At 72.7% G+C, this 57,671-nt stretch carries 43 protein-coding genes and 1 pseudogene (1 of these 44 running past the window's edge); 31 read left to right on the plus strand and 13 right to left on the minus strand.

The features are described 5' to 3' along the window. From BZY54_RS14410 to BZY54_RS14420, 3 genes are all read left to right on the plus strand, one after another. A partial coding sequence (locus BZY54_RS14410; protein ID WP_107419715.1) for an MFS transporter occupies positions 1-1,203 on the plus strand: 1,203 nt, incomplete at its 5' end. 315 nt (positions 1,204-1,518) lie between these two features. Continuing rightward, a complete protein-coding gene (locus tag BZY54_RS14415) occupies positions 1,519-2,916 on the plus strand; it encodes a KamA family radical SAM protein (protein WP_244217160.1) in 1,398 nt (465 codons plus the stop codon). Positions 2,917-2,926: 10 nt separating this feature from the next. Continuing rightward, entirely contained in the window at positions 2,927-4,216 is a 1,290-nt protein-coding gene (locus BZY54_RS14420; RefSeq protein WP_244217161.1) for a pyridoxal phosphate-dependent aminotransferase, read from the plus strand. A gap of 81 nt (positions 4,217-4,297) precedes the next feature. Here the strand turns inward: BZY54_RS14420 and BZY54_RS14425 are convergent, their stop codons facing one another. Continuing rightward, complete coding sequence (locus BZY54_RS14425; protein WP_086725581.1) at positions 4,298-4,594, minus strand: phosphopantetheine-binding protein; 297 nt, start codon at positions 4,592-4,594, stop codon at positions 4,298-4,300. 126 nt (positions 4,595-4,720) lie between these two features. On the opposite strand from BZY54_RS14425, the gene BZY54_RS14430 reads away from it, so the two are divergent. Together BZY54_RS14430 and BZY54_RS14435 are read left to right on the plus strand one after the other, a co-directional pair. Next, entirely contained in the window at positions 4,721-6,382 is a 1,662-nt protein-coding gene (locus BZY54_RS14430; protein WP_208640651.1) for an AMP-binding protein, read from the plus strand. A 26-nt stretch (positions 6,383-6,408) separates the two neighbouring features. Beyond that, positions 6,409-8,028 (plus strand): outer membrane protein assembly factor BamB family protein, encoded by a 1,620-nt coding sequence (locus BZY54_RS14435; protein ID WP_244217162.1) that lies wholly within the window; start codon positions 6,409-6,411, stop codon positions 8,026-8,028. Positions 8,029-8,097: 69 nt separating this feature from the next. On the opposite strand, the gene BZY54_RS14440 is transcribed toward BZY54_RS14435, so the two are convergent. Then, positions 8,098-9,075 (minus strand): ACP S-malonyltransferase, encoded by a 978-nt coding sequence (locus BZY54_RS14440; RefSeq protein ID WP_086725582.1) that lies wholly within the window; start codon positions 9,073-9,075, stop codon positions 8,098-8,100. A gap of 162 nt (positions 9,076-9,237) precedes the next feature. On the opposite strand from BZY54_RS14440, the gene BZY54_RS14445 reads away from it, so the two are divergent. The 8 genes from BZY54_RS14445 to BZY54_RS14480 are packed head-to-tail and all read left to right on the plus strand — an operon-like array spanning position 9,238 to position 20,299. Beyond that, complete coding sequence (locus tag BZY54_RS14445; protein WP_244217163.1) at positions 9,238-11,055, plus strand: fatty acyl-AMP ligase; 1,818 nt, start codon at positions 9,238-9,240, stop codon at positions 11,053-11,055. Then, positions 11,049-12,800 carry an acyl-CoA dehydrogenase family protein gene (locus tag BZY54_RS14450; protein ID WP_086725584.1) on the plus strand — a complete coding sequence of 584 codons (1,752 nt, stop codon included), beginning with the start codon at positions 11,049-11,051 and terminating at the stop codon, positions 12,798-12,800. Before BZY54_RS14445 ends, BZY54_RS14450 begins: the two co-directional genes overlap by 7 nt. 37 nt (positions 12,801-12,837) lie before the next feature. Then, positions 12,838-13,128 carry an acyl carrier protein gene (locus BZY54_RS14455; RefSeq protein WP_086725585.1) on the plus strand — a complete coding sequence of 97 codons (291 nt, stop codon included), beginning with the start codon at positions 12,838-12,840 and terminating at the stop codon, positions 13,126-13,128. Further along, positions 13,128-16,109 carry a type I polyketide synthase gene (locus BZY54_RS14460; RefSeq protein WP_086725586.1) on the plus strand — a complete coding sequence of 994 codons (2,982 nt, stop codon included), beginning with the start codon at positions 13,128-13,130 and terminating at the stop codon, positions 16,107-16,109. The genes BZY54_RS14455 and BZY54_RS14460 overlap by 1 nt, the downstream gene beginning before the upstream one ends. Positions 16,110-16,125: 16 nt before the next feature. Next, positions 16,126-17,145 carry a 3-oxoacyl-ACP synthase III family protein gene (locus BZY54_RS14465; protein WP_086725643.1) on the plus strand — a complete coding sequence of 340 codons (1,020 nt, stop codon included), beginning with the start codon at positions 16,126-16,128 and terminating at the stop codon, positions 17,143-17,145. Positions 17,146-17,152: 7 nt separating this feature from the next. Then, positions 17,153-19,156 (plus strand): HAD-IIIC family phosphatase, encoded by a 2,004-nt coding sequence (locus BZY54_RS14470; RefSeq protein ID WP_244217164.1) that lies wholly within the window; start codon positions 17,153-17,155, stop codon positions 19,154-19,156. Continuing rightward, entirely contained in the window at positions 19,143-19,373 is a 231-nt protein-coding gene (locus tag BZY54_RS14475) for a phosphopantetheine-binding protein (RefSeq protein ID WP_341868688.1), read from the plus strand. Before BZY54_RS14470 ends, BZY54_RS14475 begins: the two co-directional genes overlap by 14 nt. 2 nt (positions 19,374-19,375) lie before the next feature. After that, complete coding sequence (locus tag BZY54_RS14480; RefSeq protein WP_086725587.1) at positions 19,376-20,299, plus strand: 4'-phosphopantetheinyl transferase family protein; 924 nt, start codon at positions 19,376-19,378, stop codon at positions 20,297-20,299. Here the strand turns inward: BZY54_RS14480 and BZY54_RS14485 are convergent. Further along, positions 20,269-21,300, minus strand: a complete 1,032-nt coding sequence (locus tag BZY54_RS14485; protein WP_086725588.1) for a helix-turn-helix domain-containing protein — start codon at positions 21,298-21,300, stop codon at positions 20,269-20,271. The genes BZY54_RS14480 and BZY54_RS14485 overlap by 31 nt on opposite strands. Positions 21,301-21,656: 356 nt before the next feature. Further along, positions 21,657-22,400, minus strand: a complete 744-nt coding sequence (locus tag BZY54_RS14490) for a 4'-phosphopantetheinyl transferase family protein (RefSeq protein ID WP_086725589.1) — start codon at positions 22,398-22,400, stop codon at positions 21,657-21,659. A 312-nt stretch (positions 22,401-22,712) separates the two neighbouring features. Here BZY54_RS14490 and BZY54_RS14495 point away from each other — a divergent pair, with 312 nt between their 5' ends. The 3 genes from BZY54_RS14495 to BZY54_RS14505 all read left to right on the plus strand — a co-directional run bounded on the left by BZY54_RS14495 (position 22,713) and on the right by BZY54_RS14505 (position 27,728). Further along, a complete protein-coding gene (locus tag BZY54_RS14495) occupies positions 22,713-23,558 on the plus strand; it encodes a metallophosphoesterase family protein (RefSeq protein ID WP_244217165.1) in 846 nt (281 codons plus the stop codon). A 209-nt stretch (positions 23,559-23,767) separates the two neighbouring features. Beyond that, positions 23,768-26,560, plus strand: a complete 2,793-nt coding sequence (locus BZY54_RS14500; protein ID WP_086725591.1) for a helix-turn-helix transcriptional regulator — start codon at positions 23,768-23,770, stop codon at positions 26,558-26,560. Between the two features lie 196 nt (positions 26,561-26,756). Continuing rightward, complete coding sequence (locus BZY54_RS14505) at positions 26,757-27,728, plus strand: polyprenyl synthetase family protein (protein WP_244217166.1); 972 nt, start codon at positions 26,757-26,759, stop codon at positions 27,726-27,728. A 62-nt stretch (positions 27,729-27,790) separates the two neighbouring features. On the opposite strand, the gene BZY54_RS14510 is transcribed toward BZY54_RS14505, so the two are convergent. The 4 genes from BZY54_RS14510 to BZY54_RS14525 are packed head-to-tail and all read right to left on the minus strand — an operon-like array spanning position 27,791 to position 35,929. Beyond that, complete coding sequence (locus tag BZY54_RS14510) at positions 27,791-29,521, minus strand: AMP-binding protein (protein ID WP_086725647.1); 1,731 nt, start codon at positions 29,519-29,521, stop codon at positions 27,791-27,793. Beyond that, positions 29,518-31,788 (minus strand): ATP-binding protein, encoded by a 2,271-nt coding sequence (locus BZY54_RS14515; RefSeq protein WP_244217167.1) that lies wholly within the window; start codon positions 31,786-31,788, stop codon positions 29,518-29,520. The genes BZY54_RS14510 and BZY54_RS14515 overlap by 4 nt, the downstream gene beginning before the upstream one ends. A gap of 59 nt (positions 31,789-31,847) precedes the next feature. Then, entirely contained in the window at positions 31,848-34,907 is a 3,060-nt protein-coding gene (locus tag BZY54_RS53205; protein WP_086725592.1) for an AfsR/SARP family transcriptional regulator, read from the minus strand. 11 nt (positions 34,908-34,918) lie between these two features. Next, the gene (locus tag BZY54_RS14525) at positions 34,919-35,929 is read right to left on the minus strand and encodes an AfsA-related hotdog domain-containing protein (RefSeq protein WP_086725593.1); all 1,011 of its coding nucleotides are present in this window, start codon (positions 35,927-35,929) and stop codon (positions 34,919-34,921) included. Positions 35,930-36,193: 264 nt separating this feature from the next. On the opposite strand from BZY54_RS14525, the gene BZY54_RS14530 reads away from it, so the two are divergent. Further along, positions 36,194-37,630 carry an MFS transporter gene (locus BZY54_RS14530; protein ID WP_086725594.1) on the plus strand — a complete coding sequence of 479 codons (1,437 nt, stop codon included), beginning with the start codon at positions 36,194-36,196 and terminating at the stop codon, positions 37,628-37,630. 55 nt (positions 37,631-37,685) lie between these two features. Here the strand turns inward: BZY54_RS14530 and hypE are convergent, their stop codons facing one another. From hypE to BZY54_RS14545, 3 genes are all read right to left on the minus strand, one after another. Beyond that, positions 37,686-38,636, minus strand: coding sequence for a hydrogenase expression/formation protein HypE (gene hypE, locus BZY54_RS14535; RefSeq protein ID WP_244217168.1), 951 nt, complete (start codon positions 38,634-38,636; stop codon positions 37,686-37,688). A gap of 384 nt (positions 38,637-39,020) precedes the next feature. Next, on the minus strand, positions 39,021-40,658 hold the full coding sequence (locus tag BZY54_RS14540; protein ID WP_086725596.1) for an MFS transporter: 1,638 nt from the start codon (positions 40,656-40,658) through the stop codon (positions 39,021-39,023). 260 nt (positions 40,659-40,918) lie between these two features. After that, complete coding sequence (locus tag BZY54_RS14545) at positions 40,919-41,695, minus strand: IclR family transcriptional regulator (protein ID WP_086725597.1); 777 nt, start codon at positions 41,693-41,695, stop codon at positions 40,919-40,921. Between the two features lie 70 nt (positions 41,696-41,765). On the opposite strand from BZY54_RS14545, the gene BZY54_RS14550 reads away from it, so the two are divergent. The 12 genes and pseudogenes from BZY54_RS14550 to BZY54_RS14605 all read left to right on the plus strand — a co-directional run bounded on the left by BZY54_RS14550 (position 41,766) and on the right by BZY54_RS14605 (position 54,198). After that, entirely contained in the window at positions 41,766-42,926 is a 1,161-nt protein-coding gene (locus BZY54_RS14550) for a cupin domain-containing protein (protein WP_208640652.1), read from the plus strand. 2 nt (positions 42,927-42,928) lie between these two features. Beyond that, entirely contained in the window at positions 42,929-43,756 is an 828-nt protein-coding gene (locus BZY54_RS14555) for a fumarylacetoacetate hydrolase family protein (protein ID WP_086725598.1), read from the plus strand. Next, a complete protein-coding gene (locus BZY54_RS14560; protein WP_086725599.1) occupies positions 43,753-44,385 on the plus strand; it encodes a maleylpyruvate isomerase family mycothiol-dependent enzyme in 633 nt (210 codons plus the stop codon). Before BZY54_RS14555 ends, BZY54_RS14560 begins: the two co-directional genes overlap by 4 nt. 11 nt (positions 44,386-44,396) lie before the next feature. Further along, positions 44,397-45,683: an FAD-dependent oxidoreductase gene (locus BZY54_RS14565; protein ID WP_086725600.1), complete on the plus strand. Its 1,287-nt coding sequence runs from the start codon at positions 44,397-44,399 to the stop codon at positions 45,681-45,683. 64 nt (positions 45,684-45,747) lie between these two features. Then, positions 45,748-46,072: pseudogene (locus BZY54_RS53210) on the plus strand (thiolase family protein); the annotation flags it as partial. Between the two features lie 170 nt (positions 46,073-46,242). Next, on the plus strand, positions 46,243-46,851 hold the full coding sequence (locus BZY54_RS14575) for a TetR/AcrR family transcriptional regulator (protein WP_086725601.1): 609 nt from the start codon (positions 46,243-46,245) through the stop codon (positions 46,849-46,851). A gap of 565 nt (positions 46,852-47,416) precedes the next feature. After that, positions 47,417-48,391 (plus strand): phosphotriesterase family protein, encoded by a 975-nt coding sequence (locus BZY54_RS14580; RefSeq protein ID WP_086725602.1) that lies wholly within the window; start codon positions 47,417-47,419, stop codon positions 48,389-48,391. A gap of 54 nt (positions 48,392-48,445) precedes the next feature. After that, positions 48,446-49,399: a phosphotriesterase family protein gene (locus BZY54_RS14585; RefSeq protein ID WP_086725603.1), complete on the plus strand. Its 954-nt coding sequence runs from the start codon at positions 48,446-48,448 to the stop codon at positions 49,397-49,399. An 11-nt stretch (positions 49,400-49,410) separates the two neighbouring features. Continuing rightward, entirely contained in the window at positions 49,411-50,532 is a 1,122-nt protein-coding gene (locus BZY54_RS14590) for an FAD-dependent oxidoreductase (protein ID WP_086725604.1), read from the plus strand. A 4-nt stretch (positions 50,533-50,536) separates the two neighbouring features. Next, on the plus strand, positions 50,537-51,460 hold the full coding sequence (locus tag BZY54_RS14595; protein ID WP_086725605.1) for an alpha/beta hydrolase: 924 nt from the start codon (positions 50,537-50,539) through the stop codon (positions 51,458-51,460). 37 nt (positions 51,461-51,497) lie between these two features. Next, complete coding sequence (locus tag BZY54_RS14600) at positions 51,498-52,439, plus strand: MBL fold metallo-hydrolase (RefSeq protein WP_086725606.1); 942 nt, start codon at positions 51,498-51,500, stop codon at positions 52,437-52,439. 19 nt (positions 52,440-52,458) lie between these two features. Then, complete coding sequence (locus BZY54_RS14605; protein ID WP_086725607.1) at positions 52,459-54,198, plus strand: CocE/NonD family hydrolase; 1,740 nt, start codon at positions 52,459-52,461, stop codon at positions 54,196-54,198. A gap of 179 nt (positions 54,199-54,377) precedes the next feature. Here the strand turns inward: BZY54_RS14605 and BZY54_RS14610 are convergent, their stop codons facing one another. Continuing rightward, positions 54,378-55,025 carry an ankyrin repeat domain-containing protein gene (locus tag BZY54_RS14610; RefSeq protein WP_086725608.1) on the minus strand — a complete coding sequence of 216 codons (648 nt, stop codon included), beginning with the start codon at positions 55,023-55,025 and terminating at the stop codon, positions 54,378-54,380. A 165-nt stretch (positions 55,026-55,190) separates the two neighbouring features. Further along, on the minus strand, positions 55,191-55,775 hold the full coding sequence (locus tag BZY54_RS14615; protein ID WP_086725609.1) for a GlcG/HbpS family heme-binding protein: 585 nt from the start codon (positions 55,773-55,775) through the stop codon (positions 55,191-55,193). 506 nt (positions 55,776-56,281) lie between these two features. On the opposite strand from BZY54_RS14615, the gene BZY54_RS14620 reads away from it, so the two are divergent. After that, a complete protein-coding gene (locus BZY54_RS14620; RefSeq protein ID WP_086725610.1) occupies positions 56,282-57,277 on the plus strand; it encodes a glycoside hydrolase family 11 protein in 996 nt (331 codons plus the stop codon). Positions 57,278-57,485: 208 nt separating this feature from the next. Continuing rightward, on the plus strand, positions 57,486-57,671 hold the 5' end (the start) of the coding sequence (locus BZY54_RS14625) for a cell division protein SepF (protein ID WP_208640653.1). The gene runs 204 nt beyond the window's last position; the window shows 186 of its 390 coding nt (coding positions 1-186); its start codon is at positions 57,486-57,488; its stop codon lies beyond the right edge, outside the window.

A 57,671-nucleotide genomic window follows, 5' to 3' on the forward strand; every position in this document is an offset into this window, starting at 1 on the left:
CTGATCCGCAACCTCTTCCACGACCAGACCCAGCGGCGTACGGCGGTCGCCGTGTGGTCGACGGGCATGGCGGCCGGCGCCGCGCTCGGCCCGGTGGTCAGCGGCGCGCTGCTGAACTGGTTCTGGTGGGGTTCCGTCTTCATCATCAACGTGCCGGTGATGGTGCTGCTGCTGGTGCTCGGGCCCCTGCTGCTGCCGGAGTTCAGGGCCCACCTCGCCGGGCGTTTCGACCTGCTCAGCGCGCTGCTGTCACTCGCGGCCGTGCTGCCGGTCATCTACGGCTTCAAGAAGATCGCGATCGACGGGTTCGACCTCGTCCCGGTCGCCGCGGTACTGGTCGGCCTGGCCGTCGCGCCGCTGTTCGTCCGCCGTCAGTTCCGGGTCGAGCAGCCGATGATCGACGTGGAGCTGTTGCGCAACCGGGTCTTCGGCGCGTCCGTACTGACGAACACGCTGGCGTCGTTCATCCTCGTCGGCTACTCCCTCTTCAGCACCCAGTACCTGCAGAACGTGCTCGGCATGAGCGCCCTCAAGGCCGCGCTCTGGACCATCCCGGGCACGATCGCCGTCGGCGCCGCCGTTCCCGTCGCCACCGTGCTGGTGAGGACCATCAGGCCCGCGTACATCATCGGCACGGGGTTCAGCATCGCCACGTTCGCGCTGCTGATGCTCACACGGGTGCCGGCGAGCGACGGCCTGGCGTACATGCTGGTGGGCATCATCGCGCTCGCCGTGGGGCTCACGCCCGTCCTCACGCTGGTCACCGAGATGGTCGTCGGTCAGGCGCCGCCCGAACGCGCCGGCTCCGCGTCCGCTCTGCTGCAGACCGGTCAGGAGTTCGGGGGAGCGATGGGCATCGCCGTGCTGGGCACCATCGGTGCCGCCGCCTACCGGGGCAGTTCCGCGCTGGACGCGCCCGCCGGCGTGCCGCAGCAGGCCCTGGACCCGGCCCGCGAGACCATCGGCGGCGCTCTCGCGGTCGCGCACACGCTGCCCGCGCCCGCCTCGGAGAGCCTGGTGACGGCGGCCCGCACCGCCTTCACCACCGAAGTCCACGTCGGCTCCATGGCCGGCGCCGTCGTCATGGCGCTGGCCGCCGTGTTCGCGCTCGCCACGCTGCGATCGGTCAAGAACGACACGGAGCGCTCCGCCGAACTCGCCGCCGCACCGCAGGGGACGGCGACTGCCGCCGGCGCCATGTGAGCACCGCCGAACCCAGGAAGCCGCCCGGGCCCGCCTCTCAGGGGCCCGGGCGGCTTCGTGCCGACACCCTGCCGTCCGGCTGTGGCCGCATGGGGGCTTCCCACTCTCGCCTTCGCCCGAGCGGGGGCCGTCGCCGCGGAGCCACGCAGGGAACACTGCCCCGCGCCCCCCTTGGGCCGGCACACTCCGGCCCGTCGTAAGGGGTGGGCCTGGGGTCCGGTCCGGGGTCCTCTTGCGCGCGGCTCTCCCTAGCATCGAAACGCTCCCGAGCAAACCCCCGGAACCGGCCGGGCATCAGGCTGGAGGAACGTTCGCATGTCCTTGCTGGCAACCGACCTCGTGGGAACGGGGCGCTTCCGCGCCTACGGGCCGCGGCAGCTCGACGAGATAGCGGATCGCTACGGATTGCCTACCGAGGTACGGGAAACCGTCCGGCTGGTGTCCCTGGTGCTGCCCTTCAGAGTCAACGAATACGTCCTGTCCGAACTGATCGACTGGGACCGCGTCCCGGACGACCCGATGTTCCAGCTGGTCTTCCCGCAGCGCGGCATGCTCTCCGAGCAGGACGAGCGGGGCCTGGCCGCGCTCTCCGCCGACCCGGGCACCAAGGCGGGCCTGCGCTCCCTGGTCCAGCAGATCCGCGGCAGGCTCAACCCGCACCCGTCCGGTCAGAAGGAGCTCAACGTCCCCACCCGGGACGGCGCCCCGCTGCCCGGCATGCAGCACAAGTACCGCGAGACGGTCCTGTACTTCCCCAGCCAGGGCCAGACCTGCCACGCGTACTGCACCTACTGCTTCCGCTGGGCCCAGTTCGTCGGCGACGCCGACCTGCGCTTCGCCGCACCCGACCCCAGCGGCCTCATCGCCTACCTCGGCGACCACCGCGACGTCACCGATGTGCTGGTGACCGGTGGCGACCCGATGATCATGACGACCGAGCGGCTGGTGAACCACCTGGAACCGCTGCTCGGCGTGGACACCGTCCGGACCGTCCGGATCGGCACCAAGTCGGTCGCCTACTGGCCCCAGCGATTCGTCACCGACCCCGACGCCGACGACCTTCTCAGGCTCTTCGAGAAGGTGACCGCAACCGGCCGCAACCTCGCGGTCATGGCGCACTTCAGCCACCCGCGCGAGCTGCGCACCGACATGGCCCGCCGCGCACTGGCCCGTATCCGCTCCACCGGCGCGGTCGTCTACTGCCAGGCCCCGCTGATCGCCCGCGTCAACGACGACGCCGCCGACCTCGCCGCCCTGTGGCGCGCCGAACACGCGGCCGGCGCCGTGCCGTACTACATGTTCGTCGAGCGCGACACCGGCCCGTACGACTACTTCAAGGTGCCGCTCGCCCGCGCCGTGGACCTCTTCCAGGCCGCCTACCGCACCCTGCCCGGACTCGCCCGCACGGTTCGCGGACCCGTGATGTCCGCGACGCCCGGCAAGGTCGTGGTCGACGGCGTGGAGGACACCCCCGAGGGCCGCTTCTTCCAGTTGCGCATGCTGCAGGCCCGTCAGCCGGCCGTGGTGGGGCGTCCGTTCCGGGCGTTCCACGACCCCGCCGCCGCCTGGCTCGACGAGCTGCGCCTGCACCCGGACACCCCCGCCGACATCGTACGGGCCGTGACCGGACACGACCGGGCCGCCGAGGCGGCCGAGGACAGCGACGACACCGCGGACACCGGCCCGCTGGCAGTCGCCGCCGGGGCCCGCTGAGGAGCCCGAGATGACCGACACGGCAACGACCGACACCCCGGCCATCCGTACCAGGATGTCGCCGAACCTGGAGCTCAACCAGCTCGTCGCGCAGCGCCAGGCCGCCGGGGAACCCCTTGTGCACCTGGGCTTCGGCGAGTCCCGGCTGCCGCCCTTCGAGCCGCTCGTCGAGCGCGTCGCCGTGGGGGCGCGGCAGACGGCGTACGGACCGGTGGCCGGCGATCTCGCCGTACGGGCCGCGGGCGCGGGCTGGTTCACCCGCCGCCGGCTGCCGACCGAACCCGACCAGGTGGTCGTGGCGCCGGGCAGCAAGCCGCTGCTGATGGCCCTCGATCTGGTGGTGCCCGGAGACGTCCTGCTGCCGCGCCCGGCGTGGAACACCTACGCCCCGCAGGCCGCCCTGGCCGGCAAGCGGGCCCTCGCCGTGGAGATCCCCGCGGAGTGCGGCGGGATCCCTGACCCCGGCGCGCTGCGAGAGCGGATCCGGGCGGCGCGGACCGCCGGACACGACCCGCGCATCCTGGTGCTGACCCTGCCCGACAACCCCACCGGCACCCTGGCCCCGCCGCACCTCGTACGGGAGTTGTGCGCCATCGCGGAGCAGGAGGACCTGCTGATCGTCTCGGACGAGATCTACCGGGACGTGATGCACGACCCTGCCACCCCCTACCTCAGCCCCGCCGAGGTCGCCCCGGAACGGACCGTGGTCACCAGCGGGCTGAGCAAGAGCCTCGCGGTGGGCGGCTGGCGGATCGGCATCGCGCGGTTCCCGCTCGGGCCCTGGGGCGAGGCGATCCGGGCCGGGGTGCTCTCCGCGGCCAGCGAGATCTGGTCCACGCTGGCCCGGCCCATGCAGGAGGCGGCGGCGTACGCCTTCGCGGAGCCGCCGGAGATCCGGCGGCGGCTCGCGGCGAGCGCACGGCTGCACGGGGTCGTCGCCCGCGAGGTGCACCGCATCTGTGTCGCGGCGGGCGCCCGCTGCCGCCCCCCGGTCGGCGCCTTCTACGTCTACCCCGACTTCGAGCCGCTGCGCGAGGAACTCGCCGCCAAGCGGTCGGTGACCGACTCGCCCTCGCTGGCCCGCTTCCTGCTGGACCGGTTCGGTGTCGTGGTGCTCGGCGGCCATCTGCTCGGCGACGACGAGGGCGCCCTGAGGTTCAAGGCCGCCACGAGCATGCTGTACGGCGCGACGGCCGAGGAGCAGCAGCAGTCGCTGGACGCGGAGGATCCGCTGGCGCTGCCGCATGTGCGCCGGCCCCTCGACCGGATCGAGGAAAGCCTCATGGGAATCCTCGGCTGATTTCGGTCCGGGTCACGAAAGGCCGGTCGGCCCGCATCGGATGATGTGACGTCCGATTCGGGCCGACCGGGGGAGTTGAATTCAGGTGTTCGGGTTCGCCATTGCCCTGAGCGTGTGCCACAGGATATCCGGAGTGGCGAAATTCTCCCGGTGCAGGGCGTCGTCCAGGAAACGCACCTTGTAGGTGCTCTCCAGGGCGGCGAGCAGTTCGACCGTACCCACCGAGTCCAGCCCCAGGTGGGGTAGGTCGGCGTCCCCGGTCAGCGGCTCGTCGGACGACAGGAACGGCAGATGGGGGCGGAGCACCGCCTCGAAAGCGCCGTCCCAGGAATCGTTCAGCAGTGCGCCGTTTTCGGCGACGGAAATGTTATCGGTCATACGAGAATAATGAAGCCGGTGCGAGTGGGTGTCAATAACGCTTCCGGAGGACGCGAAATTGCGGGATTCCATCCCGCGCATCGGCTCGGCTGTTTTCTGCCGGAATTCCGACGAGAAGGAGCAGAGATGGAAGGCGCAGAGTGGGAAGGGGTGTCGTCGAGCGCGCTGCACGGCCGTTTCCTGCGCGGTCTGCAGCGGTCCCCGCAGGGCGTCGCGGTGCGCGTCGGCCAGGACACGGTCACCTACGCCCGGGCCCATGAGCTCGCCCTGTCCTGGGCCGGCGCCCTGCTGGCCGCGCCCGGCGGCCCGCCCAAAGCAGTGGGCATCGTCACGGGCCGCAGCCTGACCGCGTACCTCGGCATCCTGGCGAGCCTGTACGCCGGGGTCACCGCGGTGCCGCTGCTGGCCGACTTCCCGGACGGCAAGATCGCGGCGATGCTGGAGTCCGCCGAGGTCTCGGCACTGATCGTCGACGAGGACGGCGCCGCCCTCCTCCCACGCCTGGCCCACCACCCCGTCGGATCACGCGACGTCGCGGTCCTGGCCCCGCACGCCGACCCGCCCACCGCCGGCACCCCGGCCGACTCCGGGAGCCCCACGCCCGGCCTGGCCGGGGCCGGCGCCTTCCGCCCCGTCACACCCGGTCCTGGCACCGCTCTCACCCGACCCCGTCCCGCCGGTCCCGACGACGTGGCCTACGTGCTGTTCACCTCCGGCTCCACCGGCCGTCCCAAGGGCGTGCGACTCACCCACGGCAACATGGCGCACTACTTCGGGCTGATGGACGCCTGGTACGACTTCACCGAGCACGACGTCTTCTCCCAGGCCGCCGGCCTCAACTGGGACTCGGCCGTCTCCGACCTGTGGTGTGCCTGGGCCGTCGGCGCCCCCTTGGTCTCGGTGTCGCCACACGCCTACCGCGACCTGCCCGCCTTCGTGAACGAACACGGCATCACCGTCTGGTTCTCCGCCCCCAGCGTGATCTCCCTGGCCCGGCGCACCGGCCGGCTCACCCCCGGCAGCATGCCCACGCTGCGCTGGACGTACTTCGGCGGCGAGGCGCTGCAGTTCCAGGACACCGACGCCTGGCAGCAGGCCGCCCCCGGCTCCGCGGTCATCAACGTGTACGGCCCCACGGAGATGACCATCACCACCCATCGCCACCGCTGGTCGCCGGACGAGTCGACCCGGCTCGGCATGAACGGCGTCGTGCCGCTGGGCCGGCTGCACGACGGACACGCCGAGCTGCTGCTGGGCGCGGACGGCGACCCTCGCACCGACGAGGGCGAACTGTGGCTCTCCGGACCGCAGTTGTCGGCCGGCTACCTCGACCCGGAGGACGGCCGGGGCAAGTACCTGGAGCACGACGGTGCGCTGTGGTACCGCACCGGGGACCGGGTGCGCCGGCTCCCCGACGGCCAGCTGGTCTACCTCGGGCGCACCGACTCCCAGGTGCAGGTCCAGGGCTACCGGGTGGAGCTGGCCGAGGTCGAGCACGCCCTGCGCACCGGCACCCCGGTGGCCGACGCGGTCGTGGTGGGCGTGCCGGTCGCGGGCAGCACCGAACTCGTCACCTTCTACCTCGGCGAGCCGCACTCCCCTCAGGAGCTGCGCCGGGGCCTGCTGGCGCTGCTGCCGCCGCAGATGGTCCCGCGCCACTACCACCGGCTCGACGCGTTCCCCCTCAACACCAACAAGAAGACCGACCGTCTGCGCCTGACCGCGCACGCGGCGGAACTGCTCGGCACGCCCGCGCAGGGCACGTCCCCCCACACGGACCACAGATGACGCACAGAAACGGAAAGGGAAGACCCATGCTCAGTCTCGTCGGAGCAGGGCGCGGGGCGGTGCGCAGACTCGCGCTGCTGGCCGTGCTCATGCTCGCCGCGGCCCTGCTCTCCGCGCAGCCGGCCACGGCCACCGGGGACGCTGTCGACGCCACCGGGAGCTCCTCCTGGCCGACGTTCGGGCACGACCTGGCACAGACCCGCTTCAACCCGGCCGAGAAGACGATCAACCCGAGCAACGCGGGCCGGCTGAAGGCCAAGTGGACGTACCGGACCCACGGCGACGTCTCCGCCACCCCCGCGGTGGTCGGCGGCGCGGTGTACTTCCCCGACTGGGGCGGCTACCTGCACAAGGTGGACGCGGCCACGGGGCGGAGCATCTGGTCCTACCCCATATCCGACTACAACGGGATGGCGGGCTCGGTGTCCCGCACCAGCCCCGCCGTCGTCGACGGCGTCGTCTACATCGGCGACTACGACCACGCGTACCTGATGGCGGTCAGCGCCAAGACCGGCCGGCTCGTCTGGCGCAAGCAGCTGGACACGCAGTACCTGGCCGTGCTCACCCAGTCGCCCGTGGTGTACAACGGGGTGGTCTACGAGGGCGTCTCCTCCCGCGAGTCGGAGCTGAGGGGCGCCGACCCGACGTACACCTGCTGCACGTTCCGCGGCAGCATGAACGCCCTCGACGCCAGGACCGGGAAGCTGCTGTGGCGGACGTACACCGTGCCGGACAACGGCGGCAAGCCGGGCGGCTACAGCGGCGTCGCGGTCTGGGGCGCCCCGGCCATCGACCCGTCGACCAACACGGTGTACTTCACCACCGGCAACAACTACCAGTTGCCGCAGAGCGTCCTGGACTGCCAGAGCGCCGGCGGCACTCCCGGCGAGTGCATGGACCCGGAGAACTACGTCGACTCGGTGCTGGCCGTCGACATGTCCAGCGGCCGCGTCAAGTGGGCCTCCGGCGCACGCAAGTTCGACGCCTGGAACAGCGGCTGTGTGGACGGGCTGCCACCGAACAACTGCCCCACCAACCACGGTGAGGACAGCGACTTCGGCGACGGCTCGCACCTGTTCACCATCAAGAACGCCGACGGCACGTACCGCAAGGTGATCGGCGCGGGCCAGAAGAGCGGCGAGTACTGGCTGCTCGACGCGGCCACCGGCGAGGTCGTCTGGAGCGCCGCGGCCGGCCCCGGCGGCCACGTCGGCGGCATCGAGTGGGGCACGGCGTACGACGGCAAGCGCATCTACCTGGCCGAGGCGGACTTCAACAAGCTGCAGTACCCGATGGCCGACGGCACGACGACCAGCGGCAGCTCCTTCGTGGCCCTCGACCCGCGGACCGGCCGGATCCTGTGGCAGGTCGCGGACCCCTCGGACGGATTCGCGTGGGGCGCGCTCAGCGTGGCGGGCGGCGTGGTGTTCGCCTCCTCCACCAGCGGGCGCATGTACGCGCTGAACGCGGCCACCGGCGCGTACCTCTGGGACTTCAGCGCCCCGTACTCCTCCAACGCCGGCCCCGCGATCGTGGACGGCACCGTGTACTGGGGCAACGGCTACCAGCGCTTCGCGTCCGGCGGCGGCACCACCGGCAGCGACACCGAGGGAACCTTCTACGCCTTCAGCGTCGACGGGCGCTGATCCGCGCGCCACACATGGATCGGGGGCCGGTGCCCGACGGCACCGGCCCCCTGCGCGTGAGCGCGAACGTCAGACGAGCGCCGCCGGCCGGCGGCGCACCGGCCGCATGACCGACGCCGGGGTGACGGGCCGCACCCGGAAGGCCCGTGTGGTCGCGGCGACCCGCGTGAACAGGCCGTCCTGACCCGCCACATGCAGCGTGCCCACACCTGCCCCGCTGAGCGCGGACACCACATCGGGCCAGTGCACCGTGCGGACGAAACCGTCCAGCAGCATCCCGCGCACCTCGGCGCCCGTGGTCAGCGTCCGGCCGTCCTGGTCGGCGACCACCGGCAGCAGCGGATCCGACCAGGTCATGCCGGAGAAGATCTCCGCGTCCACGCGTTCGCGCAGCGGGCCGAACAGATGGCTGTGCATCGGCGGCTTCATCGTGTACAGCGGCATGCCGCCCAGCGAGCGGATCCGCTGCTGAAGCCCGCCCAGCACCTCCTCGCGCACCGTGAGCATGAAGAAGTCGTGGTCGACGACGCAGGCGACGTCGTGGAACTCGCCGCGCTCCGCCAGCTCGTCGCGCAGCAGCCGCAGCCTCTCCTCGGGCAGCCGTGCCATCGACTGCGTCACCAGCTCGGGATGCTCGGCGGCGAAGTACTCCTCCATCACCTCCGCGAGCCGCGCCGTCATGCGCACCGCGTCCGCGAAGTCCAGCACCCCGGCGTACACCGAGGCGGCCCGGCCGCCGAAGCTGGGGCCCACCACCAGTTCCGGGCGGATCTCCAGCCGCTCCTCGGCCCAGCGCGCCAGCGCCAGGCAGTTCACCACGAAGGAGATCTGCCCGTACACCGAGTAGTCGCCTTCGGTCTGCTGATAGCGGTCGGTCAGCCGGTAGCCCAGCACCTCGTCGGCCCTCGCCAGCAGCTGTCTGGCGTAGGGGTCGACCAGCATGAACCTGGCCACCTCGGAGAAGGGCGTGGGCCCCATCCCGGGGAAGACGACCGCCGACCCCTGCCTTGCTCGTGTGTCCGTGTCACCGAGAACGTGAGTGTCCATACCACCGAGAATCGGGCCCGGCACCCCCGCCGAGGACCCCTGTCCACCCCTACCGGACCGCCCCGACGCCGCTTTGGCGCGCCTTTAGGGCCCGCGCGGACCATCGCTCGGTACGAGTGGTCCGCGAACCCACGGACACGCTGACGCGAGGGGATGCCGGGGATGTCACAGTCACACTTCGCCACCTTCACCGAGCTGCTCCGGACGCGGACGGCGGAGCTCGCCGACCAGGATGTGCACATCCACCTGCGCGACACGCGCGGCGGCGTCCGGGCCGAGCACCTGACGTACGGCGAGCTCGACCAGGAGGCGCGGCGCATAGCCGCCTGCCTCCAGCAGTACGACGTGGCCCGCAAGCCGGTGCTGCTGCTGTACTCCTCCACCGTCGAGTTCCTGAAGGCGTTCGCGGGCTGCCTGTACGCCGGTGGCATCGCGGTGCCGGCGCCGATGCCCGGCGAGGCCGGCCACGGCAAGCGGCTCAACCGCACATCGGCCGTCCTGAAGGACAGCGGCGCGGCGGTCGTGCTGACCGAGACGTCCGGCGCGCCCGAGGTGGCCCTGTGGCTGGCCCGCAGCAACCGCCAGGACGCCGCCTGCGTGGTCACCGACGCCCCCGGGACCGCCGACGCCGCCGACTTCCGGCCCGTCGCCGCCCGGTCCGACGACCTGGCGTTCCTGCAGTACACCTCCGGCTCGGTGTCCGAGCCGCGCGGCGTGATGGTCTCGCACCGCAACCTGCTGGCCAACCAGGAGTCCCTGCAAGCGGTGCTGCGCACCACCCGCGAGGACGTCTTCGGCAGCTGGCTGCCGCACTTCCACGACATGGGCCTGGTCGCCCATCTGCTGCACCCCGTCTGGCTGGGGAGCCACGGCGTGCAGATCTCTCCGCTGTCCTTCATCAAACGCCCCCTGCGCTGGCTGCAGGCCATCGACGAGTACGGCGTCACCGTCGGCGGCGGCCCGAACTTCTGCTTCGAGCTGTGCGTGCGGCGGGTCACCGACGAGCAGATCGGCTCCCTCGACCTGTCCCGCTGGCGGCTGGTGATCAACGGCGCCGAGCCGGTGCGCGCGGACAGCCTGCGCACGTTCGCCGAGCGGTTCGCCCCGGCCGGACTGCGCCCGGAAGCGCTCTACCCCTCCTACGGCCTCGCCGAGGCCACCCTCGTCGTCTCCGGCGGCACGCCCGGTATCCCGCACATCGAACGGCTCTTCGACCAGGCGGAACTGGAGCGCGACCGGGCCACCAGGGCCGTCGCGGGCCGCGCCGCCCGCACCCTGGTCGGCTGCGGCCGGCCGGCCGGCCTCGACGTGCGCATTGTCGACCCGGTCACCCACCACGAACTGCGGCCCGGCAACGTCGGGGAGATCTGGGTACGCGGTGCCAGCGTGGCCCGCGGCTACTGGAAGCGGCCCACCGAGAGCGTGCGGGTCTTCCGCGCCACCCTCAACGACGAGGAGAGCAACTTCCTGCGCACCGGCGACCTCGGCCTCCTCGACGACGGTGAACTGTTCGTCACCGGGCGGCTGAAGGAGGTCGTCATCATCAACGGGCGCAACGTCTACCCGCAGGACCTCGAGGGCGCGGTGAAGTCCGTCAGCCCCGCACTCACCTTCGGCACCGGTGCCGCGTTCTCCGTGGAGGCCGACCGGGAACAGCTCGTCCTCGTCCAGGAGGTCCGGCTGGCCGGCGTCACCGACGAGGGTCTGCGCTCCGTGGCCCAGCGCATCCAGGAGCTGGTCGGCAAGGAGTTCGACATCCCGGCCGGCAACGTCCTGCTGGTGCGGCCCGGCACCGTGCGCCGCACCACCAGCGGCAAGATCCAGCGGACCGCGATGCGCGACCTGTTCCTGCAGGGCGTGCTGCGCGGCGAGTACGAGGTGCTCACCCCCGACGTACACGCCCTGGTCCGCGCCGACGACGAACTGCTCGGCGAGGACCTGCTGCGGCCCGAACCGGCGAAGGGGGGCCGGCCGTGGTGAGTCCGCTGCTCACCGCCCCCGTGGCGGAGCAGTGCGAGGAAGCCGTGCAGGCCCGGGTCACCGAGCTGGAGGACCTCCTCGGCGACCCCACCGACTCCGCCAACCCGCTGGGCTACGCCGGCCTGCTGTCGGCCGACCGGGCGGCGGTGCCCTTCGCGGCGGGTGAGTCGCTGCTCGACCGCTTCCGGCTCGCCGCCGAGTTCGTGCCCCGCGAGCTGGGCGGCCGGCTGGGCCGCGTCGACGCACTGGTGCGCGTCATGCGCCCGGTCTTCCGCCGGGACGTGGGCCTGGCCATGGGCTACGGTCTGACCACGTACATGGCCGCCTCCGACGTGTGGACCACGGGCAGCGACGGCCAGCGCCGCCGGCTCGCCGAGCTGCTGCTGGACGGTGGCCGGGCGGCCATCGCCCAGCACGAGACCGCGCACAGCAACGACTACGTCCGCAGCCAGGTCACCGGCCGCCGAGCGGCGGGCGGCTTCCTGCTGAACGGCGGCAAACCCCTGATCAACAACCTGGAACGGGCCGGAGCGCTGGTCCTGTTCTGCCGCACCGATCCCGAACCCGGCAGCCGCAGCCACTCGGTGCTCCTGCTCGATCCGCGCGAACTGCCATACACGCATGCCGTGGTGACGCCCCGCCGGTCCCCCGTGGGACTGCGCGGCCTCAGGTTCGCCGGGATCGAGTTCGACGGCTGCCCCGTACCGGAGTCGGCGCTGCTCGGCCCGGAGGGCGGCGGCATCGAGACAGCCCTGCGGTCCTTCCAGATCAGCCGGACCGTCGTCTCCGCGATGGCCGTCGCCGCCGTCGACACCAGCCTGCGCACCGCCGTCCGCTTCGACCACGAGCGCTCCGGCGGCTGGCACCCGGCCGGCGCAGACCGCTCCCGCACCGACGCCGCGCTCGCCGGCGCCTTCGTCAACCTGCTGCTGTACGACAGCCTCGCGGTCGTCGCCACCAGGGCCCTGCACGTGCTGCCCGCCGAGACCAGTGTCTACTCGGCCGCGCTCAAGTACCTGCTGCCGAAGGTCCTCACCGAGACGATGTACGACCTGTCCATCGTCCTCGGAGCCGGGTTCTACACCCGGGAGGGAACCCTGGGCATCTTCCAGAAACACGTCCGCGACGTCCCCGTGCTCAGCCTCGGCCACGCCGGGACCGTCGCCTGCCAGGCCACCGTGATACCCCAGATGCCGCGCCTCGCCCGCCGTTCCTGGTTCCAGGGGGACGAGGCGCCGAAGACCCTCTTCCAGCTGCGCGGCGAGGTCCCCCCACTGCGCACCGACCGGCTCAGTCTCGCGTGCGGGCGGGACTCCCTCACCGCATCGATGCTCGCCATCAGCGAGAGCATCGAAGGCGGCGGCCCGGCCGAGCGAGCCCTGCGCGCTCTCGCCGCGCAGCTGGTCGAGGAGTACCGCGAACTGCGCACCCGCGTCCTCGCCCTGGAGGCGACCGCGGCTCCGTCCCGGCCGAAGGCGGCGTGCTTCGCCCTCATGGACCGGTACGCGCTGCTGCTCGCCGCCGCCGCGGTGCTCGGCGTCTGGTACCACGCCCGCGGCGGCCCCGACCCGTTCCTGGCCGACCCCTGCTGGGCGGCCGCGGCCCTGCACCGGGTCGCCGGGCGGCTCGGCGCGCGCGCCGGCGAGCTGCCCCCGGAGTGCGCGACGCGGATCCGCCACGAGGTGCAGCTCCGCCACGCCGTCCAGAGCAGCTACGACCTCTACAACTCTCCCATCCCCGGCTGACCGGCGCATGGGTCCGACCCACCGAAGGAGTCCCGCGATGACCACTCCCACGAGTCGGCGCACCCCGGCCGGCCCCGCCGCGCCGCACGACTGGCTGCTCGACCGGCTCTCCCTCTACCTGCGCCGGGCGCCCGACACCATCGACCCCACCGTGCCGCTGGCCGAGTACGGCATGGACTCGGTGTCCGCGCTCAGCCTGTGCGGCGACCTGGAGGACGAGTTCGGCCTCGACGTGGAGCCCACCCTGCTGTGGGACCACCCCACCGTCGCGAGTCTCACCGGCTATCTGTGCGCGGTGCTGCCGGGGCTGTCGGAGAGGCTGCGCTGATGGAGGACATCGCCATCGTCGGACTCGACTGCGCCTTTCCCGGCGCGGCGGGCGCCGAGGCCTACTGGGACCTGCTGATGCGCGGCGGCGACGCCGTCGGCGGTGTCCCCGCGCGGCGCTGGGACCCGGACGACTTCCCCGCCGTCCCCGGGGCGGGCGGATTCCTCGACGACGCCGATGTCTTCGACGCCGACTTCTTCTCCGTCAGCCCGCGCGAGGCCGCCGCCATGGACCCGCACCACCGGCTGCTCCTGCACTGCGCCTGGCGGGCCCTGGAGGACTCCGGCCGGCCCCCCGGGGACCTCGCCGGCAGCGACACCGGGGTGTTCGTCGGCATGATGGGCGGCGAGTGGGGCCGGCTCACCATGGGCTCGCCCGCGAGCGCCACCCCGCAGCTCGGCGCGGGCAGCAGCAACGGCATGGCCGCCAACCGCATCTCATACCACTTCAACTTCACCGGGCCGAGCCTCGCCGTGGACACCGCCTGCTCCTCGTCCCTGGTCGCCGTGCATCTGGCGGCGGGCGCGCTGCGCACGGGGGAGTGCGACACCGCGCTGGCGGGCGGGGTCAACGTGCTGCTGTCCCCGTCGCTCGGACTGGTGTACGCGCAGATGGGGCTGGCCGCGCCCGACGGGCGCTGCAAACCGTTCAGCGCGGACGCCGACGGCATCGTGCGCGGCGAGGGCGTGGGCCTGGTGGTGCTGCGCCGGCTGGTCGACGCGGTCGCCGACGGCCAGCGGATCTACGCCGTGCTGCGCGGCAGCGCCGTCAACCAGGACGGCCGCAGCAACGGGGTGACCGCGCCCAACCGCTGGTCGCAGCAGGCCGTGGTGCAAGCCGCCTACGAACGGTCCGGCATCACACCCGACCAGGTCGCCTTCATCGAGGCGCACGGCACCGGCACGGTGCTCGGCGACACCATCGAGTGCGCCGCGCTCGGCTCCGTCCACGCGGTGCCGCGCCCCGCGCCCTGCGCGATCGGCTCGGTCAAGGGCAATCTCGGGCACCTGGAGGGAGCGGCGGGCATCGCCGCGCTCATCAAGGCAGCCCTCGCCCTGCACCACCGGGTCGTCCCGGCCAGCCGCTTCGCCGACCGCGAGAACCCCCAGCTCAAACTGGCCGGCCGCGGCATGCGCCTCCTGAAATCCCCCCTCAGACTTCCCCCGGGCGAGACCGTCGCCGCCGTCAGCAGCTTCGGCATGGGCGGCACCAACAGCCACGCGGTGCTGTCCACCGCGCCCAGGGCCGCCCTGTCCGCGTCCCCTGCTCCGGCGGGCGCCTCGGTCACGGGCGCGACGCCGAGAAGCGGTGAGACCGGGGTGTTCACGCTCAGCGGCGACACACCGGAGGCGCTGCGGCGCAATCTCGTCGCGCAGGCGGAGGACGTGGCCGGGCGGCCGCGCGGGGACGCGGCACGGCTGTGCTGGAGCAGCAATCGGATCAAGACCGGGCTGCCGTACCGGTTCGCGGTGGCCGCCCGGGACAGCGCGGAACTCGCGGACGCCCTGCGCAAGGCAGCGGCCGAGGACCTCTCGGCCACGGCCGCGCACCGCCCGTGGGCCCGCCCCGTCGTCGCCTTCCTGTTCACCGGCCAGGGCAGCGCCCACGCCGGCATGACCGCGCCCCTCTACCGGGACTCGCCCCTCTATCGCAGGCACCTCGACGAGGCCGACGCGGCGCTCGCCCCGTATCTGGGCGCCTCGGTGCGCGAGGTGATCCTGAGCGGCGACGAGCGGGTGCACGAGCCGGCGTTCGCCCAGCCCGCCCTGTTCGCCGTGGGCTGCGCCCTGGCCCGTACGCTCGTCGCGCTCGGCGTGACGCCGGCCGCGGTGCTCGGCCACAGCCTGGGCGAGTACGCGGCCGCGGTGACGGCCGGCGCGCTCGACCTGGACGAGGCCGCTCGTCTGGTGGTCCGGCGCGCCGCGCTGCTGCGGGACCTCCCCGAAGACGGCGGCATGCTGGCGGTACGCGCAGGCGGCGAGCCGGTCGCCGAACTCCTCGCCGCGGAGCCCGAGGTGAGGATCGCCGCGGTCAACGGCCCCAGCGACACGGTCCTGTCCGGCCCGCGCGAAGCCCTGTCCCGCATCGGACAGGCTTTGCGCGCCCGCAACGTGGACACCCGGAACCTGCCCGTCACCCACGCCTTCCACGCGCCCCAGACCGCCCTGATGGCCGAGGCCCTGCGCGAGGAGCCCGTGCGGGCCACGGCGCCGGCGGTGCCCGTCTTCTCCACCCGGTACGGCCGGATGCTGCGCGAGGAACCCATGGACGGCGCCTACTGGGCGGACCAGGCGGCGCTGCCCGTGCTCTTCGACGCGGCGCTGGGCGCGCTCGTCGCGGAGACGTCCCCCACCCACCTGCTGGAGATCGGCCCGCGCCCCCAGCTGCTGCCACTGGCGGGCCGCGCCGGTCACGCGGCGGCCCTGGAGGGCCTGCACCCCGCACCCGGTCCCGAGGCGACCGGCCGCGAACTGGCGGAGACCGTCGCCGCGCTCCACCGGGCCGGCCTCGACCCGGTGTGGGAGGCGCTCTACGCGCCCGGCCACCGGGTCATGGTGCGGCTGCGGCCCTACGTCTTCCGCAGCGACCACCACTTCTGGGACCGCCGGCCGGGCCCGGCCCCCGCCCCGGCGGAGCAGCGGTACCCCGAGACCCGGTCCCCCGAACCACAGTCCCCGGCGCAGCCGGAAGGCACACCGGAGCACGCACGGGAACCGCGGGAGCCGGGACCGGTGCTGGCCGCCGTCGTGGACGCGGTCGTGGAGGTCGGCGGCCACCCCCGCGAACGCGTGCTGCGCGAGGCCCGCTTCTACGAGGATCTGGGCTTCGACTCGGTGATGATCATGCAGCTCAAGGGCCGGGTGGAGAGCCGGCTGCCGCAGGTCGGCGAGGTCTCCGTCCAGGAGCTGCTGCCCGCGCTGCGCTCGGTCGGCACGCTCGCGGACTTCCTCGACGACATGGTCATGGTCAATGCGGCATGAGGGAGGACCGGTGAACATGCCCCGTGACACGGTGTACCTCGCCGCGGCCGGAACGGCGCTGCCCGGCGACCCGGTGGACAACGCCGCCCTCGCGAAGCTGCTGGGCGTGAGCGAGGAGTGGATCGACCTCTTCGTCGGCACCAGGGCCCGGCACTTCGCCTGGGACCCGGCCACCGGCGAGGTGCTCAGGACGCTCGCGGACCTGTGTGCGGAGGCCGGGGCGCGGGCCCTTGAGGCCGCCGGGCTCGGACCCGCCGACATCGAGTTCCTCGTCCTCGCCACGGCCACCCCCGACCATCTGCTGCCGACCACCGCGACCGAGGTCGCGGACCGGCTCGGCATGGACCATCTGCCCGTCTACCAGCTCCAGGCGGGCTGCTCCGGAGCGGTCCAGGCGCTCGACCTCGGCCGCCGTCTCGTCGCCGGGGGCCATCGTGCGGGCCTGCTGATCGGCGGTGACGTCACTCACCGGTTTCTCGCCGTGCGCCGCAGCGCGGCCCGGATGCCGACCGAGGAACTGGTCAACCACGTGCTGTTCGGAGACGGCGCGGGTGCCGTCGTCCTCACCGCGGAGCCGGGCGAGGAGGCGGTCGCGCTGCGCGGGGTGCTCAACCGGTGCGCCGGGCTGCGCCGCCCGCCCGGCCAGTTCATCGACTGGTCCGGCCTCAGCGACCGGGACACGGAGCGGCGGATGCTCGCCGAGGACTACAAGGCGATCGAGGAGCATGTCCCGGCGATCTCGGTGGAGATCGTCTGGGAGCTGCTGGGCGAGCTCGGCTGGACAGTTGACGAGGTCGACCACATCCTGCCGCCGCAGCTGTCCGGGCGGATGACCGCACGCATCATGGAACGCCTGCCGGTGCCGTCGGCGACCGAGGTCTCCTGTGTGTCCGAGACCGGCAACACCGGCAACGCGCTGCCGTTCCTGCAACTCGACCGCCTGCTGCCCCGGCTGGACCGGGGACAGCGGGCGCTCGCCGTGACGGTGGAGTCCAGCAAGTGGATCAGGGCCGGGTTCGCCCTTGAGAAGGCGTGAGGAACGCATGACGACGGAACGCGCGGGACGGATGGCACCGGCGGGCCTGACGGGACTGGACCGGCTGCGGGACCTGCGGTCGAGGGGGCTGCTGGAGAAGTCGTACGACCAGGTGGCGGCGCTCCTCGCGGAGGAGACCCTCACGCACGGCGGCAACGGCACGAGCGGCGCCTGTGGCGGCATGGGCGCATCCGGCGCATCCGGCGCGGACGGAGCCTACGGCGCCGCGCTCCGGCGCGCCGGCCGGGTGCTCGCCACGCTCGACCCCGACGCCGTCCTCGCCCATCACCCGGGCACTCCCGTGGTGACCGTCGCGGTCACCGGGCAGTCCACCGTCGCCCCGGTCGTCGACCCGCTCACGGCCGAACTGGCCCGGCACGGGATGCTGTTGCGGCCCGTGGTCGGGGATCACGGCGCCTGGCTGAGGGACCTGGGCGATCCCGGCGGTCCACTGAGGTCGGCGGCTGCCGACCTCACGCTGTGCCTGCTCGACGCGGAGGCCGTCTTCGCCCAGGTGCCCGTTCCCTGGCGGCCGGCGGACGTCGAGAAGGCCGCCGAGGAGGTGCTGGAACGACTCGCCGCGATCGTCGAGGCGGTGCCCGGGACGCTCGTCCTCAACACCGTTCCGCTGCTGCGCCGCTACACCCACCAACTGGTCGACCATCTGTCGAGGGTCCGACTGTCGGTCGTGTGGCGGGAGTTCAACACACGTCTGCTGCGACTCGCCGAGCGTAGCCCCCGGCTCGTGGTCGTCGACCTGGAGCCGCTGGTGTGCGCGGGCGGCCCCGCGGTCGACGAGCGGCTCGCCTGCTACGCCAAGGCGCAGCTGTCCGCCGGACTGCTGGCCGGATACGCCCGTGAGGTGGCCCATCTTGCCCGTGCCCTGCGCGGCATGACCCGCAAGTGCCTGGTACTGGATCTGGACCACACCCTGTGGGACGGCGTTCTCGCCGACGACGGTCCCGACGGCATCGCCGCGGCCGGCACCCTGCGGGGCGAGGCTTTCCACGGCTTCCAACAGGGTGTGAAGCAACTCGGTGCGCAGGGCGTACTGCTCGCGGTGAGCAGCAAGAACGACCTGGAGGCGGTCCACGACGTGCTGCGCGGACACCCCGACATGGTGTTGCGCGAGCGGGACTTCGTGCGGATCAACGCCGACTGGCGGCCCAAGGACCGCGGCCTCACCGAGATCGCGGAGGACCTGGGCATCGCGGCCGACGCCCTGGTCTTCGCCGACGACTCCCCGGTGGAGCGCGCGCAGGTGCGGCACGGCGTACCGGCAACGGCCGTCGTGGCGCTGGACGAGGAGCCCGCGCTGCACCTGACGCGCCTGCTCGCCGACGGATGGTTCGACACCCTGCGGCTGACCGACGAGGACCGGGCCAGGACGGACGCCTACCACAGCGAGAGCGGCCGCCGGGCACTGCGGGAGAACGCCGGGTCGCACGAGGACTTCCTGCGCGGGCTGGACCTGGCCGTGGAGCTGTCCCCGCCCCGGAGCCATGAGTTCGCCCGGCTCGCCCAGCTCACCCGGCGCACCAACCGGTTCAACCTCACCGGGACGCGGATGGGGGAGGACGAGCTGCGCGAGCGGGCCGGCGCTCCGGGCCGGCACCTGCTGCTGGCGGTCCGCAGTTCGGACCGCTTCGGCAACGACGGGCTGGTCGGGGCGGTCTTGGGGCACTACGACGGGGACCGGCTCCACCTGGACAATCTGTGGCTGAGCTGCCGGGTGCTCGCCCGAGGCATCGAGCAGGCGTGTGTGGCGGCGGTCCTGGCCGCGGCCCGCGACGAGGGGCTGACCGCCGTGCACGCCGTGTACCGGCCCACGGCACGCAATGAGCGGGCGCGTGACTTCTACCCCTCCTGCGGGTTCACAGTCGCGACGCAAGACAGCCACGATCGCGACACGATCACCTTCGGCTACGTTTTGGACAAGGTCCCTCGGCACCCCGCGCATGTGCGGATCGACAGGATAGAACTGGGGAGGGGGGCCGGTGGGCATCGCTAGCCTCGAAGGATTCCTGACTCTGGTCTGTGACGAACTCGGCCTGGATTGCGTAGGGGCGGAGGCGGCGAGCGCCGATCTGGCGGATCTGCCCGGCTGGGACTCACTCAATCTGCTCCGGCTGGTGGTGCTCCTGGAGGAGCACGGCCGACCGGTTCCGGTGCACCGGCTGCTCCAGGCACGAACCCTCCAAGAGATCTACACTTTTGCGAAGGAGTAACGATGACCGCCGGCCACGGCGCACCGGGTACCTCCGCGCTCGGCCCGCCTCTGGGCGAGCCCATCGCCGTGACCCCGAAGGGCGACTCCTGGGACCGGGTCAGGGACGATCTCGCCACCCTCGGGTCCGCGATCGTCCATGCCAGGCTGAGCGACCTGGAGACCCACCTCCCCTCCGGTGACGGGCTGCGCGCGCTGCTCGGACGCGACTGGACGCGCTACCTCGACCTCACCCACGCCGACGTCCGACACCGCTACGCCGCGTCGCGCATGCTGCTGAAGTACGCGGCGGGTGCTGTGCTGGACGGCGACCCGGACGAGCTGGAGCTGGCGTACGGGCCCACCGGGCGGCCGTATCTGCGCGGCTGCGACCAGATCGACATCAGCCTCAGCCACACCGACGACCTGCTGCTCGTGGGCCTGACCACACGCGGGCTGATCGGCGTCGATGCCGAGCGGGCCGACCGCGACATGTACGACAGTGGACTGGGGCGGCACATCTGCACCCCGTACGAGCTGGTGCTGCTGGCGGGGATGGCGCCGGAGGAGCGCAACCAGGGCCTGGTACGGCTGTGGACGCTGAAGGAGGCGTACAGCAAGGCCATCGGGCAGGGCATGCAGTTCCGCTTCACCGAGTTCGGTTTCGGACCCGACGGACGGCCGGTGCGCGTGCAGCGCCCCGACGGCACCGAGGGCACCGGCGACGAGTGGCTGTTCCGCACCGTCGTCCTGGACGGCGGACACGACAGCGGCTACTTCGTCAGCGCCGCCGTCTACGACGCCGGATTCGGCCCTCTATGGGACACCCACATCACCACCATGCTCGACCAGGACTGCGTCGAGGCCGTCACCGAGGCGCTCGACCGGGTGGACACCGGCGAACACCCGGCCGGCGATCAGGGCGGCGCGATGTGGTCGCCGTCGTAGATGCCCTTGAGCGCGGCGTTGAATCCGGCCTGGAAGCGGCTGGTCGCCTCCAGCTCCTCGGTGATCTCCGCGATGTGCCGTCGGCAGGTGCGCACCGCCATGCCGAGCCGGCGGGCGACCATCTCGTCCTTGTAGCCCCTGGCCATCAGCTGGATGATCGACTTCCGGATGGCATCGGGCGCCGCCGTCGCCCGCTGGGACTCGACCACGAACGGCGACGCGTTGTCCCACAGGTGGTCGAACACCGCGCACAGGAACGCCACCAGCGTCGGTTCGCGCACGATGGCGGCGCCGCCCGGCCGGCCGTCGGTCCTCCGCTCGGGCAGGAAGGCCACCTCGCGGTCGTAGATGATCAGCCGGTCTATGACCTGGTCGACGGTGCGCACCTCGGCGCCGTGCTCGGTCACGTCTCGCACGTACGCCCGGGTCGGCAGGTCGTTGCGGGCGGTGTGCTGGTAGATGGTCCTGATGGCGGCTCCGTGCTCGAGCACTCCCAGGGCCGAGACGCGGGCCTCGGCGAGCACATGCGCCGGCCGGGCGCCACCGGGCTGCACACTCATCAGCTCACGTCTGCAGTGGCGGCTGAGGTGGTCCAGCATCGACTGGACCCGGCTCTTGTCGCTGATGATGTCGAACGCCTCCAGCCGGTTGCGCAGCCGTCGGCCCTCGAAGTAGAGCGGGGTGAGGGAGTGCAGCTTGGTGCGGATGTCGGTGACCGCGTTGGTCAGATCCCGGATCTGCCGCTCCGCCGGGCCCACCAGGGTCGCCGCCGCGGCGTCGGGCGCCACGGGCACGAGTTCGCCAGGGCTGCCCGGCATCGGCTGGAGCAGCCGCAGGCTGCGCAGCGCCTGCTCCGCCCGCTCCACCTCCTGTGGGGTCACGGACAGGTGCCGTGCCATCTCCTCCCGCACGAATCGGCCCTGCTCGACCGCGTACCCGTACGCGGCGGCGCTCAAATCGTCCAGTTCGGCGAATACCGATTCGGAATCAGCACGTCCCATCCCCTGGATCTCCCCCTCCGGACGACGCAATTGCTGCCAGGCAACTTTACGCCAGCGTGGAGCACTTGGTCCGTGCGTTCGACGCACGGCAGTGTGTTCCCGTCGCTGCGGGGCCACCCGAGAGCGGCAACGGTAACGCCGTTCCACTTCATGATGGGGGATACATGAGAGTAACTTTCGGCGCCGTTCGTACCGTGACGCTGAGCATGCTGGCGGCCGCTCTGTTGGCCGTTCCGGCCGCCTCCGCCGCCGCAGCAGCCGACCGGTCCCAGCAATCCGAAGGGACGTCCGTGTCGGTCGTCGTCGTGGGAGAAGTCACTGTGGAGACGCCGAACGACGACCGGTGGGACTAGGCCCTAGTCCTCGCGGCGACCGGCCGCACCGGCCCCGCTCACAGCGCTCCCCGCAGCACATCGCGGGGAGCGCTCTTCGTCGTTCCGGGCCGGTGCCGGCACCCAGGTGGCACTCACCAGCACGCCGTTCTCGGCCGCCCAGCGGCCGTCGAACACGGCAGGCCCCGCGGGCGACAACGCCATCCCGACCGGGACCAGCCGGGCCCGGAACCGCCCCGTCGCCGGGTCCACCGCCACCGAGGCGTCGGGAAAGTCCAGCTCCTGCCCCGTCAGCGGGAACCACGCCTTGTACACGGACTCCTTGATGCTGAACAGCAGCCGCCCCCAGGACACCTCGGGCACCGCGCGGTTCAACTGCCGTATCCAGCGCATCTCCTCCGGGAGGGCGATCGACTCCAGAATCCCCTCGGGGAGAGGCTCGTCGGGCTCCGCGTCGATGCCGAGGGCCGTGAACTCCCCGGCGCGGGCCAGCGCCGCGGCGCGGTAGCCGGCGCAGTGCGTCATGCTGCCCACGATGCCCGGCGCCCACTGCGGGACACCCCGTCGGCCCGGCAGCACCGGCCTGGGCTCCACCCCGAGCTGTTCCATCGCGCGCCGGGCGCACCAGCGCACGGTGGCGAACTCCAGCCGCCGCTTCTCGACGGAGTGGGCGATCAGCGCCAGTTCCTCGGGGTGCAGCGCGACGTCGGCCGGATCGGTGGTGGCCTCCGAGACGGTTACGTCGGTCGGCAGCAGGTTCGCGAGCATGGCATCCCCGATTCGTTCCGGACGGGCGGACTGCCTCCACGCTCACCCCGGCGCCGCCGCCGAGGCCACGCTCCCGGCTCCGCCCCCGGCCGGCAGGCGGCCCGCGACGCCTTTCTCTGCCTGAGCGCTGTCATCCCCGGAGCCCTGCCACCGTCACCGGTCAGCCAACTGCCTGTCACAGGACGTGACTTGCCATCCCCTTGCCATGCTCTGCGGCCACCGCCCCTCACTGTGCGCATCGACGTCGATTCCGTGAGTATTGGGGGCGCCTAGGGGTACGAGGGCCTTCTGCCCGTCCGTAGCCTCTGGGAGATGGCTCACGGAAAGCTCATGGGCATCAGCGACCTGCATGTCGCCCATCCGGAGAACCGGCGCATTGTCGAGGATCTCCGCCCGGACGACCCGGCCGACTGGATCGTTGTCGCGGGCGACGTGGGCGAGACCCTGGCCGATGTGGAATGGGTCCTGGGACTGCTGAGCAGGCGCTACGCCCAGGTGGTGTGGGCGCCCGGCAATCACGAGCTGTGGACCCTGCGGGAGGACCCGCGCCAGGACCTGCGCGGCGAGACTCGTTACCGCCGACTCGTCGATCTCTGCCGCTCCTTGAGCGTTCACACCCCCGAGGACCCCTACCCCGTCTGGTGCGGGCCGGGGGGACCTTTGATCGTCGCCCCGCTCTTCCTGTTGTACGACTACACCTTCCGCACCCCCGCCGCGGCCACCCGGCAGCAGGCCCTGGAGGGGGCCTACGAGGCCGGTGTGGTCTGCAACGACGAGTTCCTGCTCCACCCCGACCCCTACCCCAGCCGGCAAGCGTGGTGCCGCGCCAGGCTGGCGCTCACCGAGCGGCGCCTGACCGCCTGCGACCCCGAGCTGCGCACCGTACTGGTCAATCACTTCCCGTTGGTACGGCAGCCGACCGGCATCCTGCGCCACCCTGAGTTCGCACTGTGGTGCGGCACCGAGCTCACCGCCGACTGGCATCTCAGGTTCCGGGCGGCCGCGGTGGTCTACGGCCATCTGCACATCCCGCGCACCACCTGGTACGACGGCGTCCGCTTCGAGGAGGTGTCCGTCGGTTACCCCCGGGAGCGGCGCGCGCGGCGGCACCACGTGGATGTGCCGCGACGGATCTTCCCCGCCACGGTGGCGCATTGATGCAGTGGCACTTTCGGCCACCGTGGAGGGCCGGACGGCCCGTTACGCTGGATTCCTGATTCCGTGCGGCCCTTCTTCCCCGCAAGTTCCGGCGAATTCGCCGAGCAGGCCTGAGAACAGCCATCAGAACAGGCGCAAGAACAGGTGCAAGAACAGGCAGGAGAAGGCGAAGTCCGCGGAAATTTGGAGCCAATGGGGGATGGATTCACATGGTGCTGATCCAACGTGCCGAGGAACTCGCGCTGATGGACTCGGCCCTCGACGGTGCTGCGGCCGGAAAATCCATGCTGGTTCTCGTCGAGGGCGCCGTCGGATGCGGAAAGAGCGAATTCCTGCAGACGGTCGCCCAGCGCGCCGCCGCCCGCGAGGTGGTTGTGCTCCGCGCGACCGGGACGGCAACGGAGCGTGACCGTTCGCTGGGCGTCGTCGCGCAGCTCGTCGGCAGCGCTCCGGCCGGATCGCTGCCCGCGCCCGCACCGCCGGAGCGGGCGGGATGCGTCGAGGCACTCCAGGCCTTCGCCCGCGCCGTCCACGGGCTGAGCGACACCGCGCCGGTCGTCATCCTCGTCGACGACCTGCACCACGTGGACGAGCTGTCCCGCCGCCATCTGCTGCACCTGGCGCGGGAGACCCGCAGCACCAGAATCCTGCTGGTCCTCGCCGCGTCCGTGCACGAGCCCGTCGAGGACCCTCTGTTCGCCACCGAACTGCTGCGCCAGCCCAACTTCGTCCGGGTCCGCCTCGAACGCCTCGACCGGGCCGCCGTCGGCGCCCTGCTGGCCGGCCGCGACACCGCGGAGACCGAGCGCCTCCACCGGGCCAGCGGCGGCAACCCGCTGCTGCTTCGCGCCCTGCTGCAGGACTCCCGCACGCAGCCCGGCGGCCCGTACACGCATGCCGTGCTCGCCTGCCTCCACCGGTGCGGGCCCGCCACCCTCGAGCTCGCGCGGGCCATCGCCGTGCTCGACGCGCACAGCAGCCCCGAACTCGTCGCCCGGCTTCTGGACATCGGCGTCGTGGCCGCCACCCGGGGCATGGCCGCCCTCGGCGACGCCGGCCTGCTCGACGGGCCCCGCTTCCGCCACCCCGTCGCCCGTGACGCGGTCCTCGGCCACATGGACCCGGCCGACCGGCGCGCCCTGCACCGCCGGGCGGCCGTCGTCGCCCACGGCACGGGCGCGCCCGCTCCGGTCGTCGCCGCGCAGCTGCTCGGCGCACGGCACACCGGCGAGGAGTGGGCCCTAGGCGTCCTGCGCTCCGCCGTCGGCCAGTTCCTGGCTGACGGAGACGTCGCCCGCGCGGCCGCCTGCCTGGAACTCGCCCAGGAGGGCTGCGCCGACGACAGCCACCGGGCCCACGTACGGGTCCGGCTCGCCGCCGTCACCGCCCGCACCGACCCCGCCGCCGCGGAACACCATCTGGCCGGCCCCCTCGCCGCACTGCGCGAGGGCCGCCTGCCCGACGACGCCATGGGCCCGCTCGCCCGCGCGCTGACGGCCCAGGGCCGCATCGACGAGGCCGTGGAGGTCCTGGAGCGGCTGGCGGCGAGCGGAGTGCCGGGGAGCCGGACCGAGGCGGGCGCCGGTGGACTGGGCGCGGGGCTGCGGGACGTACAACGGGAGGATCCGCTGGACGGACTGTCCGCCTTCCCGCACTGGGCGGCGGCGCGGCAGTCCGACGGCCGGCCGGACGGCGGTGGACCGTCGGGGACCGCGATGCGCGGCGGTGCGGGAGCGCAGGCCGGCCCTGCGGCGCGCGGCGGCACGGGGCAGCCGGCGGGCTCCTCGCCGCGTGGGGGGATTCATCCGGCCGCGCTGTGGGCCGTACCGGAGCAGTTCGAGGCCGGGGCCGCCGCGCATGCCGCGGAGGTGTTCCTGCGGGGTGCCTCGCCGTCCGAGGGCACGGTCGAGCCGCTGGCCCAGGCGCTACGGGTCCTGCTGTACCTGGGCGGGCCGGCACGGGCCCTGCCGTGGTGCGAGATGCTCACCGCGCAGTCCGCGCGGCGCGGTGCGACCGGCTGGCAGGTCGTCTTCGGCGGGCTTCTCGCCGAGGCCCGGCTGGGACGGGGAGACCTCGCCGGAGCCGTGGCGGGCGCCAACGCCGCCCTGGAGGCGGTCCCGACCCGGGGCGGCAGCGTGCTGCTGAGCGGCATCGCGGGCACCCTGGTCCGGGCGTACACGGCGATGGGCCGGACCGAGGCGGCCGCAGCGGTGCTCGGCCGCCCGGTGCCCGGCGAACTGGCCGGCAGCGTGCACGGTCTGGCGTATCTGCGGGCGCGCGGGCAGTACGAGCTGGCGACCAGCCGGTACCGCGCCGCGCTCGGTGACTTCCTGGACATCGGCCGGCGTATGAAGCGCTGGGGACTGGACCGGCCCCAGGTGCTGCCCTGGCGTACGGACGCGGCCCAGGCGCTGCTGCGGCTCGGTGAGTTGCAGCAGGCGGAGCGGTTCATCACCGACCAGCTGTCCCGGCCGGAAGCAGCCGACCCCCGGGTGCGGGGCGTCGCGCTGCGGCTCCGGGCGGAGCTGCTCGAGCCGAAGGAGCGGCAGGCACTGCTCACCAAGGCGGTGGACGAGCTGCGCAGATCCGGGGACCAGTACGAACTGGCGCTGGCACTGGTGGACCTGGGTCGGGTGCTGAAGGAGACCGGCGAGCCCGCGCGGGCCGCCATGGCCAACCGCAGGGCCTGGCATCTGGCCCGGGACTGCGGGGCCGAGGTGCTGTGCGAGAAGGCCCTGCCCGGGCACACCGCCGGAGCCGACCTCCAGGCGGAGTCGTCCCGCGCCCAGCTCGCCGAACTCGTCGCCACCCTCAGCGAGTCGGAGAAGCGGGTGGCCATGCTCGCCGTCCACGGACACACCAACCGCGAGATCGCGCTCAAGCTGTACATCACGGTCAGCACGGTCGAACAGCATCTGACCCGCGTCTACCGCAAGCTCGACATCGCCGGGCGGCAGGAACTCCCGGTGGACCTCCAGGTGTCGGCGGACGAGTTCGTGTGACGCGGGCCGGACGTGCCGAGCGCATGGCAGCCCCCTGGCAAGCCCCGCGCCGCAGCCGGCGGCCCCCGGCAGACACCTGCCGTTTTCCCGGCCTCCGCCTCTCGCCCGGTCCCGGTCCCGCCCCACTCCCTGTCGACGCGGCGCCGCCCTCCCGGAAGGCTCGGTCATGAGCCGGAGCCCACCGGGAGGGCAGACCATGACGACATCCGCACACCCGCGGCGGTGGCCCACCCCGACGCCCGCGCAGGCGCGCGAGGCCATGCTGCAGCGGGTCGAGGAACGGCTGCGCTCGCTGCTCATCGAGGAACACCGCAGCCGCCGCACGGCCGAGCCGCGCTCCGCGGCCCTCGTCGTCGGCGTCACCGAACTCGTGCAGGCCGGCGTGGAGCGGGTGCGGCCCGTCATCTGCCTCACCGGCTATCTCGCCGCCGGCGGTGACCCCGACGGCCCCGCCGCCGACGCCGCCGTGACGGCCGCCGTAGCGCTGGAGTTCCTGGACACCTGCCTGATGATCCGCGCCGACGTGCACGACAACGCGCCCATGCGGCGTGGCATCCCCACCCTGCACATCAGCCACGCCGCCGAGCACGAGCGCAACGGCTGGCGCGGCGAGTCCCGCCGCTTCGGCGAGGGCACCGCGGTGCTCGCGGGCGACCTGACGCTGGCCTACGCGGACCGCCTCGCTGCCGGGCTGTCGCGCCACGCCCGGGACATCTGGGACGACCTGCGCACCGAGCGGGTGATCGGCGCGCACGCCGACGTGGCCGCCGCGACCGAGTACCTCGACGACCCCTGGCCCGAGCGCTGCATCACCGGTTGCTCACGCGGCTGCGCCGCCGGCTGGTACGGCCTCCACCACGCCCTCCTGATCGGCGCAGCCCTCGCCGGCCGCGCCGACCTCAGCGCCGTGTACGAGGAGTACGCCTCCGCCCTGCACGCCGCCTGGCGCCTGCGCAGCTTCCTGGAGGGCGGCCCCGGCTACGACACGGACGCCCAGTTCCTCCGCGAGGTCGTCTTCGGCGGCCACGCCCGCGAACAGGCCGAACAAGCCATCGCCACCCTCGTGCACCGCGCCACCACAACGGTCACCACCGCACCCGTCCCTCCCGACTGGCGCATGGAGCTGACCGCCTTCGCCCGCCACGTGGCCGGTCGCGCAGCCGGCTGACGCCCCGGGAGCCGGCCGGCGCCTGGGCGGTCGGCGCCAGTGGGCGGCCCGGGACCCCCGGCTCACGCGAGGGGCGCGATCCGCGGAGCGCCCGCCCGCAACCGGCCGAGCCAACCGCGCAACACATCCCGCCGAACCTCGCCCCCGTCCCCACGCGGCAGCGCGCCGACGACCTCCAGCCGGGTGGGCAGAAACGCCTCCGCGACCCCCAGTCCGGCCAGATGCTCCCGTATCTCCGCCGGCCCCGGCGGATCGGCCGCCACCGCGGGCACCACCACCGCGCAGGGCAACTCCCCGTGCACCGGGTCGGTGTACGCGACGACCGCCGCCTCCCGTACCCGCGGATGCTCCAGCAGCCGCTCCTCCACCTCCGCCACCGGCACCATGAAGATGGACCCGGTCCGACCGCCGTCCCGGGCCAGCACCCGGACCCCGCCGTCCTCGTCGGGCGCCGCCAGGTCACCCGTGTCCAGCCAGCCGCCCCGGTCCCGCCACGTGGCCACCGGCGCCGGACCGCCGTACCGCCACGTCGCCAGACACACGGACGGGCCGCGCACCCGCAGCGGGGATCCGCCGTCGTCCACGCACACCTCCAGCCCCGCCAACGGGCGCCCTCCCACCCGGCCGTTCTCCGTACTGAGGGTGCCCATGCCGAGCTGGGGCGCCCCCCACACCGACAGCACCGGCGCGCCCAGCACCTCCCGCAGCCCGTCGGACAGCTCCGGCGGGGTACTGGTACGGCCTCCCGACAGCAGCAGCCGCAGCGCCCCGCGGTCCCGGGGCCGCTCCTGCTGCGCGGCGAGCACCTCCTGCCAGTAGACCGGCTCGGCGTACGCCTGGTCGACGCGGGCCGAGGACATCAGATCCAGACACCGCCCCGCGTCCCACACGTCCTGGTACACACCGGTGCCGCCGACCGCGAGCGGCCAGCAGACGGTGTACAGCAGCGAGGCCAGCGAGGTGAGTGGCAGCGTGCTGAGGAAGACCTCTCCCGGACGCCTGCCGGGGCCCGCCGGATCGGTCTGCGCGCCGATGTTCGCGTACAGCGTGTTGGGGGAGTGCAGCACCGCCGTGTAGGCGTCGCCGAGCCCCATGACGGTGATCATCAGACAGGCCCGGTCGGCGGATCCGGGCCGCAGGCCCGCGGCCCGGCCCGCAGGCGTCCTCTCGTGCCGGGTGCGCAGGAAGTACGAGCCGAAGTCGACCGCGCCCGTCGCGGCCGCGTCACCGATCACCACCCGGTGCCGCAGCCAGGGCAGGTCCGGAGCCATGTCGGCGAGTGCCTCGGCGTGCGCGAAGCCCTGCCACTCGTCCGGCACCACGCACACCCGAGCCCGTGAACCGGTCAGGATCCGCTGCAGCCCGTGGGCCCGCACGGTAGGCAGCACGGGCACCGCCACCGCGCCCAGGCGCATGCAGGCCAGCGTGAGGGCGGCGGTCTCCCACCAGTCGGGCAGCTGGTACGCGACCGGAACGCCCTCACCGACCCCGAGCGAGGCCAGCGCGGCGGCGAACCGATCGGTGCACAGCGCGAGTTGCGCGTAGGTGACGGTGACGACACGCCGCTCGGCTGCCCGATGGATCCGCTCCGACACGATCGCCGCCCGATGCGGCGTCACCGCCGCGCCCCGGTACAGATCATCGAGAAACGTACCCGTACGCCACCATCCCTGCTTCCGGAACCGCGCGACCACCTTTTCCGGCGGCACCAGCCCGCCCGGCCCGCCACCCCACGCGTCGTGTGCCGCGGCCGCCGCGACGGTGTCCGCAGGCCCCGGGTGCGCCGCGGTCATGCCCACCGCCCCACCGCCCCGGCGACCTGCACCCGTGAGGTGCAGCCCAGCCTGCGCATCACCTGGCGTACATGGTTGACCACAGTCCACTCCGAGAGGTCGAGCCGGGCCGCGATCTGGCGGTTCGTCAGGCCCTCGCCGACCAACAGGGCGACCTGTACCTGGCGGGGGGTCAGCGGTGGCCGGTCCGCCACGACCGGGGCGGCGTCCGCGCCCCGTGCGGGCGCCGGTGCCGACAGGGCCTCCGCGACAGCCGTCCGCGAGGACATCCGCACGCCCTCGGCCCACGCGGTGGCGAAGTCCGTCCAGCCGAGCCGCGCGCTCAACTCCGTGCGTGCCCGCTCCGCCTGGCTGCGCCACTCGTCCCGCACCTGCGCGCCCAGCCCGGCGCGCAGCCGGTCCGCCGCCGCCAGCAGCCGCACCATGCGGGGCTGCTGCCCGGGCGTGACCCGCCGCAAGAGCAGGGCGAACTCCTCCAGCAGCCCCGGCAGTTCGGTGCGCTCCCCGATGGACTCGTACAGCCGCAGGCTCTCCCGCAGCGCCCGGTCGGCCCGCTCCGGCTCCTCACCCTCGAGCGCCATCGACGCGGCGATCCGGAGCGCACCGGCCAGCCCCCGGGCATCCCGGACGCGCCGGAACGACTCCAGCGACCGGTCCAGCAGTTCCTGTGCCTTGCGCCGCTTCCCGTCGGCGCGCAGCACCGCCGCGAGCGCGGCCGCCGCCTCGGCCGCGGCCCCGGTGAGCCCCAGCGACTCCAGCGTGCTCAGCGCGGTGACGAGTACCGGGTGCGCCCCCTGCGGCTCACCGGCCGCGAGCAGCGCCACCCCCAGATGCGCCGAGGCCAGCGCACCCTGCCGCCGGTCGCCGGAGCTCTTCCCCAGCGCGATCGCCCGCCGGTGCCGCCGTACCGCCTCGTGCGGGTCGCCCAGCGCCAGTGCGAAGACCCCCGCCATGTCGGCCAGCCGGCCGTGCACCGCCTCCGGCAGTCCGGGGTGCTCCTCCGTCACCTCGTCACACCGATGGAGGCCCTCCCGCAGCCGCCCCTGCACCAGCCACGGCAGCCGGCAGCCGAGCGTCATCGCCGCGACCGCCTCGCCGTCGCCGCGCACGCGCAGGCGGTGCAGCGCGGCCCTCACGTTCGAACCCTCCGCCTCGAGGATCCGCAGCCACCGCACCTGTTCCGTCCCCCCGAGGCGGGGCCCGGCCGCCGCGACCAGATCCCGGTACCGCCTTGCGTGGGCGTCCAGCGCCGCATCCGCCCGGCCGGCGGACTCGGCCTCGGTACGGCAGTAGGACCGGACCGGCTCGGGAACGGCGAAGCGCGGCTCGGGGCCGCCGAACTGCGTCCCCTCGACGTGCTCCTCGTCCACCGACGCGACCAGCCCACGCTCCAGCAGCGTCTCCAGCACCGCCTCGAAGGCCGGCTCCGCCATGGACATCCCGAACCCCCGCTCGTACACCGCCAGCCGCTCCAGCGCCTCCCGGGCGGTGCCGTCCAGTCCGGCGAGCGCCGACGCGGCCAGCGCCGCCAGCGAACGGTGCCGCTCCGGCGCGTTCGCGGATCCGCCCGCGAGCACGGTGGTGTTCCGGCGCAGCCGTGCCAGCAGTGTCTGCGGCGGGAAGAGCCGCAACCGCCCGGCGGCCAGCTCCACGGCCAGCGGCAGCCCGTCCAGCAGCGTGCACAGGGCCGCCACGGCCCGGCCGTTCTCCGCGGTCAGCGCGAACGAGGGGTCGGCATCACGCGCACGCCGCTCGAACAACGCGACTGCTCCGAACTCCCGCAGCTCATCGGGGTCCGGCTCCGGGGCACTGTCGGCGCCGGGCGCGGCCCCGGCCCCGGCCATCGGCCCGGGCACGGACAGCGGCCCGATCGGCACCAGCCGCTCTCCCGGCAGCCGCAGCGGTTCCCGCGCGGTGACCAGCACCACCAGCCCGGGAACCTCGGTCAGCAGCGTGGCGACGGCGTCGGCGGGGGAACGAACGCCAAGGTCGGCGTCGTCGAGCACCAGTAGCGGGCGCCCCGACGCAGCGCCCGCGATCACTTCACCCGCCGATCGCAGGTCCTCGCCCGCCGTCCGCGGATCCTCCGCAGGCCCGGCCGCCCACACGCCGGAGAACTCCGCCGCGACGGCACGTACCGCCGCCACGGCCAGCCTGCTCTTGCCGACCCCGCCGGGCCCGGTCAGCGTGACGAGCCGGACGCTCGGATCGGTCAACCGGCCGCACAGAGTGATGAGTTCCCTCTCCCGCCCGATGATCTCGGTCACCGGGCAAGGAGGGGCCCACGGCACCACGGACATCCAGACCCCCTTGCAGACAGACGTCCTCACACGCTCGCCCACACCGCCGAAGCGCCGCTGAAGCGCGGGCGCAGCCGCCACACGCCGGGCCGCACCTCCAGCGGCTGCCCGGCCCCGCGCGGCGCCGGCGCGTCCAGGGCCTGCGACGAGCGCCGCGCGTACGCCTCCAGACGGACGTCCCGCAGGTCCCGGGCCAGATCGAGACACCGGCCGAACCAGGCCCGCGCCGCATCCGGCCCCTCCGACTCCAGTGCCACCAGGGCCAGCGCCCGGCAGGCCTCGTACCGGCCCCGCACATGTCCCGGCGCCGGCATCGCCGCGACCGCCGACCTCAGCAGCCCCGCCGCCTCCGGCAGCGCGCCCGTGTCGAGACACAGCTCGGCCAGGCCCACCAGCGCCCGCCCGACCTCCTCCCGCTCGCCCGTGTCGTCCGCGACAGCCCAAGCGCGTTCGTAGTACTCGCGGGCCCGACCCGGCCGCCGCCACTGCCACGCCAGATCCCCGAGCAGCCGCAGCATCCGGGCCTCGGCCGCACGATCACCGCACCGCCGCGCGGCATCCAGGGCAAGGGCGCACGCACCCTCCGCGTCCTCTCCGCCACCCGGGTCCGCGGCTCCCGCCAGCCGCACGGTCAGTTCCCACAAGCCCGCCTCGTACGCCGTGCGCACCAGCAGAGCCGGCGCGGGAAGCCAGTACGACGCCCCTGACACACCGCCGCGAACCCGGTGCTCCCGGGAGCCGAGGAGGCGCGTGTACGACGGACCGGGCACATCAGCGCGGTCGTACTGCTCCAGGTGCACCACGGGGCCTGCCCGCTCCGGCCCCGCGCCGGTCGTCGCCAGGGCCTCTGCCTGGACGGCGTAGGCCTCGCACAGCCGCTCCGTGGCCGCCCGTACCGTCGCCGCGTCCTCCCGTGCGGCCAGTTCCTCGGCGGCCAGGAGCCGCAGCAGCTCCGGAAGCCGGTAGCCGCCCCGCACCGCCTCCAGCAGCCCTGCTTCGACCAGGCCCTCCACCGGATCCAGGGCGTCGTCCTCGGACACACCGAGCACCGCGGCCGCGTGCGCCGGTGCGAACCGCCCCGGCGGCAGCAGCCCGAGCAGCCGAAAAGCCCGCAGCTCGGCGCTCGTACCCGACTCGTACGCCGCCAGCAGGCGCCCCCGCACCTGGACATCGCCCGTCCGCAGCACGCCGAACCGCGTGCGCTCGTCCCGCAGCCGCGACGCCAGCGCGGCGGCCGTCCAGTGCGGACGGGCGCCCAGCAGCCCTGCCGCGATCCGCAGCGCCAGTGGATGCCCCCCGCACAGCTCGACGATCTCCGCGACGGCCGACGGCTCCGCCGCGCCGTCGAACAGCCTGCGCGCCTCCCCGGCCGTCAGCGCGCCGAGTACGACCGTCCGCAGCCCGTCGATCCCGGCGGGCACCCGGTGTCCCGTGATCAGCGCGGCGCTGTCCGACGCGGTGGCGAGCAGGCCTCTGATCTGGGCGGCGGAGTCCACACCGTCCAGCACCAGCAGCATCCGGCGACCGGCGAGCGGCTCCTGCCGTGCGCCGGCCGCCGTGCCGTCGGCTCGGCGTACGGCGGCGCGCAGCAGCCCGACCGCCTCGTCGGCCGTCAGCGGAGGCCGGTTCGGCGGCCGCAGGTCGAGGAAGAACCGCCCGCCGGGAAAGTCCTCCGCGACGCGGTGGGCCCCCTCCACGGCGAAGGCCGTCTTGCCGATGCCCGGCATGCCGGTCACAGCGACCCGGACCGCGCCCGGGTTCTCCCGCAGCAACCGCTCCACCTCGGCCAGATCGGCGCCACGCCCGACGAACGACGGGTCGGCGGCGGGCAGCTCCCCACCCCTGCCGAACACCCCGGACGTACCGTCCCGTTCCTCGACGACCGCGCCTCCACCGTCAGCCGCGGCCCTGGCGGACACCGGCGGCGTCCGCCCCGCCGCCGCTCGGCCCACCGGCACCCGGCCCATGGCCTCCCGGCCGGCCGCCCCCGGCCCGGCCGACCCCGCGACGACCCTCCCCCGGGCCACCGCGACGACCGGCCCCTGGTCCGCCGGTCCGTGGCCGACGGACTCCCGGCCCGCCGGCCCCGGGCCCGCCGAACCGCGGCGGCCCGATCCAGGGCCCATCGCCACCGGCCCCGCCGCTGCCCGACGGTCCCGCGCCCGCCCGTCACGGTCGTACGCCCATCCGTCCGGCCGCGCCCGCACCTCACCCACCGCTGCACGGCTGCCGGCCGCCGTCTGCCCCGCCACCCGTCCGGAGGACGCCTGCGGCTCGCCTCCGGGGGTGAGCAGTGCCGCATCGCCCTCCAGGATGCGCCGCTGCAACGTCCGTGACCGCGGCCCCGGTTCGATGCCCAGCTCGTTCACCAGTGTCCGGCGCAGGACGCCGTACGCCTCCAGCGCGTCGGCCGCACGACTGCAGCGGTACAGCGCCACCATCAGATGCAGATGCAGGTCCTCCCGCAGGGGGTGCTCGGCGGTCAGGGACTGCAGTTCCCCGACGAGGTCCTGGTGCCGGCCCAGCCGCAGATCCGCCTGGATGCGCTCCCCGAGGGCGGTCATCCGCGCCTCGGCCAGCCGCACCGCGGCACTCTCCAGCAGCGGCCCGTGTGGCGTGTCGGACAGCACAGGTCCGCGCCACAGCCCGACCGCCTGCCGCAACAGCCGGGCCGCTGAGGCGAAGTCGCCCGCCGCGAGGGCCCGCCTGCCCCGCTCGGACACCTCCTCGAACACCACCGCGTCCAGCTCCTCGCCCACGGCCCGCAGCACATACCCGGGGCTGCGCGTGATCAGCACGTCCTGTCCGTGGCGAGGGTCGGCCGACCGCAACAGCTTGCGCACCTGGGACACGTACACCTGGAGCGTGGTCGTCGCGGTGCGCGGCGGCGCGGTGGGCCAGAGCTCGTCGATGAGGCTGTCGACCGAGACCACCTCGTTCGCCCGGACCAGCAGGGTGCCGAGCACCACGCGCAGCTTGGCGGCGCGCGGGGTGTGCGAGACTCCCGCGTCCGTTTCACCTGTGCTCCCGCCCGCGGACCCGGTGATCTCCAGCGGGCCCAGGATCCGGAACCGGATGCCAGACATCGGACGGACCGTCAGTAGTCCCGCACCACACGGGTGCGTGCCTCGGCCACCGTGCGCCGCCGCTGTGTCACCGTGAGCGTGACCGGCACCGAGGGCCGCCCCTCGGTATCGCGTCCGAGTTGCCCGGCCACGGCGACACAGCGCAGCGGCAGGTCCAGGTCCGCCTGGCCACGGAAGTTCACCTCGCAGGAGACCGGCATGCTGCGCTCCGCGGGCAGACCGTGCGCACGGCCCGCCGCCAGCAGCGACGCCTGGCGCAGCGACTCCATCAGGTGCAGCGCCGTCAACTGGCGTTCGTCACCTTCGAAGACCGGGTTGACACCCTCGGTCAGCACCCAGGTGCTCAGCCGGCCGCGGGCGCAGTCCGTCGGCTCACTGATCACCACGTTCTCCGGGAGGTACCGGCCGACCTCGGCGCACGTGGCCGGCCGCAGCGGCCCGTCCGGGGAGTCGTCCAGCTCCGGAACGGCCAGCTGGGCCCGGCGGACGTGTTCCACGTGCTTGCGGTGGATACGGGGCATCAGGAACACCAGTCCCGCGGCCCCGGTCCCGCACGACAGGCCGTCGATCAGGATCTCGATGTGGAAGTCGAGCCCGCGCGGCACCTCGTCGACGACGTTCGCCGGACGGACCTTGATGCGGGTCGTCACCGGCACGCCGCCCTCCCCGGGGTGCCGGTGCGGCGAGCGCCAGCCGGAGAGGTCGGTCAGATCGAGTGCGAGGCGGAAGAAGAGGCCGGGCCGGTCGTCCGGCACCCCGAAATACCGGTGGCCGATGAACTCGCCGACCTCGCGGACCGTTTCCGTCGCGATCTGCGCGTCGTGGAAGCGGCCGGGGCCGTCGTTGAAGAGCGGGTGGGCGACGGGCATCTCGCCGGCGAGGGCGAAGTTCTCCTCACCGGGGCCGAGGTCGTCCAGAAGGTAGTGGTCGCGGGGGGACGGGTGGTGGATCAGATGGCACGTTCCCATGCCCGGACCGGCCGGGACCGTGTGGCCCATGGCTGTGCCGTGATCGATCGTCATGTCCCTCCCTTGTCCGGCCCCCATCGTGAACACGACCACGAGCACCCGGCCAGCCGGGCACGGTGGCAGCAAGATGCACGGCAGCAACTACGCGGTGGCCATGGCGGCGACACCCCGACTCCAGGGTCGGCTTTAGCCGTATCCATGCCCCCCGCCGGAGTCTTGCACCAGGTGCCCCGCCCCCGGATTTCCCCCGTCTGCGGGCGGGGCCTCGCCCCAACGTCCGCTCTGTGCCTGCGGATCTGTTCCTGCGAAGGAGCCGAGATGACCGTCACCGGAACCGATCAGGCACGGGCCGAGCCGCACGCCCGCTCGGGAGCGGGCGTACGGGCGCGGAGCCGTGCCACGGCCGGGCCGTCGCGCCGACTCCGGCTGGGCTACGCCTCCGGCTCCCTGGTCACCGGCACGTTCACCACGCTGCCGGGCCTGCTGCTGCTTCCCTACCTCACCGACACCCTGGGCGTGGGCGCCGCGTCGGCCGGAGCCATCGTGTTCCTGCCCAAGGCGTGGGACGCCCTCCTCAACCCGGCCGCCGGCCGCGCCAGCGACCGTACGCGGACCCGCTGGGGTGCCCGCCGCCCGTACATCCTCGGCGGTGGTCTGGCGGTGGCCCTCGGCTTCGCCCTGACGTTCGCGGGGCCCGCGAACGGCACGGTCGGCGCGTGGTGCACGGCGGCCGGCTTCCTGCTCACCGCCACGGCTTTCGCCTTCTTCCAGGTGCCGTACGTGGCGATGCCCGCGGAGATCACCGACCGCCGGGAGGACCGGGTCCGGCTCGTCGGCGGCCGGGTCACCTTCATCGGCGTGGCCGCCCTGGTCACGGGCGCGGCCGGGCCCGCGCTGGTCGAGGCGGGCGGAGGCGGCGTAGCCGGACACCGCTGGGTGGGTCTGTTCGGGGCGGTCGTCGTCGCGGCCGGCACGCTCGGCGTGTTCCTGGGCACGGCCGCCGCCCCGGCCGGTTCCGTCCTGCGCAGCGAGCCGAGCCTGCGGCGCCAGCTCGGTGTCGCCCGGAGCAGCCCGGCCTTCATGGCGCTGCTGCGCTGTGCCCTCGTCCAGTCGGCCGCATCGGGCGTGCTGATCGCGGGCGCGCCCTACTTCGCCGACCACGTGCTTCCCCAACCGCTCGGCATCGGCGCCCTGGTGGCCGCGTTCGTCGCGCCCAACCTCCTCACCGTCGGCCTCTGGTCGCGGCTGGCCGGCCGGATCGGGAACCGGCGCGGCCACGCGGCGGCGTCCGCGCTCTTCGCGGCCGGCTGTCTGCTCTTCTTCGCCGCTCCTGTGCTGCCCACCCCGGCGGTGCTGCTCACCATGGCCCTCGCGGGTGTGGGCCACGCGGGTCAGCTGCTCTTCCTGTACGCGATGCTGCCGGACTGCATCGCGGCTGACACGGCCCGTACGTCACGCCGTCAGGCGGGTGTGGTCTCCGGGGTCTTCACCACCGTCGAGGGCCTGGGAGTCGCCGCCGGCCCATTCGTCTACGGACTGGTGCTCCAGCTCTCGGGCTATGTCTCCTCCGGAACCGGCCGGGCCGCCGAACAGAGCACGGCGACCGGATGGGGCCTGCTGACCGGCTTCGCCGCCCTGCCGGCCCTTGCGACGGCGGCGGGTATCGCACTGCTGCGCCGCTACGACGTGCCGGAATCCCGGACGCGACCTCCCGCGGAACACCGAACCGGCTCTCCGACGAAGGCCCACTCCTGACGCAAGGATGTGTGGGGTGGGGGCGCACCGGGCGGCGCCGGTTCGCGCCCGTGCCTCAGTGCAGCCGCACCGGCGCATGCGCGTCAGGCGGTCCGAGCGGCCGCGCCTCCCCGTCCGCTCCCCTGAGCTGCACCTCCCCGGTGCGGTCCGCGGTGACCTCTCCGACGACGGCGGCCTGCCGGCCGTACGGGTGCGCGTGCAGCGCGGACAGCACCATGGCGGCCCGCTCCTCGGGGACGAACAGGCACAGGCACCCCGCGCAGGCCGCCTCCAGCGGATCGATCCCCAGCGCGCCGAGCGCGATCCGGGCCTCGTACTGCACCGGCAGGGCGACCTCGTCGACGCGCAGCGTGAGCCCCCGGCCCGCGGCGCAGGAGCGCAGTACACGGGCCAGGCCGCCCTCGGTGACGGCGCGGGCGTGACGTACGTGGGGCAGCACCTGGGCGAGCAGGCCGGACAGTGGTGCGCAGTCGCTGGGGACGAGGTGCTCGTAGCCGAGTTCGTGGCGCAGCGAGAGCAGGTGTGCGGCGTGGCTGCCGAGCGGCCCGGTCACCAGCAGCCGGTCACTGGGCCGTATGTTCCTCGGATCCATCGGCGGGCCCGGGTGCCGCACCCCGAGCGCGGTGGCCGTGACGAACACCCGGTCCGCCTCGCCCGCCCGCACCACCCGCGTGTCCACCGCGGCGATCTCCACCGCGGCCTCGTCGGCGGCGTGCCGCACCGAGTCCGTCAGCCTGCGTACCAGCGGCATCGGCAGCCCGGCCTCCAGCACGATCCCGAGCGTGAGCCGGCGCGGCTCGGCCCCGCTCGCGGCCAGCTCGTTCACCACCCCGCACACGGCGACCCGCCCGACGTCCCCCTCGCCGAAGAACGGCGGATCGAGGACGTACGCCCCGGTCCGCACGACCGGCTCCGGCACACTGCACAGAAGCCCGGCGACCAGCTCCCCGACCGGCATCCCGAGCCCCACCTGCGCCGTCTCCCAGCCGTCCCCCTCAGGTCCCACAGCGGCCCCCCATGACCTCGGCGACCTCCGACAGTCAAGATCGCTCCGCCTCTCATCCTCCTCCCCGCGCTCCGAGCCGAACACCCACCGAGCGCCCGATCAGGGGGCGACTAGGGGGCGCCGCCCGCAGGCGGGCAGCGAACACCGACCACGCCTCCAACGGCATCCCACTCGACCACCCGACACTGAATTCCCGCAGCGTCTCGACCTTCACCCGCGGCCCCACGCGCAACTGCTGAATGACAAGCGGCGCAAAGCCGGACGCGATCGCGAAGTCCCCGAGATCCGAACTCAGTGCACGGCAGCGGTGAGGGCATCGGCCGTCCTGGCCGGTGCCCTCACCGCGTGCGCGACCCCGTTCGCGGGCCCCTGCTGACGCGCCGCCTACGCGATGGGTGCCGGCTCCGGCCTGCCGTCGCTTCCCGGAGGCAGGAGTGGGGAGACCTCGTCCTCGGCGAAACGGCGGGCGTGGACCCCGATCATGCCGAAGGCGGTCAGGGCCGCGGCGACGGCGGCCGCCACACCGCATGTCAGGAACGCGGTGCCGAAGCCGCTGCCCAGGGCGTCCAGGGCCAGGCCGTGTGCCGAGGATCCCGGGGTGCCGGGCGGCAGGCTGTTCACGGCGATGGGTCCTCCGGCCGCGGCGATCTCGCGTGCCGCTGCCGCCTGACCAGCCGGCAGGTCCGCCCCGGACAGGTTCGCCGGGAACGCCGACCCGGCGTTGCTGAGGGCGACCGCGCCGACGACTACGGGGCCGAGGGCGAAGCCGAGGTCGCGCAGCATGTTGGTGGTGGCGCTGGCCATGCCCGCCAGGTGCGGGGGCACGCTGTTCAGCGCCACGGCCGTCACCGAGCTGACGGTCAGGGCGAATCCGACGCCGATCAGCAGGGTGGGCGCGACGAACGTGCCGAGCCCCGGGTCCCTGACGTCCAGCCGGGCGCACAGCAGGCAGCCGACCGCCATCAGTACGAACCCGGAGATCAGCAACCAGGACGCGGCGACCCGGTGGAGCAGCCGCGAGACGACCGGGATGAGCAGGAAGGCGGGCCCCTGGAGGAGCAGGAAGGGGATCGCGACGCGGATCGGGTCCTGGTGCTGCACGGGGCCCAGCCACATGCTCGTCGAGAAGCAGGCCCCGAGGAAGGCGAGCATGCCGATGACCGCGACGACGGACGACACGGCGAAGGCCCGGTTGCGGAACAGCTTCAGGTCGAAGATCGGGGATTCGGCCCCCAGCTCCACCACGACGAACCCGGCGAGGAAGCATGCGCCGAGGGCGAAGGCGAGCATGACGGGAAGGGTGGTCCAGCCCGACTCGGGCCCCTCGACGGCGCCGTACAGCACCAGGATGAGACCGAGGGCGAAGGTGATCTGACCGGCCACGTCGAGCTTGCGTCCCTCGGGTGCCTTCGACTCCGTGCCCAGCGTCACGGTGAGCACCATGCTGGCCAGGGCGAGTCCGACGAGCACCCAGAAGGAGCCGCGCCACGACCCGATCTTGGCGAACATGCCGCCGAGCAGGGGTGAGACGGCGGCACCGGCGGACAGGAAGCCGCTCCAGACCGCCACCGCGTGCGCCCGCTGACGCATGCCGCGGGTGACGGCGGTGATCGAGGTGAGGGAGCCGGGGAACATGGCGCCGGCGCCCAGTCCGTTCAGGGCGGCGCCGAGCCACAGCACCTGGACGCTGGGCGCGAGCGCGGCCACGGCGCTGCCCGCGGCCACCAGTGCCGTGCCGGCGGCGACGAGCCTTCGCCGTCCGAAGAGGTCACCGAGGACACCGAAGGTGAACTCGAAGCAGACCACGGCGATCATGAACGCCGAGGTGATCCACGTGAGTTGGGACCCATGGGTGTCCAGGTCCTGCTGGAAGAGACCGTTCAGCGAGGCCGGCAGCGCGTTCGCCACCTGGGCCACGAAGACCGCGCAGCAGGCGGCAGCCAGTCTTCCCGCGTAGCCCGGCGTCCGGGCGGCCCCCGCGGTTGGGCCCGGGGACGTCGTCGTCCCGTTGTTGAGCGTCATTGCTGTTCTCCCTGGCTGGGAAAAGTGGGCGCCCGGAGACGGGAGCCTCAAGAGCGTGGAAGGGCTCGGCTCGGCGTGCGCGGTGGGGGAGAGGGGCACGACGCGAGTCGGGCGTGATGCCGTGGAGAATGACACTCGCTTTACGCGACGTCAATGATTTACTCGTCGCCTAAGACGAGCGGTGCGCTCGTAAGATAAGCTGGCGCACTGTTGTCGGGTCGTGGCACTGGGTCCCGACCGCCCCGTCGTGCCGTTGGAGCTCAGTGCTGGTCGGCCAGGTCCCTCTCCAGCGCGTGCGCCGCGGTGTCCAGGGCGGCGACCAGGGGCTGGAGGCGGTGCGGGTCGTAGCGCACGCTGGGCATCGACACCGACAGACCGGCCAGCGCGGTGCCGTCCCGGTCCCGCACCGGCACGCCGACGGCGACGAGACCGCGTTCGGAGCGCTCCTTGTTGACGGCGAACCCGTTGCGGCGCAGGCGCCTCAGTTCCGTCCGCAGCCGGGCGAGATCCGGACGATCGGCCGGACGGTCGCGGTAGCGCTCGGGGGCGTAGACCTCCTCCAGTTCTTCCTCGGTGAGGTCGGCGAGCAGGAGCAGCCCCGCCGTCGTGCGGTGGGCCGGGAACACCATGCCCTCCCGGGAACCGACCCGCAGTGCCTGCCGGCACTCGACGCTGGCGATGAACCGGGCCGTGTCCCCGGTGCGCACGATCAGGTTCGTGGTCTCGTCCAGAAGGCCGGCGATCCGGTGCAGGTGGGGCAGCGCCGCCGCGCGCAGCCGCGACACGAGGGACTGGGAGTGCGCGGCGAGCTCCAGCACCGGGCCCGCACGGTAGACGCGGTCCTCGCCCTGCACGGCGAAGTCCCGGTAGACGAGCATCGCCAGGAGCCGGTGGGCGGTCGACCTGGCGACGCCCAGCCGCTCGGCGATCTGCGTCACGGTCGCGCCGCCCTCCATCTGAAGGATGGTCGCCGCACGCAGCGCGTGGTCCACGCTGGCGATGGGGTAGGGCGGCGGTGTCTTGAGCGGCTTGTCCATGGTCTTCCCCTTGGATTCTGCTCTCCAGAATCTACCTGTTCTGCGTGCAGACACGCTGCACCCTGGATCCGTGACTCAGTCCTCCATCGCCCAAGACATCGCTACGGGTTCCCCGGTCCGCCTCCAGGCCGTCTCGGCGGAGGGGCAACCCGAGGTCACCCCGGCGCTCGAAGAGCTGTACCGGGGCTTCGAACAGGAGCTGCTCGTCCCGCTGTGGACCGAGATCGGCGACCTGATGCCGGCCCACCCGCGCTCGCGCGCCGTGCCGCACCTGTGGCGGTGGGAGCGGCTGCGGGAGCTGGCGGCCCAGGCCGGCGACCTGGTCCCCGTCGGCCGCGGCGGTGAGCGCCGGGCCATCGCGCTGGCCAACCCCTCCCTCGCCGGAAGGCCTTTCGCCACCCCGACGCTGTGGGCGGCCATCCAGTACCTCATGCCCGGCGAGGACGCCCCCGAGCACCGGCACACCCAGCACGCCTTCCGCTTCGTCGTCGAGGGCGAGGGCGTGTGGACGGTCGTCGGGCGGGACCCGGTGGCCATGCGGCGCGGCGACTTCCTCCCGCAGGCCGGCTGGAACTGGCACGCCCACCACAACGCCACCGCCGAGCCGATGGCCTGGATCGACGGCCTGGACATCCCCTTCCAGCACGCCACCGAGGCGCAGTTCTTCGAGTTCGGCCGCGACGAGATCAGCGACGCCGAGCGGATCACGCCGGAGCGCTCGCGCTCCGAGCGCCTGTGGGGTCACCCGGGCCTGCGACCGGTCTCGGCCGTCCCGGCCACGCCCGGCAGCCCGCTGCTGTCCTACAAGTGGGAGTACACCAACGCAGCCCTGAACGACCAGCTCCTGCTGGAGAAGGAGGGCTTCGGGGGCACCGTCGAGCCCGGTCACGCCGCGGTGCGCTACTCCAACCCGCACGACGGCTCCGACGTCCTGCCGACCATCCGCGCCGAGCTCCACCGCATCGCCCGCGGCACCGAGACCGCGCCGGTGCGCGAGACCGGTTCGTCGGTCTACCAGGTCTTCGACGGCTCCGGCACCGTCACCGTCGGGGAGAAGTCCTGGTCCGTGACGCGCGGCGACATGTTCGTCGTCCCGTCCTGGGAGCCGTTCTCCGCGAAGTCCGAGGCCGGCGCGACCGACTCCGACGAGGGCGCCCTCGACCTGTTCCGCTTCTCCGACGCGCCCGTCTTCGAGGCGCTCAAGCTCAACCGCACCCAGAAGGACGCCTGACCATGAAGCTCGCCACCATCCGCACCGCCGACGGGACCCGGGCGGTCCGCCTCGACGGCGAGGTCCTCGTCGACCTCGGGTACTCCGACCTGGGCGAGCTGTTCGCCGAGGCCGACTGGCGGTCCAAGGCCGCCGCCGCCTCCGGCACCGCCCACCCGGTCGAGGGGGCGGACTTCGCGCCGGTCGTCCCCCACCCGTCCAAGGTCGTCTGCGTCGGCCACAACTACACCAATCACATCAAGGAGATGGGCCGGGACCTGCCGGACTACCCGACCCTCTTCCCGAAGTTCGCCGAGACCCTGCTGGGCGCGGGCGACGACATCGTCAAGCCGGCCGAGACCGAAGCGCTCGACTGGGAGGTCGAGCTGGCCGTCGTGATCGGCAAGGAGGTGCGCCGCGCCGACGAGCGGCAGGCCGCCGACGCCATCGCCGGCTTCACCGTCATGAACGACATCTCGGTGCGCGACTGGCAGTTCCGCACCATCGAGTGGACCCAGGGCAAGATCTGGGAGGCCTCCACCCCCGTCGGCCCCTATGTCGTCACCCCTGACGAGGTCGGCGGCGTCCGCCCCGCGCTGGAGGTCAGGACGGTCGTCGACGGCCAGGTCATGCAGCAGGACGACACCGGCACGCTGCTGTTCGACCCGGTCTTCCTGGTGCGGTACATCTCCACCGTCATCACCCTGCGCCCGGGCGACATCATCGCCACCGGCACCCCGGCCGGCGTCGGCAACGCCCGCAAGCCGCAGGTCTTCCTGCACCCCGGTCAGACCGTGGTCACCGAGATCTCCGGCCTCGGCGCCTGCACCAACAAGGTGGTCGAGGCATGACGGACGGCACACGGACCTTCGCCGACACGCGCGAGTGGGCCCGCACGGGCACCAAGCTGCTGCTCGACGCCGTCGCGGGCCTCGACGAGGCGGGCTTCTCGGCCCCCAGCGCGCTGCCGGGCTGGACCCGCAGGCATCTCGCGGCGCACGTCGCCGCCAACGCCGACGCCCTGTGCAACCTGGTGCACTGGGCGGCCACCGGCGAAGAGACGCCGATGTACGCCTCCCCCGAGGAGCGCGCCGCCGGCATCGCCAAGGGCGCGACCCTGTCGGCCGGCGAACTGCGCTCCTGGGTGACCGCCTCCGCGCAGGCGCTCGACGAGGGACTGGACCGCCTCACCGACGAGCAGTGGCGGCACGAGGTCGTCACCGCCCAGGGCCGCACCGTCCCCGCCACGGAGATCCCGTGGATGCGGTCCCGCGAGGCCTGCGTCCACGCCGTCGACTTCGGCACCGGCCTCACCTTCGCCGACCTCCCGAGCGGCTTCATGACCGCCCTGGCCGGCGAGATCAGCACCAAGCGCGGGCTGACCGAGCTCCCCGACGGCCCTCTGCCCGAGGTCACCGCCTGGCTGGCCGGCCGCCCCCACTCGCTCGCCGACGCTCCTGAGCTCGGCCCCTGGCTGTAGAGGAGTAAGTCATGTCCACACCTGACGCGATCGTCGTCGGCGGCGGCATCGGCGGTCTCGGCGCGGCGTTCTCGCTGACCCGCCAGGGCCTGCGTGTCCGCCTGCTGGAGCGCGCCCCCGCCTTCGGCGAGGTCGGCGCCGGCATCCAGCTCGCCCCCAACTGCACCCGCATCCTCGACGACTACGGCCTCCTTCAGGAGGCCAAGAGCCTCGGCGTCGTCCCGGACGCGATGGTCATGCGCGACGCCGTCGACGGCGACGAGCTGACCCGGATCGACCTGCGGGACCTGGAGAAGCGCTACGGCTACCCCTACCTGGTCATCCACCGCAGCGACCTGCACGGCCTGCTCCTGCGCGCGTGCGAGCGCGCCGGCGTCGAGCTGATCACCGACGCGCAGGTGACCTCGTACGAGAACACCGACGACGGTGCCCGCGCGACCCTCGCCTCCGGCGAGACCCACGAGGCGGGCGTCGTGATCGCGGCCGACGGCCTGCACTCCGTCGCCCGCAAGCTGCTCGTCCACGACGAGCCCGTCTCCTCCGCGTACGTCGCCTACCGCGGCACCGTCCCCGCCGAGTTGCCGCGGGTGCGGTCCGTCGACCTCAGCGAGGTCGTGGTGTACGTCGGCCCCGGCTGCCACTTCGTCCACTACGGCCTGCGCGGCGGCGAGCTGCTCAACCAGGTCGCGGTCTTCGAGTCGCCCAAGGCGCTGGCCGGCCAGGAGGACTGGGGCACGCCGGACGAGCTCGACGCGGCCTTCGCCAAGACCTGCGGCTTCGTGCGGGACGGCCTGCCGTTCATGTGGCGGGACAAGTGGTGGCGGATGTTCGACCGCGACCCGATCATGAACTGGGTGCACGGCCGGATCGCGCTGCTCGGTGACTCCGCGCACCCGCCGCTGCAGTACATCGCACAGGGCGCGATCATGGCCGTCGAGGACGGCTGGGTGCTGGGCGAGCACGTCGCCCGCAACCGCGCCGAGGACGGCACGGTCGACTGGGACGCCGCCCTCGCCGCCTACGAGGCCGTCCGCCCCGAGCACTGCCGCCGCGTGGTGACCACCTCCCGCAAGTGGGGCGAGCTGTGGCACCTCGACGGCGTGGCCCGCGAGCAGCGCAACGTGCTGCTGCGCGCCCGCGACACCTACGACTACTCGTTCGTGGACTGGCTGTACGGCCCGACCGCGCTGACCCCGGACGAGGAGCCCCCCATGTTCACGCCGATCCCGCTGTCGCCGGCGGTCGCCGGCGACTCGGCGGGCGAACCGCTGACGATGGCGGGGAGCGGCGCGTCGTGAGCGACGCCTACCTCTCGCCGCGGCCCGCACCCCGTTCGTCCGGTTCGGCGGAGCCCTTGCCGGGGTGCGGCCCGACAATCTCGCCGCCACCACGCTGACCGGGCTGCCGGCCGAGGCGCCCGGCCTCGGCCACGTCGCGATCGGCGACGTGGTGTGGGGCGACGCGAACGGCGCCGGCGAGGACGACGCAACGTCGACCGGATGGCGGCGCTGCCGGCCGGACCGCCGGTGAGCGTGCCCGCCACACCGTGAACCGGCTGTGCGGCTCCAGCCTGGACGCGGCGATCACCGCCTCGCGCACCCTGGAGTCCGACGACGCGCACATCGTCGTCGCCGGTGGCGTGGACTCCATGACCCGCCCGCCCCGGGTGCCGCCCAAGCCGGACCGCACCGGGGCCCCTGCGGACACCGACCACGGCGTCTTCCCTCCCGGCCCGGACGGGGTCCGCGTCCTGGAGACGTACGGCATCACGGCCGCGGAGCTGCGGGAACGACTGTCCGCGGACCTGCTTCCGTGAGCGAGGCGTCAGCTGTCCGTACAACACGTTAAGATCCAGGCATGGCGAACCTTCGACAGGCACAGAAGCAGATGACGCGCCGTCTGCTGCTGGAGTCAGGACTTGAACTGTTCAAGACCAAGGGGTACGCCGCCACCACGGTGGACGACATCGCGACTGCGGCGGGCACCACCCGCGTGACCTTCTACGCGTACTTCCCCTCCCGCAGCGACCTGATGAAGGCGCTCATCGACGAGCAGCTCAACGAGGCGCTCCAGCGCGTACGCTCCCCCGAGCACGGCTCCACGGCGAGGGACCTCGTCGCCACGGTCGCCGAGGGGACGCCGGAGGCGATCATGGCGTGGCTGCGGCGGACCGCCGACAGCTGGCCGGCCATCCGGCCGATCATCCGCATCGGCCGCGATGCCGCGGTGGTCGACCCGGAACTCACCGACCTGGTCGAGCGATGGCTGGAGGAGGCCATCAGCGACATCGAGGACGGACTCACGACGGCCGGGCGCCTCGAGCCCCATCAACGTCACTTCCGGGGCGTGCTCGCGATGGCCCAGCTGGACTTCGTCGCCCAGCACTGGGACGGGGCCGACTGGAAGCTCACGCGTGACCAGATGCTCGACGAACTCGGCGCCAGTTGGGTACAGCTGCTCTCCTGACCGCCGTGCGACGTCTACATCCTCGTCGGTGAAGGTGGCCCGCTCGGCACCGTGATCGTACGCAGCCACAACGTGGTGCGAGGGCGCGCTCGGCGATGAGCCGCGCCAGTCGAGAGCCGACGACGAACCCCGTGCCGTCCGTCATGGCGAGCGTGATGGGGCGCTGATCCGTGGCGGGGCCGCAGCACGGGAAGTCCACGATGCGTGCGGTCTGTCGTAGGGCACCGCGCAGCGGCGCGGCCAGCTCTCCGGCGCCCGCGGGGTCGGCGTGAGGCCCATCCCTTGCGGACGACGAGGCGTCACCCGGCAGACGCCGCGACCTGGTGACTGCGTGGCTCACGGCCGGCTGCCACAGACCGACTCCTTCGGCCGCCCCGGTCGACTCCCGGTCCGCGAGTGCCCCACGAACGGTGCCGCACCGCGTCACAAGTGCGCCGATCTTCCAACTACTCGTTCATTATTTTTTCGACGAGTCGGATTGCTTGACGCCATGTAAAGCGAATGCCTACCGTGTCTGCAGCCACAGGGGTGCCGTGCACCCCGATCCCGGAGACGTGAGGCAGGCATGAGCGGCAAGAGCAACACCGTGAACACCGTCCTGGGCCCGGTGCCGGCCGAGGAGCTGGGCGTCGTTTCGGTCCACGAGGCGCTGTTGTCGGTGGTCCCGGGCGCGGAGTACGCCTTCGACGTCACCATCGACCGCGCCGAGATCTTCGAGACCCTCGCCGCGAAGCTGAAGGACTTCCGCGCCCACGGTGGTGGCACGATCGTCGACAGCACCGGCATGTTCCACGGCCGGGACGTCCGGCTGTACGAGACCCTCTCCCGCGCGACCGGCGTGCACATCGTCGCCTCGACGGGGCAGGGTCCGGAGGAGAAGCTCGGCGGCTACTTCCTCACGCCGCAGACCAACCCGCCGACGCCGTGGCCGGCGGAGAAGTTCGCCGACCTCTTCACCAAGGAGGTCACCGAGGGCATGGTGGTCCCCCGTGTGGAGCGGCGCGGCGCCGCCGGACTGGTGGCCACCACCGCGACCCCCGAGGGGATGACCGCGACCGACGAGAGCCTGTTCCGCGGCGCGGCCCGGACCGCCCTGAGCACCGGCGTCGCGGTCTCCCTCCGCTACGGGAGCGACGCGGTCCACGACCTCGACGTCGTCCTGGACGAGAAGCTCCCGGCCGACCGTGTCGTCGTCGGCGGTCTCGACCGCAAGGACGCCGTCGCCGCCGGTGCGCCCCTCGAGATCGTCCGCCGGGGCGCCTACGTCGCACTCGACCACGTCGGCGTCGAGGACGAGGCCCACATCACGGACGCCGAACGGGTCGCCCTGGTCGCCGACCTCGCGCGGGCCGGCTTCGGCGACCGGATCCTGCTCTCGAGCAACGCGATCGGGGTGGCCAAGGGGCACCCCGCGGCCGACCTGCCGTACAGCCACATCCTGACCACCTTCGTCCCGCTCCTGAAGGCACAGGGTCTCGGCGACGAGGACGTGCAGCGGATTCTCGTGCGGAACCCGCGCGTCCTGCTGTCGGTGCGCTGAGCGCGGCCGCATATCTGAGTCACCGTCAAATTCTTTTCCCCAAAGGTGAGTTCTGTGTCACGAGTGAACACCGTCCTGGGGCCGGTCCCCACCGAGGAGCTGGGGCTCGTGGCCGTCCACGAGCACATCGGCTACGGCATGCCCGGCTCCGAGCTGGACGCGAAGTGGTGGAAGGCCCCCGAGCAGCGGTACGAGGAGACCGTCCCGAAGCTGCGCAGGTTCCACGAGTACGGCGGAGGCACCTTCGTCGACGCGACCGGGATCTGCAACGGCCGTGACGTCGACCACTACAAGTCGCTGTCCGCCAGGACCGGCGTCCACATCGTCGCCTGCACCGGCTTCGTCGGCGGCGACACCGCCCTGTGGCACTTCGCCAAGGCCGACGTGGACTACCTGACCCGGCAGTTCGTCCACGAGATCACCGTCGGCATCGGCGGCACCGGCAGCCTCGCCGGTGTCATCAAGGTCGGTGTGAGCCGCGGTGGCCGTATGACGGACCTGGACAAGCGCATCTACCGGGCCGCGGCCCGGGCCTCCCTCACCACGGGCGTGCCGATCCTCACCCACCTCGCCATCGACGCCGAGAACGCGGTCGCGATCTTCAACGAAGAGGGCCTGCCCCTGGACCGCGTGCTGTTCGGGCACGTCGACGACGGCGTGAACGCGGACAAGACGCGCGACGTCTGGATCGCGGAGCAGGGCGGTCGCATCGGCTTCGACACCTTCGGCTACGAGACGGAACTGCCGGACCCGCCGTTCTGGGCCCGCCCCCGCAAGGAGCGGCTGGACCACTTCCTGAGGTTCATCGGCGACGGCCGGCTGGGGCAGGTCCTCGCCTCCGCAGACGCCAACTGCAGCCCGCTGGGCTGGCCCGGTGTGAAGGGCCACACCGTCAACTACATCTTCGAGGACCTCATCCCGGACCTCCGCGCAGCCGGCCTCGACGAGTCCGCGATCAAGACGATCTTCGTCGACAACCCCGCCGACTTCCTGACCATCCAGAAGTAGAGAGAACCACCATGCAGCCATCGGACCTGAAGAAACTGAAGATCGCCGTCGTCGGGGCGGGGTACGGCGGGGCGGCGGCGGCCAAGGCCCTGAGCCTGCTCGGTGCCCACGTCGACGTCTACGAGCAGGCGAACCGGATCCGCGAGGTCGGCGCCGGCATCGGGCTGCGTCCCTCCACCATGAACCGGTTCCGCCAGTGGGGGATCTTCGACGCGATCGCGAAGGTGAGCTCGCCGAGCGACTACTTCGAGATCCTCACGGCCACCGCCGAACCGATCATGAAGGAGACGTGGCCGGGCGTCCACGACTTCGCCGAGGAGACCAAGACCCATCTGATCCACCGCGGGGACTTCATCGAAGTGCTCCTGGGCGTACTCCCCGAGGGCATGGTGCACCTCGGCCACAGGCTGGAGGGCATCCAGGACAAGGGTGACCGCTCCGTCCTGACCTTCGCGGGCGGCAGGAGGGCCGAGGCCGACCTGGTCGTCGGTGCCGACGGCATCAGGTCGGTGGTGCGCCGGCTGCTGTTCAGCGACAAGGACCCGGTGTTCTCGGGCGAGCACGCCTACCGCGCGGTGATCTCCGTCGACGACGCCCACGGGATGGTCACCGACGACAACCTGCGGATGTACATCGGCCGGGGCACGAAGGTCTACCTGCTGCCGCTGCGCCACCGGGGCCAGGTGTCCTTCGACATCACCGCCCTGTGCCCGGACGGCACCTGGGCACCTGAGGTCTCCAAGGACGACCTCCTGGCCACGGTGGAGGGCTTCGACGAGCGCCTCGTGGACATCACGCGCGGCCTGGACATGGACACCGTGAACATCCGCGCGGTCTACGACATCGACCCGGTCGGCACGTGGCATTCGGACTCCGTCGTCCTCGTCGGCGACGCGGCCCACTCGATGCTGCACCACCAGGGCCAGGGCGCCAACTCGGCCATCGAGGACGCCGGAGCGCTCGCCGACGCCCTGCGGCGGGCGGACTCCCCGAAGGAGGCGCTCGCCCTGTACCAGTCCACCCGCAAACCCGTGACCGACGAGCTGCAGCGCATCTCGCGCCAGGGGTGGACCGAGGAAGAGATCGATGACGTCTTCCCCGGTCAGAAGCCCGCCGCCGCCCCGCAGGAGTGATGTCATGCCGTTGCACCCCGAGATAGCCAAGGTCCTCGCCACCCTGCCGGCCCCGCCCGAAGGTCCGCTCGACCCGGTCGCCCTGCGCGCCGCGGACGAGGCGCAGGTCGCTCCCCCCGAGGAGCGCCTGCCGCTCCACGCGGTCGAGGACCTGACCGCGAGGACGGCGGCCGGCGAGGTACCGGTACGGATCTACACGCCGGCCGAGGCCGACAGCCACGGCCTGCTCGTCTACTTCCACGGCGGCGCGTTCTTCCTCGGCAGCCTGGAGACGCACGACCACGTCGCCCGCTCGCTGGCCGAGGAGACGGGCCTCAAGGTCGTCTCGGCCGGCTACCGCCTGGCGCCCGAGCACGCCTTCCCGGCCGGCCTCGACGACGCCTACGCGGTCGTGCGCTGGGCCGCCGAGGAGGGCGCGGGCCTGGGCTGGGACGGCGAGACCCTCGCCGTCGCCGGCGACAGCTCCGGTGGCACCTTCGCCGCCGCGGTCGCGGCCAAGGCGCACGACGACGGCTTCCACCGGATCACGCACCAGCTCCTCTACTACCCCTCCCTCGACCTGGACTTCGACGTCGACCGCTATGCCTCGCTGCGGGAGAACGCCGTGGGCTACGGCCTGGAGACGGCCGGGCTGAAGCCCTTCAACGCCTTCTACACCGACAGCGGAGCCGATCCCGCGGACCCGCTCGTCTCGCCGATCAAGCGGGCGGACCTCACCGGGCTGCCCCCGGCCCTCATCGTCACCGGCGAGTACGACCCGCTGCGCGACGAGGGCGAGCTCTACGGCCGGCGGCTGCGGGAGGCCGGCGTGGAGGCGACGGTGAGCCGGTACGAGGGTGCGGGCCACGGATTCGTCCAGCACTTCTCCTGGATCCCGGAGTACCACAGGGTCTTCGCCGAGACCCGCGACTTCCTCGCCCGCCGCTGAACGGGCGGATGGAGCACACGAGTTCGGAAAGCACGCCATGACACACGAAGTCACCGTCCATCCCCTGGTCTCGCCGTGGGGCCGGTTCGGTCTCTACAGTTTCTTCATCGACGCGCCCGAGCCGGCCGTCGTCGACACCGGGATCGCCTCCTCGCCCGCCGAGGGGATGGCTCCCGCGCTCGCGGCGATCGGGCGCCGCATCGAGGACGTGCGCTGGATCCTCCTGACGCACGGTCACATCGACCACATCGGCGGGGCGTACGCGCTCCGGGAGCTCACCGGCGGGCGCGCACAGGTGGTGATCCACGAGGCCGACGCACCGATGCTCCGCTCGCGGCGGGCCCACGTGGAGGAGTACCTAGCCGGACGGGGCCGGTACCTGGGCGACCCCGAGGGCGAGGCGAAGGTGACGGCAGCCACGAACGCCGTCATCTCCGGCGAGATGGAACCCTCCGTGCTCGTCAAGGGCGGTGAGGCCATCTCCCTGGGCGGCGACGTCACCGTCTCGGTGCACTCGATCCCGGGCCACACACCCGGCTCGGTCGCCTACGTCGTCGACGGCCGGGGCGCGGTGTTCACCGGCGACGCCGTGCAGGTCCACGGGGCCGCCAACGGCTTCCCCGGCTACACGGACCCGGTCGCCTACCGCACCAGCCTGGAGTACCTGCGCGACGAGATCCGTCCGCGGCACCTGTACCTCGGCCACCCCTACCGCCGCGCCGACGGCACGCCGTACGGCGTCGAACTCGACGCCGCCCAGGCCCAGGAGGCCATCGCCCAGAGCCTCGCGGCCGAGGGCCGCGTCACCGAGGCCGCCTGCGGCTGCCTGCGGGCCGGCCTCCAGGAGACGGATTCGCCGTACTCCCCGTTCGCCCGCGCCGCCGAGGAGCTCGGCTACGCCGGCGACCCCACGCTCGAGCCGTCGCCGTTCTTCACCTCGATGCACGGCTACCGCGAGCACCTCGACCAGAACGCGTGACACAGGAGTTCCGCACTCAATGACCGACATCAAGACGCTTCAGGCGGGTGAACAGACGATCTCCGTCCGCAAGGACCTGCGGGTGCCGATGCGGGACGGTGTCACGCTGGCAGCCGACGCCTACAGCGGCACGGACGACACGCCGCGGCCCGCACTGGTCGCCCTGAGCCCGTACGGCAAGGAGCTGCAGGCCCTCGCGCTCACGACACCGCCGCAGCGCCGCCCCAGCCCGATGTGGGACGGCTGCATCGAGGCGGGCGACATCGCGCGCGGCGTCAGGGAGGGCTACGTCCATGTCATCGGCGACCTGCGCGGCTCCGGTGCCTCCGAGGGCGAGCACATCGGAAACTACAACGCCGGTGGTGTCTCGCTCGGCCAGGACGCGTACGACTTCATCGAGTGGGTCGCGGCGCAGCCGTGGTGCGACGGGAAGGTCGGCATGATCGGCATCTCCTACTTCGGCTCGATGCAGGTGCTGGCAGCGGCCGAGCGGCCGCCGAGTCTCAAGGCCGTCTTCGTCAGCGGCGGTCACTACGACTTCTACGAGACCACCTACCACGGCGGCGTCATGTGGTTCATGCCGCGCGCCGCCCGCGAGGGCCGCGGCGGCGACTCCGGCTGGGCGTTCACCGACAGGGTCAAGTCCCGCATGCTCGAGACCCATTCCCCCGAGGAGATCAGGGAGAAGGTCGCCGAGCGCCTGCGGGACCCGGACGTGGCCGCCTGGCCGAACCTGGTCCACGTGCTGAACTACCCGAAGAACCACGAGGCCTGGTTCGACATCGTGATGAACGAGGTCGACGGCGAGTGGTACGAGGAGCGCAACCCCGTCACGCTGGCCCCGAACATCGACATCCCGGTCTGGCTGCAGATCGACCAGGGCCGCGGCTGGACGATGGACGGCACGATCGAGCTCTTCAACAGGCTCAAGGGCCCCAAGAAGCTGGACATCGGCCCCTACCCGCCCATGCAGTCGCGCCCCTTCATCGAAGAGCACGACAAGATGTTCCGGTGGTACGACTACTGGATCAAGGGCATCGACAACGGGGTGATGGACGAGCCTGCCGTCACGGTCTTCGTCGAGGGCACCCGTGAGCAGGTGACCGGTGGTCAGTGGCCGCCGAAGGACGTGGGGCACAGGTCCCTGTACCTGCGTCCGCGGCGCAAGCTGTCCTTCGAACCCGAGCTCATGGGCGCGCAGTACGCCGCCCCGGACGGTTTCTACCAGGCGCCGCTCACCGTCACCGACAAGGTGGAGACGCTGAGCTGGTCGACCGAGCCGTTCGAGGAGAACACGGAACTGATCGGCACCGGTGCCGCGCACCTGTTCGCGGAGATCGACCAGGAGGACACCAACTTCATCCTGCGCCTGTGGGACCAGGCTCCAGGCGGCGGCCGACAGCTGATCACCACCGGCTACCTCAAGGCCTCCCACCGAGAGCTGGACGAGGAGCGCACCACCGAGGGCGACCCGTACCACCCGCACACCCGCGCCGTGCCCGTGGAGCCCGGGAAGATCGAGGAGTACGTGCTGCGCCTCTACCCCTTCGCGGCCACGTTCCGCCCCGGTCACCGCCTGGTGGCGGAACTGTCCAACGACGAGCCGCCGGCCGACGAGCACAACGCCCTGCTGCCGCCGGACGCCTTCCACCTGCCGGTGGGCCGCCCCGTGACCCACAAGATCTACCGCGACGCCGCACACCCCTCCCGACTCGTGCTGCCGTTCACGACGGTCATGGCGACAGAAGCGACCCGGTAGGGCTCTGCGCGCCACCAGGGGGAGATCGGAGGGCGGCGCCTGACGCGGCCGTCATGACGCCGCCCGGAGACCGCCGGGCTGAACGCGGGGCCCCGGCTGCTTCGGTTCGCCGCGGCGGCCTCAGTGCTGCGAGGGTGCCCGTCAGCGTGGTGGAGGGGGCGTCGTGGTGAGTCGGTTCGTCACCGCCCGCCCTCTTCGCCCTCGGCCGCCGTCCTGGCCTCGGCGGCGCGCAGCATCGTCGCGATCCCTGTGAAGCCGCGGCGTTCGGCGTGGGTTCGGGCCGTGACGCCGTCGGTGTCCGGCAGCAGTGGGTCGGCACCCGCAGCGAGCAGGGTCTCCACCACCTCCTGGTGGGTACGTCCGCCGTCGCCGAGGATCACCGCCTCCAGCAGGGCCGTCCAGCCCAGCCGGTTGACGTGGTCGACGTCGATGCCGGTCTCCGCCAGCACGGCCCGTACGTAACTCACATGGCCGCGCTCGCTCGCCGGGATCACCGACACCCCGCCGAACCGGTTGGTCAGCGTCAGGTCCGGACCGCCGGGCAGCAGCACGCGCATCATCGCCACGCTGCCGGTGACCCCGGTGACCAGCCACGGGCTGTCCTCCCGGGCATCCTGTGCGTTCACGTCCGCGCCCGCGGCGACGAGGGCCCGGGCCGCCTCGACCCGGTCGGCGAGGGCGGCGCGCAGCAGAGGCGTACGGCCGTCGGGGTCGCGCGCCTCCAGGTCCGCGCCGTCGGACAGGGCCGCGTGCACCGCGTCGACGTCGCCGCGGTGTGCGGCGTCCAACAGGGCGTGGTCGGCCGGGGAAGGTGCTCTCCTGGTCACGACGTAACTCCTCCACAAGGTGACAACGGGCAGCAGGAACGGCCGGCGGGGTGCGGACGGGGGAGGCCCGCACGCCGCCGGTGCCGAAGCGGTCCGCCCCGTCAGGATGACGCTCACTCGGTCCGCCCGGTCAGGATGGCGCTCACTCGGGGGGCCGGTGCGGTGTCAGCGGCCGGTGCCGAGGGCCGCGACGCCGGCCTGGGCGAACTTCTCGTCCAGGTCGCCGGAGGGCGCGCCCGCGACGCCGACGCCCGCGATCGGGGCGTTGTCGTACGCGACCGGGGCGCCGCCCGCCAGGAACAGGGTGCCCGGGATGTCCTTCAGGGTCGGTGCGGACTCCAGGCGCTTGGTCAGCTGGGAGGTGGGGGCGTTCCAGGCGACGGCGGTGTACGCCTTCTTGATCGCGGACTCGTAGGCCTGCGGGCCGGCGCCGTCTCCGCGCAGGGTGACGATCGTGTTGCCGTTGCGGTCCACCACCGCGACGCTCACCCGCTGGCCCTCCTTCCGGGCGGCCTTCAGCGCGGCCTGCGCGGCATCGTTGGCGGCCTCGATCGTGAGGTGGTCGGTGGTGGTCGTGGCCTTGCCCTTCACCGCTGCCACGGCGGCGGCCGGAGCGGCGGCCGGGGTCTCGGCCACGGTGTCGGCGGAGGCGGACACCGCGCCGATCACCCCGGCCCCGACCGCCGCCAGGGCCGCGGCGGAGGTGACGACCTTGGCGCGCGTGGAGAACTTCCTGGCCTTGTGCTGCATTGCGGGCAACTCCCTGTCGTGTCGCGTCGACGTGCGCTTGTCGCGCCGTGTCTCCAGCCTCCCGTCGAATCCACCGCCCTCCCGTCGGCGTTCCGGCTCGTACCGGGGACCGGGACGGCTGACGGCCGGGTCAGCCGATCGGATGACCCGCGTACCGGCGAGCTCTGCTAGGCGCCGGCCGCGCGGGGCCGGAAGACCGCCGTCGGCGGCACGCCCACACCGGCGACGACTTCGGCGACTTCAGGGGCATGGAAGCCCGTCGAAGAGCGTCGGAGGATTGACCGAATCTTTCGATATTCTGAGCGCTTGATTTGATCAAGAATCGACCGGCTTCGGTTGCCTGCCCTGAATCAGGGTTGACGGAAAGGTCATTCACCTGGGGAAATAGTTCTCCAGCCGCCCCAAGAGCTTCGCGAAGCTTTCGAAATAATTACCGAAACCGTTGACAGTTGTCAGGGGCAGGTCAACACTCGGTCGACGTCACCTCACGAGGAGGGAGCACGCACATGAACGCGCTTGCCCACCCGAAGGACCGCAGAGGCGGCCTTCTCAGACTGCTCGTCAGGAGTGCCTGGGCCGTCGCGCTGGTCGCCGTCGCGGCGATGATGACCTCCGGCACCGCCAGTGCCGCCACGGTCATCACCACGAACCAGACCGGCACAAACAACGGCTACTACTACTCGTTCTGGACCGACGGCGGCGGCTCGTCCTCGATGACGCTGGGGTCCGGCGGCAACTACAGCACCTCATGGAGCAACGTCGGCAACTTCGTCGCCGGCAAGGGCTGGAGCACCGGCGGCCGCAAGGCCGTCACCTACTCGGGCAGCTTCAACCCGTCCGGCAACGCGTACCTGTCCCTCTACGGGTGGACGACCAACCCGCTCGTCGAGTACTACGTCGTCGACAACTGGGGCACCTACCGGCCCACGGGGACGTACAAGGGCACGGTCACCAGTGACGGCGGCACGTACGACATCTACGAGACCACCCGCGTCAACGCCCCCTCCATCGAGGGCACCAAGACCTTCAACCAGTACTGGAGCGTCCGGCAGAGCAAGCGGACGGGCGGCACCATCACCACCGGCAACCACTTCGACGCCTGGGCCGGTCACGGCATGAACCTGGGCTCCTTCAACTACATGGTCCTCGCGACCGAGGGCTACCAGAGCAGCGGCAACTCCAACATCACGGTGGGCGACTCGGGCTCCGGCGGGGGCGGCTCCACCGGCGGTGGCGGTGGCTGCACCGCGACCCTCTCGGCGGGCCAGCAGTGGAGCGACCGGTACAACCTGAACGTCTCGGTCAGCGGTTCCAGTAACTGGACGGTGACGATGAAGGTTCCGGCGCCGGAGAAGGTGATGTCGACCTGGAACGTGACCGCGAGCTATCCCGACGCGCAGACGCTGGTGGCGAAGCCCAACGGGAACGGCAACAACTGGGGCGCGACCATCCAGAGCAACGGCAGCTGGACCTGGCCCACGGTCACCTGCACGGCGAGCTGACACCCCGGGAGGCCTCACACCGATCCGCACCCGTGGCGCGGCGGACCATGACCGCCGCGCCACGGCTGCCTCGTGTTCAGCCGCCCCGACGTCGACGTCGAGGGCCGTCGCCTCGTCGCGTACCGTGTCGGTGTTGGGCCGAACAGGTGACATGGCGTAAGAATTGACTGATGCAGGCGTTCAGTGCGAGTCAGGTCAGGGGGAGCCGGTGAACGGCCACGACGTCACCGATGAACAGTGGGAGGGACTCGCCCAGGTCGTGCCGTTGCGGGGCCGCGACGCCTGGCCCTCCGCCGTGAGCCACCGTGCGCTCCCGGAAGCGGCGACCGAGGCACGGCGCCGGTTCGTCGTGCTCAGGGTGAACGTGTTCGCGGACGCCCGTGATGTCGCCGAG

Origin of the sequence: Streptomyces carpinensis (assembly GCF_002154505.1) — a bacterium.
GTDB lineage: Bacteria > Actinomycetota > Actinomycetes > Streptomycetales > Streptomycetaceae > Streptomyces > Streptomyces carpinensis.

Excerpts from the sequence above, each read along its gene's own strand:
- BZY54_RS14415 (WP_244217160.1), top strand. The coding sequence starts at position 1,519 with ATGTCCTTGCTGGCAACCGACCTCGTGGGAACGGGGCGCTTCCGCGCC.
- BZY54_RS14420 (WP_244217161.1), top strand. The coding sequence starts at position 2,927 with ATGACCGACACGGCAACGACCGACACCCCGGCCATCCGTACCAGGATG.
- BZY54_RS14425 (WP_086725581.1), bottom strand. The coding sequence starts at position 4,594 with ATGACCGATAACATTTCCGTCGCCGAAAACGGCGCACTGCTGAACGAT.
- BZY54_RS14430 (WP_208640651.1), top strand. The coding sequence starts at position 4,721 with ATGGAAGGCGCAGAGTGGGAAGGGGTGTCGTCGAGCGCGCTGCACGGC.
- BZY54_RS14435 (WP_244217162.1), top strand. The coding sequence starts at position 6,409 with ATGCTCAGTCTCGTCGGAGCAGGGCGCGGGGCGGTGCGCAGACTCGCG.
- BZY54_RS14440 (WP_086725582.1), bottom strand. The coding sequence starts at position 9,075 with ATGGACACTCACGTTCTCGGTGACACGGACACACGAGCAAGGCAGGGG.
- BZY54_RS14445 (WP_244217163.1), top strand. The coding sequence starts at position 9,238 with ATGTCACAGTCACACTTCGCCACCTTCACCGAGCTGCTCCGGACGCGG.
- BZY54_RS14455 (WP_086725585.1), top strand. The coding sequence starts at position 12,838 with ATGACCACTCCCACGAGTCGGCGCACCCCGGCCGGCCCCGCCGCGCCG.
- BZY54_RS14460 (WP_086725586.1), top strand. The coding sequence starts at position 13,128 with ATGGAGGACATCGCCATCGTCGGACTCGACTGCGCCTTTCCCGGCGCG.
- BZY54_RS14465 (WP_086725643.1), top strand. The coding sequence starts at position 16,126 with ATGCCCCGTGACACGGTGTACCTCGCCGCGGCCGGAACGGCGCTGCCC.
- BZY54_RS14470 (WP_244217164.1), top strand. The coding sequence starts at position 17,153 with ATGACGACGGAACGCGCGGGACGGATGGCACCGGCGGGCCTGACGGGA.
- BZY54_RS14480 (WP_086725587.1), top strand. The coding sequence starts at position 19,376 with ATGACCGCCGGCCACGGCGCACCGGGTACCTCCGCGCTCGGCCCGCCT.
- BZY54_RS14485 (WP_086725588.1), bottom strand. The coding sequence starts at position 21,300 with ATGGGACGTGCTGATTCCGAATCGGTATTCGCCGAACTGGACGATTTG.
- BZY54_RS14490 (WP_086725589.1), bottom strand. The coding sequence starts at position 22,400 with ATGCTCGCGAACCTGCTGCCGACCGACGTAACCGTCTCGGAGGCCACC.
- BZY54_RS14495 (WP_244217165.1), top strand. The coding sequence starts at position 22,713 with ATGGCTCACGGAAAGCTCATGGGCATCAGCGACCTGCATGTCGCCCAT.
- BZY54_RS14500 (WP_086725591.1), top strand. The coding sequence starts at position 23,768 with ATGGTGCTGATCCAACGTGCCGAGGAACTCGCGCTGATGGACTCGGCC.
- BZY54_RS14505 (WP_244217166.1), top strand. The coding sequence starts at position 26,757 with ATGACGACATCCGCACACCCGCGGCGGTGGCCCACCCCGACGCCCGCG.
- BZY54_RS14510 (WP_086725647.1), bottom strand. The coding sequence starts at position 29,521 with ATGACCGCGGCGCACCCGGGGCCTGCGGACACCGTCGCGGCGGCCGCG.
- BZY54_RS53205 (WP_086725592.1), bottom strand. The coding sequence starts at position 34,907 with ATGTCTGGCATCCGGTTCCGGATCCTGGGCCCGCTGGAGATCACCGGG.
- BZY54_RS14525 (WP_086725593.1), bottom strand. The coding sequence starts at position 35,929 with ATGACGATCGATCACGGCACAGCCATGGGCCACACGGTCCCGGCCGGT.
- BZY54_RS14530 (WP_086725594.1), top strand. The coding sequence starts at position 36,194 with ATGACCGTCACCGGAACCGATCAGGCACGGGCCGAGCCGCACGCCCGC.
- BZY54_RS14540 (WP_086725596.1), bottom strand. The coding sequence starts at position 40,658 with ATGACGCTCAACAACGGGACGACGACGTCCCCGGGCCCAACCGCGGGG.
- BZY54_RS14545 (WP_086725597.1), bottom strand. The coding sequence starts at position 41,695 with ATGGACAAGCCGCTCAAGACACCGCCGCCCTACCCCATCGCCAGCGTG.
- BZY54_RS14555 (WP_086725598.1), top strand. The coding sequence starts at position 42,929 with ATGAAGCTCGCCACCATCCGCACCGCCGACGGGACCCGGGCGGTCCGC.
- BZY54_RS14560 (WP_086725599.1), top strand. The coding sequence starts at position 43,753 with ATGACGGACGGCACACGGACCTTCGCCGACACGCGCGAGTGGGCCCGC.
- BZY54_RS14565 (WP_086725600.1), top strand. The coding sequence starts at position 44,397 with ATGTCCACACCTGACGCGATCGTCGTCGGCGGCGGCATCGGCGGTCTC.
- BZY54_RS14575 (WP_086725601.1), top strand. The coding sequence starts at position 46,243 with ATGGCGAACCTTCGACAGGCACAGAAGCAGATGACGCGCCGTCTGCTG.
- BZY54_RS14580 (WP_086725602.1), top strand. The coding sequence starts at position 47,417 with ATGAGCGGCAAGAGCAACACCGTGAACACCGTCCTGGGCCCGGTGCCG.
- BZY54_RS14590 (WP_086725604.1), top strand. The coding sequence starts at position 49,411 with ATGCAGCCATCGGACCTGAAGAAACTGAAGATCGCCGTCGTCGGGGCG.
- BZY54_RS14595 (WP_086725605.1), top strand. The coding sequence starts at position 50,537 with ATGCCGTTGCACCCCGAGATAGCCAAGGTCCTCGCCACCCTGCCGGCC.
- BZY54_RS14600 (WP_086725606.1), top strand. The coding sequence starts at position 51,498 with ATGACACACGAAGTCACCGTCCATCCCCTGGTCTCGCCGTGGGGCCGG.
- BZY54_RS14605 (WP_086725607.1), top strand. The coding sequence starts at position 52,459 with ATGACCGACATCAAGACGCTTCAGGCGGGTGAACAGACGATCTCCGTC.
- BZY54_RS14615 (WP_086725609.1), bottom strand. The coding sequence starts at position 55,775 with ATGCAGCACAAGGCCAGGAAGTTCTCCACGCGCGCCAAGGTCGTCACC.
- BZY54_RS14620 (WP_086725610.1), top strand. The coding sequence starts at position 56,282 with ATGAACGCGCTTGCCCACCCGAAGGACCGCAGAGGCGGCCTTCTCAGA.